The following is a 42,157-nucleotide window of genomic DNA, read 5'->3' as shown; positions in this document are numbered from 1 at the left end:
AGGCTTAGTTTAGGTTTTCTTCCACCTTTTGCGTGTTTAAGTTGATAAGCTGTTTTAATACAGCTAACATCTCTTTAAAAGTCGTGCGCTGAACACCAACAAGACGCTTGAATCGTGCATCAGTTAGTTGTTTACTTGCTTCATAATTCATAGAACTATTCTACCATATTTTGTTTCGCAGGAAAGTCTAATATATAAATAGCAACTTACGACTATTTACCCCACTGTACCTCCTATGAAGAATATACAGTCTAGTGATAATTATACCACCCCCCCCCCGAATTTTGCAAGGAAAAACATTTTATTTTTTCGGTTTTGTAATTCGAATGTGATAATGTCTTTAGTAAATCGAACGTGAAAATGTCCCATTTGATAAAATAGTCGTATGAAAAGGATCCAACTGAATATGAATGAAACGAAAAAATATCTTGTGATAAAAGCTATAGACCAAGGAAAGAAAACAAAGAATCGAGCCTGTGTCGAACTGAATCTTTCTGAAAGACAAATCAATCGTCTGCTACTAGCCTATCAACAGAAAGGAAAAGAAGCCTTCAGACACGGAAACAGAAATCGAAAACCAAAACATGCAATCCCTGATGAAATCAAAATAATTGCCCTCAATCTCACCATTTTTTTGGGACATCATCACTTTCGATTGACAGCCTCAATCCACTATAACTCTGCACATAAAAATGGAGAAGATGGCAATCCTCTTCTCCAAATATTAACTTCTTTACAAACCAACTATAGTTGACAAAGAACCTAAAATCAATTGATAACACAAGGTCAAGTCGGTCAACTCTTTCAACTGAAGCCCTGTCAATTCTTCCCATTTATCAATTTTGTATTGGAGAGAATTGCGGTGCAGATAGAGTTGCTGGGCTGTTTTTGTTAGGACAGCACTATTTTCCCAAAGGGAGAGAATGATTTCCTGAATCTGATCTTGATCCAAAATCATCTGGTGTAGACATTCCTTGATTACTCTCAAGTCCACGAGTCTTTCTCCCATACTCCAAAGATAGAGCTGAGAAAAAGTATGAACACCTTGATGACCCTGACGCCACCAAGTCTTAAATAAATCCCGCTCCGCTTTAATCAAGTCTGATAGGGCTTGATGCCCCGTCTGAGACCAAACCTGACCCAACATGATAGAGAGACGCAGTCCAAAGTCATACTCAACCGCTTCAATCGTATCACTTAAAATAGCTCGTACAGAGGTGTATTTGTCTTGTTGCAGCACGAAAACATAATCCTGAGCTCCGACCTGAAGCACTGTCTGACAATTCGAAAAGAGGGTCCGCATCATATCTAGCCAAGAGGATAGATTTTCCTGTTGGAAATAGGAAAGATGACAATAAACCAGCTGAATCTTTTTAAAAGCTTGTGGTGCCTGTCCCTTCCCCTCAATCAGATAGGAATACCAAGGATTGAGCGAACGAGCCTGCTCCTGCTGGGTCAAAAGAGCAACCAACTGCTTTTCACGCTCACTGAGCCCAGCTTCCTCCAGCAAAATCCACTGTTGAGAAGCTAAAGGAAGAGTGAGATAACCCTCTTTCTCTACTGGTTGGTCTGAAATCTGAGCCTCAGGAAACCAGTCTTGTAGTTCTTTTGCCATCATATCCTAGCCCTCCACTTTTTGGATGCACCACGAAATCAAGCTCTCAAGACGTTCTAGATTTTCAGTCATATGGAGATAGCCTATCACGGCTTCAAAACCTGTGGACATACGGTAAGTCACCACATCGGCATTTTTAGCCTTGGTGTGACTATTGGTATTGCGACCACGTTTGTAGATTTCTTCTTCTTTTTCTGTTAAGACCTGCTCCTCTAACATAAGGGAAATCAAGTGTGCCTGAGCCTTAGCTGACACATACTTGGTCGCTTCTTGATGGAGTTTATTGGGTTTGGTCATACCTTTGAGGATGAGGTGACGACGAATATACATGGAATAAACCGCATCTCCCTCAAAAGCTAACGCAATCCCGTTAATGAGATTGACATCAATCACGTGTCCACCTCACTCCATCCTTGGTGTCAAGGAGCTTAATTCCTTGAGCAGCCAATTGGTCACGGATCTGGTCCGCTGTCGCAAAGTCACGATTGGCACGCGCTTCTTGGCGTTTTTGAATCAAGGATTCGATCTCTGCATCCAAAACCTCCTCAACAAAGACAATTCCAAAAACTTCCAACATAGCCGCAAGAGCTTGCTTAACACTTGTATCATAGTTACCTGAGTTAATCCACTTGGCCATTTCAAAAACAACTGTGATACCGTTGGCAGCGTTAAAATCTTCATCCATAGCCGCCACAAACTTATCTTTAAATGCTTGTAATTCTTGGGCGTCCACATTTCCTGTAAATGGTTGCTCATAAGTATTCTTTAGATACTTGAGATTAGTCTCTGCATCACGCACTGCCTTTTCTGTAAAGTTGATAGGCTTGCGGTAGTGTTGAGTCGCAAAGAAGAAACGAAGGACTTGACCATCAAGAGTTTTAAGGGCATCATGAACAGTGATAAAGTTCCCCAAGGATTTGGACATCTTGACATTGTCGATATTGACAAAGCCATTGTGCATCCAGTAGTTGGCGAAGATCTTGCCTGTTTTGGCTTCTGACTGGGCAATTTCATTGGTATGGTGTGGAAACTCCAGATCAGCTCCACCACCGTGAATATCAATGGTGTCGCCCAAAATCTCTGTTGACATAACCGAACACTCGATATGCCAACCCGGACGGCCAGATCCCCAAGGACTATCCCAAGAAATCTCGCCTGGCTTGGCAGCTTTCCAGAGGGCAAAATCTACAGGATTTTCCTTACGAGCCGTTTCTTCATCGGTTCGACCTGACGCACCCAGCTCCAAATCTTCCAAGGTTTTATTAGCCAATTTGCCATAGTTGTAGGATTTTTCCACACGGAAGTAAACATCCCCTTGACTCTCGTAGGCAAAGCCTTTTTTAATCAAGTCTTCCACAAAGCGGATGATGTCAGCCATAAACTCCACCACACGCGGATGGCGGGTCGCAGGTTTGACGCCCAAGGCTGTCACATCCTCACGAAAGGCAGCGATGTACTTGTCCGCAACCTCCTGAGGCGTGATGCCCTCTTCCTTGGCACGGTTGATAATCTTATCATCCACGTCCGTAAAATTGGAAATATAGGCAACCTCATAACCACGATACTCAAAATATCGACGAACCGTATCAAAAGCCACTGTTGAGCGGGCATTCCCCACGTGGATATAGTTATACACGGTTGGCCCACAAACATACATCTTGACCTTGCCGTCCTCAATCGGGACAAATTCTCGCAAATCACGAGACATAGTGTCATAGATTTTAATCATAAATCATAATCAGGAAAGCTGAAATCCAAGAACAGTTAGTTTCATCATTAAGAGTTCAATTGAATTTCAGTCCGAATGTCTCTACACTTCGGAATCCCTTGCTCCTTTCTCATTCAGATAAACCACCTGAGTCTGTTTGACAAAGCCAATTTTTTCGTACAAGCGCTTGGCACCTACATTGCTATCTTCCACTGCAATCTGAAATTCCTTATCATTTTGCTCAATTAGTTGATTGACAAGGGATTTTGCTAAGTAGCTTCCATAGCCTTTCCCACGTTCAAGTTCTGATATTGCTAAACCGTAGAAGTAATTCGTATTAGTCGATAAATCTACCGTGCAAGTTCCAATAACCTGACCATCTTTTAACAAAATATATAAGCGACTTTCTGGATCCTTCAGAGCTTCAGCGACATATCTATCCACAACTTCTCTCGATTCAGGTTCCCCTGAAAATGCCTGAAATTTTAACTGACTGATTTGCTCCTGATACGAACTATCTGCTAACAAAACTTCAAGATTGGAAACATTTGCTAACGGATAAGGGCTTCTATCCTTACCTAACCAAGTTTCTGTCTCTTCATCCTCGACCAATCCCCAGTTGCTGACAAAATCAGGATGGCTGTCTAGAAAAACACGCTCTGTCTGAAAAGTAACTGAACAAATAGAGAAAGAAGCTGTTTCTCTCTCAAAACTAGTAAACAACGCACGCGCAATTCCCTGACGGCGATGATCTGGATGAACCAGTATCGTCACTTCTACATCTTGGTCATCTGTATAGACAGTTAAGAGACCAACAAGTTCGCCTTTTTCATAATAAAGGAAAAAGGCGGGCATGTTTGGGTCAAAATTAAGCATGTTAGAGAGATAGGGATCACGATAGGTACCGTCATAGTTTTGGCAACAGTTAATTAGTTTTTTCGCCTCAGATAGCTCCTCTCGGCTTAACTTGTTTCTTGCTTGAATCATATAGATATCCTCTACAAACCAGACGATCTGTGACTGGCATCTTTAGCCTGCTCGAGTTTATTAACGTAGTACTCTCGTTTTTTTTCGACTTCGTGGATCGTCGGTTCATCCTTCTGTCCATGAACTCGGACAATCCTGGCCGGAATACCGACAACCGTCACATCACTAGGTACATCTGCTACGACGACTGCTGCAGCACCGACCTTGGCATTTGCACCGATTTCAACGGGTCCAATGACTTGGGCATGAGCAGATATTAAAGCTCCTTTTCGCACGGTTGGATGGCGTTTACCACAGTCTTTCCCTGTTCCACCCAGAGTCACCCCATGATAGAGGAGAACTCCCGTCTCAACGATCGCTGTTTCCCCAATCACCAGACCAGAACCATGGTCGATAAAGACACCTGAATCAATCTGGGCACCTGGATGAATCTCAATCTGAGTCCAAAAGCGCCAGAACTGACTGTGCATACGAGCCAGTAGTTTGAAGCCATGCTTCCAGAGAAAATGCGAGAGACGGTGGGCCGCCAAGGCCTTGACACCTGGATAAGTCAGCAAAACCTCCAAAGTGGTGCGGGCCGCTGGATCATTTTCTTTTACGATATCAATGGTTTCGCGCCACCATCCCATACATTTCTCCTTTTCTTATTCTGAATCTTTTGGTGTTTCTGTAAATTCTTTCTTAGGTTTGTGATCCTTGTGATGACGTGGGCGGTGAGGTCTCTCAGACTTTTCGCCTTTTTCATCACGTTCAGGTTTTGGAGGACGAGGAAGAAGAGCTTTCATAGAAGCATCCACACGTCCTTTTTCATCAATCTTGATAACCTTAACATCAACTTCATCCCCGATTGCTACCAAGTCTTCGACATTATTGGTACGCGTCCAAGCCATCTCCGAGATATGAACAAGTGCATCTGTTTTATCAAAGAGGTTAACAAAGGCACCAAATTTCTCGATACGAACGACTTTAGCACGGTAAACTTCGTCCACCTTAGCTTCACGGACCAAACCAGCAATAATTTCTTTAGCACGGTTAATAGCATCTTGGTCGCTAGAGTAGATAGACACATTTCCTTCTTCGTCGATATCAATCTTAACGCCTGTTTCAGCGATAATCTTGTCGATGGTTTCTCCACCCTTACCGATGACAATCTTAATCTTGTCCACATCAATCTTGATGGTATCAATTTTCGGAGCAGTTGGAGCCAATTCTGGACGAACTTCTGGAATGGTTGCTTCAATCACATCAAGGATTTCAAAACGCGCTTTCTTGGCTTGGGCAAGAGCCTCAGTCAAGATTTCTGCAGTAATCCCTTGAATTTTGATATCCATTTGTAGGGCTGTAATCCCGTCACGAGTTCCTGCAACCTTGAAGTCCATATCTCCAAAGTGGTCTTCCAAACCTTGGATATCTGTCAAAACTGTATAGTTGTTTCCATCTGAGATAAGTCCCATGGCAATACCAGCTACTGGCGCCTTGATTGGCACACCACCAGCCATAAGGGCAAGAGTTCCTGCACAGATAGAAGCCTGAGATGAAGAACCGTTTGATTCCAAAACTTCTGCTACTAGACGGATAGCGTATGGGAATTCTTCCAAACTTGGCAAGACTTGAGCAAGGGCACGCTCACCGAGAGCACCGTGACCGATTTCACGACGACCTGGCGCACCGTAACGACCAGTTTCCCCTACAGAGTATTGTGGGAAGTTATAGTGGTGCATAAAGCGTTTCTTGTACTCTGGATCCAAACCATCAATGATTTGAGTTTCACCCATCGGAGCCAAGGTCAAGACTGAAAGGGCTTGAGTTTGTCCACGAGTGAAGAGACCTGAACCGTGCACACGAGGAAGGAAGTCAACAACCGCATCCAAAGGACGGATTTCATCGACCTTACGACCATCAGGACGTACCTTATCTTCTGTGATCAAACGGCGCACTTCAGCGTGTTCCATTTGTTCCAAGATTTCAGCCACATCTCGCATGATACGGTCAAATTCCTCATGGTCTGCATATTTTTCTTCGTAAACGGCAGTAACTTGGTCCTTAACTGCTTGAGTTGCAGCTTCACGAGCCAATTTTTCCTCTACTTGGACCGCTTTTTGGAGGTCACTGTTGTAGGCTGCGATGATTTCAGCTTGCAAGTCAGCGTCCACATGAAGCAATTCTACTTCTGCTTTTTCTTTACCAACTTCTGCAACGATTTCTTCTTGGAAGGCAATCAATTCTTTGACTGCTTCATGCCCTTTAAGAAGAGCTTCCAACATGATTTCTTCTGACAATTCTTTGGCACCAGACTCTACCATGTTGATGGCGTGTTTGGTACCAGCTACTGTCAATTCAAGGAGAGATTGCTCTGCCTGTTCTTGCGTAGGGTTGATGATGATTTGGCCATCTACATAGCCCACTTGTACCCCAGCGATCGGTCCATCAAATGGGATATCTGAGATAGAAAGCGCCAAGGATGAACCAAACATAGCAGCCATTGGTGCAGAAGCATTTTCATCATAAGAAAGCACGGTGTTGATGACTTGTACTTCATTACGGAAACCTTCCGCAAACATAGGACGGATTGGACGGTCAATCAAACGCGCTGTCAAAGTCGCATCCGTTGAAGGACGTCCTTCACGTTTCATAAAGCCACCAGGAAACTTCCCAGCTGCATACATTTTTTCTTCGTAGTTGACTTGAAGAGGGAAGAAATCCCCAGTTGCCATTTTCTTAGACATCACGGCAGCAGTCAAGACAGTTGACTCACCGTAACGTACAACAACAGAGCCATTTGCTTGCTTAGCAACCTGACCAGTCTCTACAATTAACTCACGACCCGCAAAAGTCGTTTGAAACACTTGTTTTGTCATTTTAATCCCCTTTGGATTGATAATATTATACGTCTTGCCTACAAAAATCAAGATACTAAGCCGTTAAGCAACTCAAAGGAAAATAGGAAATCGGACGACGGAGCGACTGCTCCTAGGTAGATTTATCTTTTTCCACAGAGTTGTAGGCGTGTTCAGTTACGCAAGATATTTTGGACGGTTCGGCTTGCCGAACATTTCTGTAGAAAAATAGGAAGGTGACGCCGCACTCGATGAGTGCTAGGAAGCTTATCTTTTTTCCTAAGGAATGAGGCCAAAATTCAATTAAGTATCTTTTTGATATTTCCCTGGAATAGTGCGGACGGGAGCTAAAATTATCCAGTGGATGATTTTAGAAATCCAACGGAATTTCAATGGTAATTTTTAATTACTTCGCCTTTTTATTTCTATGCTCAGGCTAAAATAGTTTCCCGAACTATTTTACTCTCAAAAATCCTGCCTTAGATAATAATATTGTTATCATCTAAGATACCACGATAGCGTGAAATATCTTTTAAATACTTACTCCGTTCGTGTTTTTTGAGACACACATTATCAGATTTTGCTTAAAAAATAATCAACTTTAAACAAACTTCTAAAACCTAAATACCCTCATCTTTGTATCAAGTACGTACAGAGTCTATTTTATCATATTTTTCTTAAAAAGTGCGGTCTTTACCATTAAAAAGGAACCATTCCCCTCACTTGAGAAGAATGGTTTGCTTTTTATTATCCTAGAGACTGATGATTAAACAAGGCATGGGTTGCTTGGTGGATATATTTTGCTGTTTCTGCATTGTTCATAGTGTAGAGATGCACACCAGCAACATCCTGAGTTACCAAGTCCACGATTTGGTCCACTGCATAGGCAAGTCCTGCTGCTCTGAGCGACTCAGGGTCATGCTCATACTTGTCTAAGATGGCTTTAAATTTGCGTGGAAGGTGGATATTCTCACAAGTCTTCAAGAGGCGGAGAGCCTGATTTCGATTCAGAATTGGCATAATCCCTGCATGAATAGGAACATCAATCCCAGCCAAGATGCACTTGTCTTGGAAATCATAGAAGCGCTCATTGTCAAAGAAAAGCTGAGTGACAAGACTCGAACAGCCTGCATCCACTTTCTTCTTAAGATTTTGAATATCTGAAATCTGATTTGGTGAATCTGGATGCCCTTCTGGATAACAAGCACCAACAATATCAAAGTGAGGAGCTTGCTCCTTGATGAACTCAATCAAGTCAGTTGCGTAGCGAAAATCCTTTTGTGGCTCCACACCTGGAATAATATCCCCACGCAAGGCCAAGATTTTCTGCACTCCAACCTTGTCCAAGTCAGCAATGGTTTCAGCAACCTTTTCCTTAGTTAGATAGATAGCTGGCAAGTGGGCAATAGTCGGAATCGCCAAGTCATTTTGGATAAAATCAGCCAAACGGACCGTCGTTTCCTTGATATTAAATTTATTATTGCTGGCAGTCACACTGATAAAGTGGGGAGCCAACTCCTGCATATTTTGAAGAGCAGAAATAATGTTATCATTACCCACTGCTGGGTTTGGAGGGAACACTTCAAATGAGAGTGACGGTGTTTGGCGTGACATAGTCATTATCCTTTTCTAGTTGATTTTTTTCGTTAGCTGGACTCTTAGAACCCAAGTGAAACAGGCAGATTGACTAAACAGCGCTTTTAGAGAAATCCTTATCTTACAATTTCTCACGCGCAGCTTTAGCTGCTTCAACAAGGCGGATCAAGCTTTCTTTTGTTTCTGGAATACCACGTGTTTTCAAACCACAGTCAGGGTTGATCCAAACTTTCTTGCTTGGCACTTTAGCAAGGATGGCTTCGATTGTATTGTCGATTTCGCCTTCATTTGGCACACGAGGAGAGTGGATGTCGTAAACCCCAGGACCCACTTCTGTTTGGAAGTTTTTCGCTTTGAGTTCGTCCAAGATTTCAAGGTTTGAACGGCTAGCTTCAAAGGAAATAACATCTGCATCCATGTTGTCGATAGCTGGGATGATATCTGTAAATTCTGAGTAACACATGTGAGTGTGGATTTGAGTATCTGGCGCTACTGTTGAGTGTACCAAGCGGAAGGCAGGAATTGCCCAGTCAAGGTAGTCTTCGTACCAGTCGCTACGACGGAGTGGCAATTTCTCACGAAGAGCAGCCTCGTCGATTTGAATGATCTTCACGCCAGCAGCTTCAAGATCAAGAACTTCATCCTTGATAGCAAGGGCGATTTGAAGAGTAGAATCCTTGATAGAGATGTCTTCACGTGGGAATGACCAGTTGAGGATGGTAACAGGTCCAGTCAACATACCTTTAACAGGTTTGTTTGTACGACTTTGTGCATAGCTAGACCATTTGACAGTGATAGGGTTAAGACGAGTTACATCACCCCAGATGATTGGTGGTTTAACTCCACGCATACCGTATGATTGTACCCAACCATTTTTAGAGAAGAGGTAACCTGACAAGTTTTGACCGAAGTACTCAACCATGTCATTACGCTCAAATTCACCGTGAACAAGGACATCAAAGTCAATATCTTCTTGCCATTTGATCCATTCATCGATCGTTTCAGCAAGGAAAGCATCGTACTCTTCTTGAGACAATTCACCTTTACGGTAAGCCAAACGTTTAGCACGAACTTCTTTAGTTTGAGGGAATGAACCGATAGTTGTTGTTGGAAGAGCTGGAAGTTTGAAAGCTTCTTCTTGGATAGCTTCACGTTCAGCAAATGCTGGCAAACGAGTGTAGTCTGCGTCTGTCAAGCCAGCTATACGCGCACGAAGTTCAGCATTTTCACCAACACGCTCAGTCGCAAAGAGTTCTTTGTTAGCTGCAAGTGCTTCTTCACCTTGACCGTTGCAGATAGCATCCAAATCACGGATTTCATCCAATTTTTCAACTGCAAAGGCAAAGTGGTTCAAGATTGCTGGTTCAAATTCTTCATTAGCAGTTGTAAATGGCACATGAAGAAGTGAGCATGAGCTTGTCAAGACAATGTTTTCAGCTGGGATTTGCTCAAGAACAGCCAAGCTCTTTTCGTAGTTGTTGCGCCAGATGTTTTTACCATTGACAATACCTGCATAAAGAGTCTTGTCAGCTGGGAAGCCACCTTTAACGAGTTCAAGAGTTTTCTTACCTTCAACGAAGTCAAGACCGATAGCATCTACTGGCAAGTTAACAAGGTCAGCGTAAACGTCACGAACGTCACCGAAGTAAGTTTGAAGCAAGACTTCAAGACCTTTTTTGTCAGCCAAAAGTTTATTGTAAAGGTTCAAGAAGAGAGCTTTTTCTTCAGCTGTCAAATCTTTTACAAGAGCAGCTTCGTCGAGTTGGATGCGAGTTGCACCAAGTTCTGCCAATTTTGCAAAAACTTCTTGGTAAGCAGCCACTAAGCTGTCTACGAAGTCTTCTGCTTTCACACCTTCTTCAAAGTCTGACAATTGAAGGAAAGTGAAGGGACCTACAAGAACAGGACGAGTGTTCAATCCAAGTTCTTTGGCTTCTTGAAACTCATCAAAAATCTTGTGACCTGCAAGTTTGACTTGAGTGTCTTTTTCAAATTTAGGAACGATGTAGTGGTAGTTAGTGTTAAACCATTTCTTCATTGGGAGGGCGCGAACGTCCCCTTTTTCTCCTTGGTAACCACGTCCCAAAGCGAAGTAGCGCTCAAGGTCAGACAAGTCCAAGTTTTGAACGGATGCAGGTACTACGTTGAAAAGGAAAGCTGCATCTAGGAAGTTGTCATAGTGAGAAAAGTCATTTGATGGGATTTCAGTGATGCCTTTTTCTTTGACAATGTTCCAGTGTTTAGCACGCAAGTCTTTTGCTGCTGCTAAAAGTTCTTCCTCTGAGATTTCTTTTCTAAAGTATTTTTCAGTTGTAAATTTTAATTCGCGGAATTCACCCAAACGAGGGAAACCGATGATTGTAGTTGACATGATGTGTCCTCCAAAATTTGTTGTTGAAACTATCTTAACAGAAAAGAAATCATCTGTATAATTGTAAAAAATTAGGCTTTGATATAGTTTGAAACTATATATCTGTTTTAAACAAAAGAAAAAGACCTGAGACAAATGCCTCAAATCCTTTGTATAGCGTGTTTTATAGCTTTATTTCAGTTATGCTCTTCAAACGCTTTATTAGTAATTCTTATAAGTGACTATGGCTTGTTATTAGAAAAGACTATAATACTCTTCGAAAATCTCTTCAAACCGCGTCAACGTCGCCTTGCCGTACTCAAGTACAGCCTACGGCTAGTTTCCTAGTTTGCTCTTTGATTTTCATTGAGTATGAGTCTACTCTAATCAACTCTTTTCCTGTTCGAGTGGGACGACTACTAGTGTCTTTCCTAAACTGGCTAGGACTTTTAAGACTGTGTCCAACTGAAGACTAGTCTTGCCTGTTTCCATCCTAGCTATGACAGGCTGGCTTATTCCACTGACTTCTTCTAGCTTTTTCTGACTGATTCCTTGCTCATGCCTGGCTTCAATCAGCTCACTCATGATAGCCACTCGCATATCACTTTCAAGGATTTCCTCCTTGGTAAAGAGTTGAGACCGGACATCCTTCCAATTACTCCCAATAGCACTCTTCTTCATCTCTTAACCCTCTTTCTTTTACGTCTATGTATTTTTTGAAAAAATGAGCGAATTATAATTCGATAGATTGACCAGCGGGTTTAAAATTGGTGCCAGCTTGTTTCTTAAGCGCTTTTCCTTTTCTAGGGTAAAGCAGTTCCTGTTTGCTTAACCCCAATTTTACATGATGAATCCAATAGTAAATGGTTGAAATTCCCACGTTAACCCCTTTAGCCATCACCATCATTTCAGGCGAAAATTTTTGGTTATGATAGTGGAGAATCTTTTCCTTTAGTTCCTTGGTCAATCTTGATTTCTTGACCGAGCGCTTGCGATTATTTTCATAAGACTGTTGAGCATAGTCGGCAGAATAAACCTCTTTAAAGCGCCCTTTTCCAAGACATTGTCGGACTGTCCCACGCTTGATTTCAGTATGGATAGTTTGAGGAGCTTTTCCAAGTAGAGAGGCAATTTCTCTATTTGATTTTCCTTCTTTTTTCCATCGGGTAAATTCCCAAACTAAGTTCCACTGCTAATCCAAATGGAAGTTAGTCTGATAAAAATCCTAAAAACCAGTGGAAATCCGTGTCAGGGTAAGTTCCACTGGTTTTACTAATGCTTGATTTCATTGCTTTTATAGCTGAAAGAAATAGAAAAAAAGAGCGCACAAAATCCCCTCATCTGAAAGCGTTTCAGATTAAGTTCCACTATGGTGGAAGTTAGTGTGAGACGTTTGAATGGGGTTGAAGATTAGTTTTTAGAACGTATGTTGGAGTAATTTAGAAGACTGACAGACGTCTTCTGCAGATATTTTAGAAATGCCTAGAAGCTTAGGAATCTCTTCTCCATAGGTAAATGCAAAGAGTTCATAGGCTGACTTTCCATTCAAAGCAGCGCGTTTGACACTGTTGACATGCGAACAAACGAGATTGATGTCCTCTTGAGTTAAATTGTCAAAAGAAGTTCCCTTAGGTAGAATGTCTCGAATCAGCGTGTGATTTTTCTCAATTCTCCCTTTCTGGTCAGAGCGATTAGGGTCACAAAAGAAGAGTTTACTCTCTCCTCGCACATCCATTTCGATGTCATCAACCCTTGCAAACTCTCCACCATTATCGGTAAGAATGACAGGGAAGAGTTGGAAGAAATCTTTGTCAGCTTGGTGAAGAGTGTTCTTGATATCATAGAGGTGTTTGGTAACCTCAAGGGCAGTTTTATTATCCAGAAGTCTAGCGAAGATAAAGTTACAGAAAGACAGGTTGAAGGTGAGTAAGACTTTCCCTCCCATCCTCCCCAGAACTGTATCCATTTCTAGCCAAGAGTCTAGTTGATTAAGGGCTAAATAGTTTTGGAAATCCTCATAGGAACGGCCTTTTTTAGCTTCTTTAGGGATGGAAGGTAGCTTATTTTTCCGTCTTTCTTTGAAATTAACGGCTCTGGCTAGGTCAATAGGAGCGATAGATAGGTATCCTTTTCGGATGTGTCGATAGACAGTTGAGGAGCTGACATCAAGGTTATGAGTTTTGAGGATATGATAGATGTGTTGTCCCTTTTTAACCCCATCAGAAATGACTTTGTCCATTTCCCAGAAGGTCTTGGAATTGAGAGGAGTTCCTTCACGAGCTTCAACAAGAGTTTGTTCGTACTGTTTTTGAGCTTGCTTAGCGAGGTAGAAGATTTTCTGATAGCCACAGTTTTGTCTTCTTTTAGGGCAGCCGTTACAGACAAAGGGAGCTTTGTCGAGTAGAGGGCAAGGAAGGTTGTTAGAGGTAGAGTCTCTAATTTGTTTATTTCGTTTGACTTCTTTAGAAACAGTAGTCGGGTCTTTTAGAATAAGTTGTCCAATAGCTTTGAAGGTTTCACCGCGCTCTAAGCCTAATTGGATATCATTACGGTCTGAAAGGGTAAGGTGTTTATGTTTTGTCATAGTAGACCTCATTTCTAACTCAAACGTCTCACACTTAATTCCACCATAAAAATCCGTTTTAGACTAATTTCCACTTCGGCTAGCCAAGTGGAAGTTACTTTGAGAAGTTACCCTTTTTCCATCGTTCGATTAAGCGACGACTATCGATTGTCAAATGTTTGCCTTTTGTAGTATAATTGTCTTGCATCTCCGTGACTTTTAATCATTTCAATCTTAAATTGGACTTTTTTTTACTTGGGTTATACTTAATCTATAAGGAAGACAAGAAAAAGAGTATCAATCAAGTAAAGTCACAAAGTCACATTAGCTCCGAGCAACCATTGCAAATCGAGGTACTCATACAATGATTAAAATATTTCTCTCTGCCTTTTCTGTCATTCTCTTTGCTATCCCTATCATAGCTTATTCTTTTTTTCCATCTTCTAATCTTAATATTTGGCTATCTACCAGACCTATCTTGGCACAGATTTATGCCTTCCCCTTAGCTACTGCAACTATGGTTTCTATTTTAAGTTTCGTATTTTTTTCCCTATCTTTTTACAAGAAAAATAAACAAATACGGTTTTATTCTAGCATCTTTCTCTTACTATCGTTCATATTACTATTATTCGGAACAGATAAAACCCTTTCTTCCGTATCAAATAAGACTAAAACCTTAAAATTAGTAACTTGGAACGTCGCTAATCAAATAGAAGCACAACATATTGAGCGAATTTTTAGCCATTTTGATGCCGATATGGCTATATTCCCTGAACTAGCTACCAATATCAGAGGTGAGCAAGAAAACCAGAGAATCAAACTATTGTTTCATCAAGTTGGACTTTCTATAGCCAACTATGATATTTTTACTTCTCCACCTACTGACAGTGGAATAGCTCCTGTGACTGTGATTGTCAAGAAAAGTTATGGTTTCTATACAGAAGCTAAAACTTTCCATACAACACGGTTCGGGACAATTGTATTACATTCGAGAAAACAAAATATACCAGATATCATTGCTTTGCATACTGCTCCTCCTCTGCCAGGTTTAATGGAAATCTGGAAGCAAGACTTAAACATCATTCATAATCAATTGGCTTCAAAATATCCAAAGGCTATTATTGCAGGTGATTTTAATGCAACTATGCGTCATGGAGCACTTGCAAAAATAAGCTCTCATAGGGACGCATTAAATGCACTACCACCTTTTGAAAGAGGAACTTGGAATAGCCAAAGTCCAAAACTTTTTAATGCAACAATAGATCATATTTTATTGCCTAAAAACCACTACTATGTTAAAGATTTAGACATTGTAAGTTTTCAAAACTCTGATCATAGATGTATTTTTACAGAAATCACATTTTAATTATTTTATACTCTTCGACAATCTCTTCAAACCACATCAGCATCGCCTTACCTTAGACATATGGTTACTGACTTCGTCAGTCTTNNGCTAGCTTCCTAGTTTGCTTTTTGATTTTCATTGAGTATTATATAAAATCACCCCTCTAGTGTTCATAAACTAGAGGGGGAATTTGTATCATACTATCGTTTAACGCACTTCTGCATTGATTTTTTCTTCGAGAGACGCTTGGATTTTTTCCATATATCGTGCGACTTCTTCGTCCGTTAAGCTGTCTTCTGGATTTTGGAAGGTCAAGCTATAAGCCATGGACTTCATACCAAGTCCCAATTTCTCACCTGAGAAGACGTCAAAGAGTTTGATATCTGTCAAACGTTTCACGCCGGCAGCTTGGATAGCATCTACAACTTCTTGATGAGTCACTTCTGCCTTGAGGAGAAGGGCAACGTCACGGCTGACTGCCGGGAATTTGGTGATTTCTACAAATGGAGTCGCTAGCTGAAGCGCAGCTTCGATAGCTGAAAGGTTAAGCTCAGCTACATACGTTTCTGGAATATCATAAGCCTTAGCAGTGACTGGATGCACTTGACCAAGGAAACCAAGAACTTGGTCACCGAGTGAAATCACGGCTGTTCGACCTGGATGAAGGCTAGCAATTTCAGCTGTTGCTGTATAAGTCACTGCAAGTCCCAAGCGAGTAAAGAGCGCCTCTAGGATTCCTTTAGCATAGAAGAAATCAACTGGAACTGCTGCTGTTTGGAAATCTTTTTCAGCAACCAAGCCTGTCAAGGCAAAGGCAAAACTGTTGATTTCATTTGGAAGTTCTTCTTTTGGATTACCTGTTTGTTCAAAGACTTTTCCAATCTCGTAAAGGGCCAAATTTTTGTTCTTACGAGCCACATTGTAGGCAACTGTATCTAGGATACCTGAGATCATATTTTGGCGGAGGACTGAACGGTCCACTGTCATTGGCCACATGAGTTCAGTAAGGTTACTTGGTTGAGCCGTAAACTCAACTGCTTTTTCAGGAGTAGTCAGAGCGTAGGTGATGATTTCTGTCAAACCTGCTCCTTCAGCAATGGTACGAACTTGACGGCGGAGTTTCTGTGTGGCTGTCAATTCACCTGCTGTACCATCGTCTTTTGGAAGGCTGGTTGGCAAGCGATCATAGCCATAGATACGAGCGATTTCTTCAAAGAGGTCTGCCTCGATAGTGATATCCCAGCGACGACGTGGGACGCTGACTGTAAAGCTGTCTGCATTTCCAGAAAGACCAAAGCCAAGACGACGGAAGACGTCTTCTACATCAGCATAAGAAAGATCAGTTCCGAGGACACGGTTAACATCAGCAAGAGTTGAAGAAACTTCTACGTCTGATGTGTCAAGTTCCCCAGCTGAAACAATACCTTTACGCACAGTCGCACCTGCAAGTTCCGCAATCAGGCTAGCTGCCGCATCAAGGGCTTCATTAACTGTTGCCACATTGATGCCTTTTTCAAATCGAGAAGACGATTCTGAACGAAGGTTCAGGCGACCACTTGTCTTGCGGATAGATTTGCCATTGAAAACAGCAACTTCAAGGACGACACGACTAGACTTTTCAGAGATTTCTGTTGCTTGACCACCCATAACACCTGCAAGGGCTACTGGTTTGTCTGCGACAGTGATAACTAAGTCATTCACCTCTAAGTCACGTTCTTCACCATCTAAAGTCACTAATTTTTCACCAGCACGCGCTTCACGCACACGGATGTCAGTCCCTTCAAAGGTATCCAAGTCAAAGGCGTGCATTGGTTGACCAAAGTAGAGCAGGATGTAGTTTGTCACGTCCACTACGTTGTTAATAGGACGGATTCCTTCGTTCATGAGAAGGTTTTGCAACCATTGTGGACTTGGTGCAATCGTCACATTATCCAAGATACGAGCTGCATAGTAAGGCGCCTTGTCTGTATCAATGCCCACAGAAAGAACATCTGCTGCAGCTTGGTCAGTTTCTGAAAGAGTAAATTCTTTAAAGTTGACTGCCTTGTCATAGATAGCTGCCACTTCGTGAGCCACTCCACGCATAGAAAGGGCATCTGCACGGTTTGGTGTGATAGACAGTTCGATGATTTCATCATCCAAGTCTAGGTATGAGAAGACTTCCTCACCTGGAACGGCATTTTCTGGCAAAATTTGGATGCCATCTGCGAATTCCTTAGGCACAACTGAGTCAGAAATTCCCAATTCGCCAAGCGAACAGATCATTCCAAGTGACTCTAAACCACGGATTTTTCCTTTTTTGATTTTGTAGTTGTCAGCGATGCGAGCTCCTGGAAGAGCCACCATAACCTTGATACCAGCACGCACATTTGGGGCACCACAGACGATTTGACGGGCTTCTTCTTCGCCAACGTTAACCTGACAAACATGAAGGTGAGTTTCTGGCACATCTTCGCAGGACAAGACCTCACCGACGACAATTTTTGAGAGACCAGCAGCCGGTGATTCGACACCTTCTACCTCGATCCCTGTGGTTGACATTTTTTCAGCCAACTCCTGTGATGGCACATCAATGTCCACCAATTCTTTTAACCATTTATAAGATACAAGCATAATTTAGTTCTCCAGAATGACCATTGCCACACTGGTTCTTTTCCTTTCCTATCATTTCAATAGAAGAATCCTCTTCTTACCTTAATTTCTTTCGCAGTAACCAATCCGTATCTACTTTTTGACCAACCATAAAATGATGTTGGCTAAATTTTTCAAAACCATATCGATTATAAAACGCTTGAGCTTTTGTATTATGCTCCCAAACACCTAACCAAGCCCAAGAAAAACTATTTTTTGTAGCAAGTTCAAGAGCAAATTCAAACAGTTGCTTACCGAATCCAAATCCTTGGAATTTTTGTAGCACATAGAGGCGTTGAATTTCAAAAGCGTCCTCTAATTCTCTCTCAGTTTGAGCACTTCCCCAGTTGACTTTGAGAAAACCAGCTATCTCCTCTTCATGCATAATGAAATAGGTTTCGGAGTCAGGATTTTCCAACTCAGTTGATAAAACTCTCAGACTATAAGCCTCTTCAAAGTATTCCTGTAACTGCTCTTCCGTATTATCATGAGCAAATGTTTCACGAAAGGTTTGTTTGGCAATTTTAGCCAACACCTCAACATCTACCATTTCTACTTTTCTAATCATTATTTAAACTGCTCTGAGAAGCGGACATCTCCTTGGTAGAATCCACGGATATCGTTGATTCCGTAACGGAGCATGGCTACACGCTCTTGTCCAAGACCAAAGGCAAATCCAGAGTAAACAGTCGCATCGATACCACTCATTTCAAGGACACGTGGGTGAACCATACCGGCCCCCATAATTTCGATCCAACCTGTTTTCTTACATACGTTACAGCCTTCTCCACCACACTTGAAGCAAGAAACATCCACCTCAACAGATGGCTCTGTGAATGGGAAGTAAGATGGACGCAGACGGATTTGACGCTCTTCACCGAACATTTTTTGCACAATCAACTGAAGGGTTCCTTGAAGGTCAGCCATAGAGATATTTTTCCCAACTACCAAGCCTTCGATTTGGTGGAATTGGTGACTGTGGGTCGCATCGTCCGTATCGCGACGGAACACACGCCCTGGTGAGATCATTTTCAAAGGACCTTTAGAGAAATCATGGGCATCCATAGCACGCGCTTGAACTGGAGACGTGTGAGTACGGAGTAAGATTTCTTCTGTGATATAGAATGTGTCCTGCATATCACGGGCTGGGTGGTCTTTGGGAAGGTTCATACGTTCAAAGTTATAGTAGTCTTGCTCCACTTCAAAACCATCCACGACTTGGTAACCCATCCCAATGAAGATATCTTCGATTTCTTCACTAGTTTGTGTCAAAACGTGACGGTGACCAGTCGCAACTGGATGACCTGGAAGGGTCACATCGATACTCTCGCTTGCTAATTGAGCTGCAACTTTCTTTTCTTCCAAGAGCTTAGCAGTTTCTTCAAAAGCTGCTGTCAAGACATCACGAGCTTCATTGACGTGTTTCCCAATGATTGGACGCATCTCAGCAGAAACATCTTTCATCCCTTTGAGGATTTCAGTGAGCGAACCCTTTTTACCAAGGACAGAGACACGCAAATCTTGCATCTCTTTTTCATTTTCAGCAGTAATCTGCTTCAAGCTAGCCAGCGTTTCTTCACGAAGCGCTTTTAATTGTTCTTCAATAGTTGACATAATTCCTCCATCAGTCGCTCGTAGATAAAAAGAAAACCACATGCCAAAAACTCCACTCGGAGCGTTGACACGCGGTACCATCCGTTTTCATCTGACAAGTCAGACCTTCATTTCTAAATCCATGCGCAAGTGAATTCACCCAGCTTTCATATAGAGAGCTTGCAGTCACGGCTCTCCTCCCTGATATACTTCCCTTGGGCTACTAGTCTTTCAGATTCCTATTCAATTACTACTTAGTTTATCAGATTTTTACCATTCTTGCAAGACCTATCTTACTTCTGCTTGTTAGCTTATTCTTATCTAACTTTATAGCGGATTGAAATAAGATGAAAACAAATCGATTGGGAAAGTAAAATTAATTTCTATAAACGTTTTAGCAATTGTTTCGTACTATTTTAGATTCAGTCTACTATATATAACCAATCTATCCTAAGTTAACTATTTATAATCGGCTCTCTGTAACAAAATTAAATTAATTAATCCCCCTATAAAATAAAGAGGTTTAGAATTTGATGTCTTCCAAACCTCTTTATTTCATATTTAATGAGATGCTGCCTTAACCGTGATAATATCTAATCATCAATAAACAAACTATTTGAATAAGGATTCTCCATTTGATTCAATCACTCCTTTATACCAAGTAAAGGACATTTTCTTATATCGATTGAATGTACCACTTCCATCATCGTTTCGATCAACATAAATGAGACCGTACCTCTTAGAAAGCTGTGCAGTGGACATAGAAACGCAGTCAATACATCCCCAAGACGTATAGCCCATAATTTCCACACCATCTTGTAGAGCTTCAGCTACTTGCAATAAATGTTCTTTCATATACTGAATTCTATAATCATCTTGGACTGTTAAGTTATTAAATTCATCTTTTATTAGTTGATCTTTAGCACCTAATCCGTTTTCTACTATAAATAATGGGATTTGATAACGGTCATAATATCTATTTAAAATTATACGTAGTCCAATTGGATCAATTTGCCATCCCCACTCAGAAGACTCTAAATAAGGATTTACTAAACCACCAATAATATTCCCTTGTCCTGAATTATACTGTGTTGGAAGAGCAGATTGAGTCACACTCATGTAATAGCTAAAGGATAAAAAATCTACGGTATAATTTTTTAATAACTCTGCATCTTCAGCTGCAAACTCTATGTTAATGTCATGTTCCTTAAAATATCTTTTTGCATAATTCGGATAATAACCTCTAACATGCACATCTGAAAATAGATAATTTAGATTCTCATACTCATGAGTCGCCCATACATCTTTTGGATTTGGAGTCATTGGATAAGCTGGCATAGCTAATACCATACATCCCACCTTAAACTCTGAATGAATCTCTCGAGCAATTTTTGTAACCAAACTCGAAGCGACTAACTCATGATGTATAGCTTGATATAATTCTTGTTTCGAAAGATTCTCCTTAGGTATATCTATTCCTCCACTAGTAAACGGTAATTCCAAAACAGAGTTTACTTCGTTAAATGTAAGCCAATATTTAACTTTATCTTTATACCTTTCTAAAACTGTTCGAGCAAATTTTTCATAAAAATGAATCATTCTCCTATCAATCCATCCATGATATTTTCTTGCTAAATATAATGGAGTCTCATAGTGTGAAAGAGTTACAAGTGGTTCTATCTCGTGAGCATGTAGTTCATCAAACAATTCATCATAATATTTCAAACCAGCTTCGTTAGGTTCTTCCTCATCTCCTTTTGGAAAAATTCTACTCCATGCAATAGAAGTGCGAAAAACATTAAAGCCCATTTCAGAAAACAAGGATATATCTTCCTTATATTTATGATAAAAATCAATACCTAATAATTTTAAGTTATCTTCTGTAGGATTTTCTGTTGCTTCTCCTAATCCACCTTTGGGTAACACATCCTGAACTGATAATCCCTTACCATCTTCATTATATGCTCCCTCTACTTGATTAGCTGCAACAGCTCCACCCCAAAGAAAATCATCTGGAAAAATGGTCATAACTTTCCTCCATTATAATATTACCAGTAATTCCTTAGAATGCTCGATTGTCTGATTATTAGGTAATACTAATACATCTAGAAAATCGTTGGTATTCGTTACAATTACTGGTGTAACTGTTTCGTAGCCTTTACTCTTGATTAAATTTAAGTCCATTTCAAAAATCAACTGATTTTTGAAAACTCTGTCTCCTTCTTCTACATGACTAATAAAACCTTGACCTTTTAGCTCAACAGTATCTAATCCAATATGAATTAGTAACTCAACACCCTCATCACTCTTCAATCCAATTGCGTGCTTAGTCAGAAAAATATTTGTAATTTTCCCATCAAATGGTGCATAAACCTTACCCTCACTTGGGATAATCGCTACTCCGTCTCCAATTAGTTTATCTGAAAATGTTTTATCCTGGACATCGCTTAACGGAATGATTTCTCCTGATATAGGAGAAAATATCATTTTTTTATTTGAAACTCCAACTTCAACTTCTAAATTGCTAGAACTCCCTTCTTCATCGATTCCAAATATATAAGCTAATACAAAGGTAATAACAACCGAAATGACTGCCACAATTAAAGCATTTACAATATTTGATGGCACATCAGAATAAATAAATTGAGGCAACGCTATCAAAGCTGGGACAGCAAATAGATATGCTTTAACACTAGTAAGACCTGCAAATAATCCCGCTAATCCACCACCAATCATAGCTGCATAAAGCGGTTTTTTATATTTTAAAGTCACACCATATAATGCAGGTTCGGTAATCCCTGCAAGTAAGGCTGAGAAACCTGCTGCAAAAGCAATTTGTTTTGTATTATTATTTTTACTCTTTAATGCAACAGCCATCGAAGCAGCCCCTTGAGCTAAGTTTGACCCTAACATTGCTGGAAGAATTAATACGTCTGGAGTAGCAATAGATGCCGCCAAAAAAATAGGTGCAAAAGCCCAATGCATTCCAGTCATAACAATAAATGGCATAATAGCGCCAAGAATAGCTAATGTAAGCCATCCAGCTACACCATACATTTGCCCAACTAGATTTGATAATCCTTCACCAACAATTACTCCAATAGGTCCGACTACAACTAAGGCAATACAGCTTGATACTAATAATACTAGCGTAGGTTGCAAAAAACTCTTAGTAACAGCTGGTGTTAATTTAGCAATCATTTTTTCAATATATTTCATCAACCAAACCATAATAAGAATTGGAACGACTGACGAACCATAACTAGCTGGTGTCACAGGTACACCAAATAAACTAAGAGGATTCCCTGATTGCACCATTTGAACAAAATTTGGATGGAGAAGTACACCTGCTACAGACATAGCTAATGTAGATGTTACTTTTAATTTTTGTGATGCAGAATAAGCTAATAACAGCGGTAAGAAATAATATGGAGCATCCCCAAAAAATGTCAAAAAAGCAATAGTCTGAGAATCTGATTGCAATATACCAAGCATTGGTAAAATAATTACCAAGACTTTCAGCATACCTCCCCCTAACATTGCTGGAATGATTGGAGTCATGGAACCAGCGATATATTCAATGATTCTTTCTAAAATATTCCCTTTGTGCCCTTGATCAACTGAATCTGTTTCAAAATTGCCAAGTTTAATGAATTCTTTATAATAATTGGCTACATCATTACCAAGTATAATTTGATATTGCCCATTCTTTTTCATAATACCTATTACACCTGGTATCTTCTTCACATCATCATCATTGACTAAATTTTCATCTTTTAATTCTAATCTTAAACGTGTTACACAATGGGTAACTCTATTGACATTTTTTTCGCCTCCAATTACATCGAGGATTTTTTGTACTGTATCTTTATAACTCATGGTATTCTCCTATTCTATTAATCTAAATTTTTTGTTAAACGACGAATATGAGCCATCAAATAAACTAATTCACTAGAAGTCAGCAAATAATTGTACTCAGTTTGTATAAACATTGCCACCTGTTCACCACATTCATATTCTCTAGGATATTTATTTTTCATTAATGCTAACAAGTCTTCATCATCATCGTCACAATAAGTTGTATTTTCAACCAAGCGATGGGCAAATAATTTTATATGAGTTATGAATCTATAATAATCAATAGAATCTTGGTTAAACTCAGTACAATAGAAATCTTGAATGATTTTCTCAATTCCCATAATTATTTCAGTGATTTTATACGACTCTTGAAAATTATTTTCTAAATTAGCATTAACAAAATGTAGCGCTATGAATGCAGCTTCGTCAATTGGAAGTTCAATACCTAACTCTTTTTTTATTATTTGTAAAGCCCTTTTCCCAAGCTCAAATTCTTCTTTATAATATTTCGAGATTTCCCAGCGTAGGGGATTCGAAATAATAATCCCTTCTTTATAACGTTCTATGCTCGAAGAAATATGATCCGTTAAATTAATATAGATAATTTCATCAAAATTATTACCCAATGTTATTTTACCTAGGTTAATTATTTTTTCGGTAATGTACACCAACTCCAAAGGAACGTTAATAAACATCTCTGTAAAACGGGTCATATTATCTCTATTTTTGAGAAAAAAACTTTTCTCAATATCAATTGGATTTACTTTATCTCCAATTTTTCTTCCAAAAGCTATTCCCCTTCCAAAAAGAAGAATATCGATATCTTTTTTACTTTGCGCAATTACGGCATTGTGGTTTAGTATTCGTTTTATGATCATAAAATTTCCCTTTTAAAATAAAAGGAACCTACTTAAAAACATCAAGAAACTTCTTCTGATGTGATTAAATAGGTTCCTGCTCACTTGTATTAGTGATAACATCCTTTTATTTCAATTTTTAATGGTGACATGAAGCTTAAATAATTAATAACTCTGTAACCGTTTTTATTTTATGATATTTCAATCTATTTGTCAAGTACTTGTAGAAATTTTTTTATTTTGTGTGATTCGAATGTGAAAATGTCAACAGCCTCACTAAAGAAATGAAAATCATACATAGAAATTTTTAAAAGTTTTCTCTATCGTAAACCTGCCACTAGTTCAGAAGCTATACTAGCTGATTCCAAACGTAATATGGTCATTTCATCTACCTTCCCTAATAATGGCATTGCGCCATACCAAACAATGGTCTTGTTTACCAAAAGAATAGGCGTGACTATTTTTGATTGAGTAAAAGATACTTTAATTTTCTGGCTCTTCAACTGGTCTAGCCATGCTTTATTTGCAACCGTCTCTGGTATACATATCTCAATTTGACTAATCCTAAATTCTTTTAGAAAATTCATCAGTTTTGTCTGGTGCACATAAGGTAAAATAAGCAGACATTCCTGTCTTTCCCCTGCCAAGTCCTCTCTCAACACCTTCTCATATCTACTATCAACATAAACGAATTGTTTCTCCTCACCCTCGATGACACGATAATCCATCTTTCGATAAGCTACTTGTCGTTTCTGAAACATCTTTTCTAAATAAGGAACATGAATATCCACATAATCGAAAATCCGCACCAAAGACTTATCCTTGTAGTTTCTATGAATCCGACCTGCATACTGAATTAAATTATTTTTCCAAGAAAAGGGTGCTGCCAATATAAGCGTGTCTAGCTGAGGCAAGTCAAAACCTTCGCCAATGTATTTTCCAGTAGACAATAAAACAAACCCTTTATCTAACTGTTCTAACGTCTCCATTAAACTTGTTCTATCTCGGACTTTGGTTTTTCCGCTAATAATATAACAGTCATCAACCTCTTTCTCTTTCAATAACTTTTCAAAGACATCTATCTGTTGAATTCGATTGACTAGAACCAAGATATTCCGCCCTTCTGCCACTTGGTCTAGAATATCCTTGATAATCAACTGATTCCTCACTGAGTCAGTAGCAATCCAATCACTAAGCTGTATAAAATTACTTGCTTTGGTCTTTTCAATCTCCAAATGACCAAAAGAAGTGAATCTTAATTGCAATTGCCGTTTAAAATCCGTTTCCCTCTTATCAGCAGTATGGAGTATCTCACCAATTCTCTGAAAAACAATAGGCTCATGACCATTCTTACGCTCAGGCGTAGCCGTCAAACCGTAAAGATACTTCCCTCTAAACTGAGCAACAACTTTTTCAAACATCAAGGCAGAGACATGATGACACTCATCCACAATCATCATCTCATACTCATCCAAAAGACTTTGACTATTTTCCAACTTAAATAGAGATTGGATCATAACGACATCAACCAGTCCACTCAACCATTTCTTAGTCCCACCGTACTGCCCGACATAGCCTATTACCCTTTCACGACCTGATGGCGTATAACGGGTAGCTTCTTCCTCTTCGAAAGTCAAAAAACACTTTAGGCGATCCAGCCACTGGTCTAAGAGTTGCCTATTATGAACTAGGATAATTGTTTTTGTTTTCCGTTCAGAGATAAGAGCAGCACCTAAAACGGTCTTTCCAAAACCGGTCTCCGCATGAAGTAAACCATTTTCTTTAGAAGTCATATCTGACAGGGCTAACTCTTGCTCAAAAGTGAGTTCTCCCTTAAATTCCACTCTAATAGACCTTTGTACCTTTCTCCTATCTTCCACAGATCCCTGCTCATACTCAATGAAAATCAAAGAGCAAACTAGGAAGCTAGCCGTAGGCAGTACTTGAGTACGGCAAGGCGAAGCTGACGTGGTTTGAAGAGATTTTCGAAGAGTATTAAATTTATCTTGCAATGGATACAGCAAACCTCTTGGCAGCCATAAATAATGATCGGATTCTCCAAATAAATACATTCGCTCAGGAATTTGATAGGTTGGCTGTCGCATAGCCTGCTTTAAATAAAATTCGGGATTAGAAAATGAAGCCATATTTTTCAAGAAAAACAGCGTCTTGGGTGTCACAGACGATTTTTCAAGTTGGATCATATTGGATAAGACGACCTTCAACTCCTTATCCAATTCTTCCTTACCTAACTCCTCTTGGATTAACAGTGCCACTTTAGCAGTTGAAACCCTCTGAATTTCTTGTAGATACCTCCATTGGTCTTCATAAGGCTGAAAATGTTCATCCACAAAGACCGTTCGCCCTTGATGATAAGCTTCTCCTTGAAAAGGAAGGGCAATCAAATTACCAAATCCACCTTTAGGAAGAACATCCTGATTTGGAAACATGCGATCAAAAGAATCAAAGGACAGTTGCATACTTTCCTGCATTGCCAGTTCTAACAGTTTCTTTCCAAACAAGCGAGCCTCTCGACTCGGAATCGCTTCCTCAAAGAAGAACCAAATATGGAGTCCGTGACCCGAACGAGAAATCTCTAAATGGGCTTCCATCTGGCGTTCCCTGGCTATTCTTCGAATGGTTAAACCAGCTTCTTTCCAATCTCCTTCATCCAAATCAAGTACCAAAAAATAACAGCTATCATCTAAGTGCATAGGAAAGATACCGATAGCTGTCTCCCCACGAAAATGAGATTTCAAAACGGAATCCGTCAATGTCTGGAAACTCCGTTTTTCAGGTGACAACTGCTTCCAACCATAATCATAGGATGGAAAATACTGAATTTTCCCTTGATCATTGATAAAACTCTTAGCATAAACATCAAAACGGCCAGCAAACACGGAGGTAAACAATTGTAATTTTTCTTGCGTCGTCAAGTGACTACTTTGAAGTTGGAACATCTCCTCGAACCGAGAGCGTTCCATAACAAACTGACTCTTGTCTTTAAGACGTTTACACAAGAAAAACTCACTATCCCCATTAAAAGAAGAAAAGACATCAAGTACTTCTACCACAATTCCATCCAAAGACACAAAAACAGCCATAACAATCACCTCCTTGATTCCTATAGGCTGATTATAACAAGAATAGCTGAAATTGTACACGAAAATAAAATCCGAATAGTACTCATTTTGTATGTGGCTAATATTCCGTCTCGCTCCGGAATGTACGAGGTAAATAGAGTTTAAACGAGCAGTCTATAAAATTCAAAAAACGCATATTATCAAGTGGCCTAAAACTTTGATGATATACGTTTTCTTGTGAGAATATTTACTTCATTTTTTCCTAAAATTCAATGTTTACTCAGTATTAGGATTATGAAAAATCGAGGTCTAAATCTAGATACATTTTTTCTGAAGACAAATCATTTTGACCACCGAGCAAGAGATTTTCAAAAAAAGCTGTTAAAAACTCAGGACGTCGCTGTAAAATCTTTGCATTATCTAATACCAAGGCATCACGAAAATACTTGGCATGTTGCTGAAATGGTGTATTATCAATATCAAAACCAAACTCACGAAGATACTGAATCAAAAAGACCGTTACTGTCCGAGTGTTTCCTTCGCGAAATGGATGAATCTGCCAGATTCCTGAAATAAAATGCTGGATTTGTTTAACCACATCCGCCTGAGTTAGTGTCGCATATGCAACTTGTTTTTCCTGATTAAAATCATAATCCAAGGTCATTTGAATCATGGAGTAATCAGAGTACACAACACTTTCACCATTCAAAACAGGTTCATTCTTTGTGATATTGGTCTGACGAAATTGCCCCACCGGAATAGAGGGTTCAAATATATCTTGAAACAACTCCTTATGAATAGCAAGTAAGGTCGCAGGACTAAAGCTAAAGCCTCTTCGAGACAATAGTTCTACAATACGTAGAGAAACCAAGTCTGCCTCTTCCGTACTTGCATCAATAGTATGGTGATAAGCCGTTGCATCCTCATAAACCTGCTCGTAAGTCAGTTCACCCCGGGACTGTTTCTCAGCCAAAGATTCCATATACGCTGATGGCACTAGATTGTCAACTTTCTGCAGACCAAAACCTATCCGCCATAAGTCACGCTTAGCTTCATAAGACAAGTTTGGGTTGTCAATGTTGTAAGTTGGTTGCATAGAAATATCCTTTCAATTGTTTTTCTGTGTCATCGGTAAATGGTGAAATTGGGGTGAACTATAAAAAACATTCATAATAAGTTCTATGAAGAAGTAATAAAAGAGTTATACTCAACATCCCATGCACTCATTTGTAATGCCTTTTGGATGAATGGTTTGATTAAATGAATAATTCTAGCTTGCATACTTATCAAACTCATAGGATACACCACTCTGAACTCGTTGGTTTGTTCAAATCCCCCAACACCTGAGAAGAAACTGCAATGTTGTACTTCTCAGAGCGGTTCGAACTTAGAGGGGTTGTTGTGTAGTGAGCTGGTTTTTAATCAAAGCTATAAAATTTTAGTATTTTAATTTTAACTGACTAAATTATTATTCTCTATAAATTCTATAAATTTTTCAGGGGGATATTTAAAAGATTCAATTCCATAAAAATCTTCTAAAGCCCTAAAATTTTCAACTTTATAAGGTGACTTACCACTTATTTTTGCCTGATGTTGTCTAATTTCATTTAAATGTCTTTTACCTTTTTGTGATTTAACTACAGTAACTGTCACTATTTTTTTATAATCAGTTTTTTGCAATCCATAAAAATTTTCTAGTAGGAACAAACTCGATAATATTTTAGCTCTAACGTTAGCATATGGAATATTTTTTGAATTCTTAAACTCTATTAAATATAATTTACTATCAGCATCTACAGGAAGAAGAGGCAGAATTGTATCTACAGATTGCCATTTATCAAAGCTATGTTTTTTAAAAATAATTTCTGAAATCTTATCAAAATTATAACAAGTATATTTAGAGTTTACCAAATTATAGTTAGAATCAGAATCATATGAGCAGGTTTTAATATCGCTACGACATTCAGAAAATCTAATATTAAAATCATGTAATATAGAGAAAATTATTTTACTCACCATCAAAATCCTCCGCTAGCTCCTCAAGGCGATTTAAAGGAACATACATTTGCTCATAAATCTTATCAATCGAGTCAGTAACATCTTCAATAGAACTATTAGCAAGATAATACTTAACAGAATCATTTGTATCATTTTTTTTGCTAAATATATCAATCGCTTCAACTAAATAAGGACTATGGGAATTGATTAAGATATGTAATCCAAATTCTTTCTGAAGTAATACTATAATTTCAGCAAATTTCAATTGCCATTCTGGATGTAAATGGACTTCTGGTTCATCTAAAATGAGTGTCCCATTTTCTCTAATCACACCATTTTCTAAAAGAGATTTAATTAAATAGAACGTTTTCATACCTGAAGAATAATTGATTATATTAAGTTTTTTTTCATCTTCCTCATCTTCTGAACTATTAACAATATCAGTCTTCAATATATGATTTATTTCATTAAACACCAAATTTAATCTGTCAGTTATCTTAGCTCGTAATGTGTAAGTGTTGTTTCTTTCATCTCTAAGCTGCTCCATTAAATGAGCATTATGATCCAATTTTAAATCAATTTTATTTAAAAATTCATTTAAAAATTTAGTTGAAAATTTATTTAAAAATTTAGTTGAAAATAAATTTTCAACTATTGCAGCAGCATCATCTATGTATACTACATCTGTTTTAAAATTTATCAATTTATCTGCAGTAGCTCTATTTTTGTTAACTTCAACATTTATTTGTTCATCTTTTATTCTTAAAGAAATTAGTCCTGTCAATGGGTCGTATATATTATTTATTTGATTATGAAATTCATCAGTTAAATGAGCAGTTAAAATTTGGTTAAAGATAGATTGGTCTGACTGAGATAAAATTTCTTTTATATTTTCAGATAAAACATTTAGGTCCAAATCCTTAATATTTAATACAAAGTATTTTGAATTTCGTTTATTGAATTCATTAATTGATTCAATGATACTCTTCTTAAGGGATTCATTATTATGTTCACTATAATTTTTATCAAGAAATATCAATAAATTTTTTGAAATGATTTTTGTCAATTCTGTATAAAGGAAACTCGGAACGATTCTTCTAGCAATCCCTATTTCAGAATTATTTTTACGATTCATTTCGATATCAGAGAGATAGTCTTCTAAAAAATCATTAATTGCTTTAGTTCGATCGTTAGAAATTTTTTTTATAACATCATAATTGGCACTAAATATTGAAAATAAAGAACGACTTATTGTACTTTTTCCAGTGCCATTTTGACCTGCAATAACTGAAATTCCATTTATTTCAATTTCTGCATTCTTTACATTACCTATATTTTCTATTGTTAGTTTCATATATATTCTCCTTTCACCATGGAGGCAGTACTATCAGTTTAACACAAACTACATAAAAAAGCAGGTGTGAGGTGTAAATCATCTTCCAAGTATATCTCACTTCACACTACTTCACCAACTTCTTCATATCATCAATACGTGCAACTGTCGCGTCGTATTTGGCTTGGTAGTCGGCTTGTTTGTCGCGTTCTTTTTGGACGACTTCTGGTTTAGCATTGGCGACGAAGCGTTCGTTAGAGAGTTTCTTGCCCACCATATCTAGTTCTTTTTGCCATTTAGCCAGTTCCTTGTCGAGACGAGTCAGTTCTTCTTCGACATTGAGGAGGTCTGCCAGTGGCAAGTAGATTTCTGCTCCTGTGATGACGCTTGACATTGCGAGTTCAGGTGCAGGGATGTTTGATGCAATTTCCAAGTGTTCTGGATTTGTGAAACGTTTGATGTAGTTGACATTGCTGTTAAAGAAGGCTTCCAAGTCACTATCGCTAGTCTTAACAAGGATTGTGATTGGCTTACTTGGTGCTACGTTTACTTCCGCACGCGCATTACGAACGGCACGGATCAAGTCTTTGAGACTTTCCACACCAGTGTGAGCCGCAAGGTCTTCAAAGGCTAGATTAACAGTTGGGTATGCAGCTGTCACGATAGAGCCTTCTGAGATTTGTCCAAAGATTTCCTCTGTCACGAATGGCATGATCGGGTGAAGGAGACGAAGAATCTTATCCAAAGTATAAAGGAGAACAGAACGCGTGATGACTTTCTCTTCTTCGTTGTCACTATAAAGGACTTCCTTGGTCAACTCAACATACCAGTCCGCAAACTCATCCCAGATGAAGTTGTAGAGGATGTGTCCAGCCACACCAAACTCAAACTTGTCAAAGTTGGCAGTTGCTTTTCCGATGGTTTCATTGAGGTTGTGGAGAATCCAGCGATCTGTGACATTTCCAGCTTCCTTGTTGGCAACTTTTTCCACATTGGCAGTTGCTTGCTCAAGGGTCAAGCCTTCATTGTTCATGAGGATGTAGCGAGAGATGTTCCAAATCTTGTTAATGAAGTTCCATGAAGCATCCATTTTCTCGTATGAGAAGCGCACGTCTTGACCTGGTGCAGAACCGTTTGAAAGGAACCAACGAAGGGCATCCGCACCGTATTTCTCAATGACATCCATTGGGTCAATCCCGTTACCGAGAGATTTAGACATCTTGCGTCCTTGCTCGTCACGAATAAGACCGTGGATCAACACGTTTTGGAATGGCTGACGGCCAGTGAATTCCAAAGATTGGAAGATCATACGAGACACCCAGAAGAAGATGATGTCGTAACCTGTAACCAAGGTTGAAGTTGGGAAGTATCGTTTGAAGTCTGCTGAGTCGACATCAGGCCAGCCCATGGTTGAGAATGGCCAAAGGGCAGAACTGAACCAAGTATCCAAAACGTCTTCGTCCTGAGTCCATCCGTCTCCTTCTGGAGCTTCTTCACCGACGTACATTTCACCCTCAGCATTGTACCAAGCAGGGATTTGGTGACCCCACCAGAGCTGACGTGAGATGACCCAGTCGTGGACATTTTCCATCCATTGGAGGAAGGTATCGTTGAAACGAGGTGGGTAGAATTCTACCTTATCATCTGTGTCTTGGTTGGCAATGGCATTTTTGGCCAATTGGTCCATCTTAACGAACCATTGCGTAGATAAGCGTGGCTCCACCACTACACCTGTACGCTCTGAGTGACCAACACTGTGGACACGTTTTTCGATTTTAACGAGGGCACCGATTTCTTCCAACTTAGCCACGACTGCCTTACGAGCTTCAAAACGGTCCATGCCTGCAAATTCGAAGGCAAGCTCATTCATAGTTCCGTCGTCGTTCATAACATTGACTTGTGGCAAGTTGTGTCGTTGACCAACCAAGAAGTCGTTTGGATCGTGGGCAGGCGTGATTTTAACAACACCAGTACCAAACTCGGGATCGGCATGTTCGTCTGCAACGATTGGGATTAGTTTATTAGCGATTGGAAGGATGACGTTTTTACCAATCAAGTCCTTGTAGCGTGGGTCTTCTGGATTGACCGCAACCGCAACGTCCCCAAACATGGTCTCAGGACGAGTGGTCGCAACTTCAAGGGCGCGAGATCCGTCTTCCAGCATGTAGTTCATGTGGTAGAAGGCACCTTCGACATCCTTGTGGATAACTTCAATATCAGAAAGGGCTGTGCGTGCAGCTGGGTCCCAGTTGATGATGAATTCACCACGATAGATCCACCCTTTCTTGTAAAGGTCCACAAAGACCTTACGAACAGCTTTTGACAAACCTTCGTCAAGAGTGAAACGCTCACGAGAGTAGTCTACAGAGAGCCCCATCTTACCCCATTGTTCCTTGATAGTAGTGGCATATTCGTCTTTCCATTCCCAGACTTTCGTCAAGAAAGACTCACGACCCAAGTCATAGCGGGAAATACCCTCGCCACGCAAGCGCTCCTCAACCTTAGCCTGAGTGGCAATCCCCGCGTGGTCCATCCCTGGAAGCCAAAGGGTATCAAAACCTTGCATGCGTTTTTGACGGATGATGATATCTTGCAAAGTCGTATCCCAAGCGTGACCAAGGTGAAGCTTCCCAGTTACATTTGGTGGTGGAATCACGATTGAATAAGGCTTAGCCTTTTGGTCTCCTGAAGGCTTGAAAACATCGGCATCAAGCCATTTTTGGTAACGACCAGCCTCAACCTCGGCTGGATTGTATTTAGGTGAAAGTTCTTTAGACATGTGTTTGTCCTTTCTAGTTAATATCTTTAAATAAAATTAGTATGTAGAAGATATGCCTTGATTCAGCACATCTGATTTTTTCAGTATCTTCTATTAGTAAAAAAGAAACTGTATAAAAATTTTACATTAACTTTCTCTCATTATCTTCAGAATATGTTTATCAAAGTCCGATATAATTTTTTGAGTTCGGTTAAATTTTTCATACTCTTGGATGGCTTTTGAGTCTGCTTGTTTCTTGGAAATGCTTCCTTTTCCTTCTAAGATTTCATATTCATTAAAGGATAGAAAGCGATCAATACTATCTGCCAATCCTCGCATTGTAAACGTATTACGGCGCTCAACTAAACCCTCGATATAATCAAAATAGGCTGTAACAGTTCGCTCTAGTTGTCGAATTTCTTTTTCTTGCAAATAATTTTTGGCTACCGTTACATCTGATTTGAGCACTCGTCCATCAGGTGCATGTTTCCAAGTAGTTAATCCCATTTTTTCTTTACTAGCATCAGCTTGCTGATAGATAATTTCTGCAGCCGTACTTCCAGTAATTGCATAATGAAATTTATTTTGCACCATAGCATAGAAGTTTTTAGTAATATCCGAGTTTCGATCATAATCTATGGCACATTCGGCAAAGATATCCGTAATTTGTTGATAGATTCGGCGCTCGCTAGAACGAATAGAGCGAATTCGTTCTAAAAGTTCACGGAAATAATCTTGTCCGAAAACTGTCTGTCCTTGTTTCAAGCGTTCATCATTCAAAACAAAACCTTTGATGATAAATTCTTTCAAGGTCTTGGTTGCCCAAATTCTAAATTGAGTAGCCTTGCTGGAATTTACGCGATAGCCAACTGAAATGATAGCATCCAGATTGTAATATTCAAGTTCACGTCGGACAGTTCTATTTCCCTCTTGTTGAACCTGTGCAAATTTTGCACAAGTTGACACCTTATCCAACTCACCACTATCATAAATGTTTTTTAAGTGCTTTGTAATGACACTTCGTTCAACTCCAAAGAGCTCTGCAAGACCTTTTTGAGTCAACCAAAGATTTTCATCTTGTAAAAGGATATCTAGCTGAACGTCGCCATTTGGTGTAGTATACAGGATGAAATTAGAAATTTCATTCAAGACAATTTCACCTCCCCCCTTCCATAAACAATTACTTCTCTTTCTTAAACTTTATGCCGTTTTCTTTCAGCTTTTTAACGGTTACGGGACCAATTCCCTTCAAAGCGAGAACTTCTTTTTCAGTCCATTTTTTGAAATCTGAAGACGTACGAATCCCATTTTCAACAAAGATGTGAACAAAATCCATCCGAATTCCCTTCATTTTTTCCTCGCTCATAAAGGAGTACCAGTCGTTTACCTTGGATAAACTTCTTATCATACTGGAATGATTCGAAAATACTGGTTTACGACGGAACTTCTTGGATTCGTTTGTTAAAAATTTCGTTAAAATAATATTTTCTAGTAAATAATCAAACAGAGGATACAAACTAGCTTGTAGCGATTCAACTGAATTTGAACAATAGCATTCTTGGTCTTCTATATCTATAACTTTGAATTGCCAATCTTCCTCTATAAAGAATTCAACAGCTTCATCATTTATTTCCACTAATTTTGCAAATAGCTGACTTGCTTCTTCAATTTTTCCTTGAGAAAAAGCAGAGATGATGGCATGAATAAGAATGGTATCATCCCGTTTCCCTTTATTCAATTCTTCACGATAGAAACGCTCAACCTTTAGCTCCTGACCGGTGATATGATACAAGGAAAGCATACAGAAGACAAAATTAGGAGGAAACCGTTCTGGTCGCTTACTCAAATATAGGTCAATCAATTCTATAGCCTTAGAATTGAAGTTCTCCATCATATAATACTCAATCAGAAACATCAGAGCAGACAGGATAGAGCGTGCTTCAAAATAATTCCAACTATTGTATCCATTCACTTTCCATTTTTCTAAAACTAGAATTTCAAAATCCAATACTTTTTTAAAAGTTGACAAATCAAAATCTTCAACTTCTGATAAGAATAAATGAAAATCAGCAGCAAAATAATCTGGATTTATTTTTAAAACTTGCTTTAACAATTTATTTCGCTTCTGTGTATTCGGAGTATGCATAGCTTCTCTAAATAAAGCATGATCCTGATTCCAATCAAAAGTCCTATTTTTCAGTTGGTAATTGATTAGCTGAACATCTGGATACTCTCCGTGTTCATCAGCATATTGCATCACTGCTGTATGTAGTTCATCGAAATTTTGAATGGTACGACGTTCTACAAAAGTTGGATTTTTGACCATGATTTCTGTCCAAGCAGCCTCTTCTTCAGAAATAACTTTGATATCCAACTTTTGCTGGCGTTTTAATTCTTTTTTTCTATTTTTCTTTTTAGGCATCTATTTTCCCCTTTAATTCATCCTGCAATAGATTCGACTCAACTGACTTAGATATCCTTCGGGACTCAGCTACAGGCTTGAACGGGAAATCTAAGCTTCTTTGTGATTCGTTTACTTTGAAGGTTGTACCCCAGGTGTGATTAAGGTAGAGTTTTCTAGTTACGTTTGGTGGTGGTAATCACAATTGAATAAGGCTTAGCCTTTTGATCTCCTGACGGCTTGAAACCATCCGTATCAAGGCATTTTTGGTAACGACCAGCCTCAACCTCGGCTGGATTGTATTTAGGTGAAAGTTCTTTAGACATTATTTTTTCTCCTTTTATGAATATTTATTTTATATCTACGATTTATTAATATACTATGCATATTGTCACGATACACGTAATATCCATTATAGGTGTTTAAATAGAAATATTGTAATAACCAAATTATAATCTTCCCAATAACTAATGATAATATGAAACAAACGAAAATAATTATAGTTGAGGCAAATAATTCAGACATCCAATCAGCTTCGGGAGTTATAAATTCGACCAATTTCTTCTTAATCTTTAAACCCCAAATAATTTCGGTTAACTTTGGAATAATACTCAACATTAATAGAGTAAGAAAACCATATAGTTGAGTTCGATAGAGGTGTCTATCCATTTTCTCAGTTCTTATTGGTTTTTTCTTATGTTTTTTTGTATCGAATTGAGAATTTATTTCTCCAATTAGACTAGGAATTAAAATTGGCAAAAACCATGTTAAAGCATTTATTAATTCATTTTCAACTTGATTAAATACTGCTAACAGTAATATACAGATTGAACCAATTAACCATGATGCTATTACTTCTTTGGTATCTTTTGCACCATGTCTAATTAGATTATAAATCATCCACCAGCATATTAAATAAAGTGCAATAAGTGAACTGAACATAAGAATGTCAGTTATTAAATCAGAATGAAAATCAATAACATTAGAAATAAAGTAATAAATATAGATATAATACCATAAAAACGAAATAATAAGCATCGTGGCATATACATTCCACAGTGTCTTTCCCTTTACGATATCTATTTTATTAACTTTTTGAAATATCTTGATTGATCCTACAGTTTTTATAACAGATAATACAAATGGTAATATTAAAAGTATTACAATGATAATCCAGTTATTTATGTGATTTTTACTTATGCCATAATTAATAAAAAAATATTGAGATAAGTTGATTAAAGTTGATTCAACTAGATTTAGGTTATAAAGAATGTAAGTCAAGATTCCGCAAAATATTCCATCCCATGCGTTCATAAAAGCTAAAGATTTAGTACTTTTAGTAAGAAAAACTCTAAACTTATTAAATCGATTTTTATAGTTAAACACATATATTAGTATCAAGGCAAATTGTAAAATTATAACTAATTTAAAATCGGTAAGACAGAATACAATTAGAGATATTATTGGAAAATACGTTAGCGCATACATAAGTATTTTCCAAGTTTGAGCAAAAAGATTCTTCAATCTATTGTCAGTATTAAAATAATACATTAATTTCAATCTTTGCCTCCTAAATCTAATCTAAAGGTTGGTAAATCAAAATCTTCAACCTCTGATAAGAATGGGTGAAAATCAGCAGCAAAATAATCTGGATTGATCTTTAAAACTTGTTTTAACAGTTCATTTCGCTTCTGTGTATTTGGAGTATGCATAGCTTCTCTAAATAAAGCATGATCCTGATTCTAATCAAAAATCCTATTTTTCAGTTGGTAATTGATTAGCTGAACATCTGGATACTCTCCATGTTCATCAGCATATTGCATCACTGTTGTATGTAGTTCATCGAAATTTTGAATGGTCCGACGTTCTACAAAAGTTGGTTTTTTAGCCAGTAGTTCTGTCCAGACAACCTCTTCTTCAGAAACGACTTTGATATCCAACTTTTGCTGGCGGTTTAATTCTTTTTTCTATTTTTCTTTTTAGCCATCTATTTTCTCCTCTAACTCATTCTTCAATAAATCAAACTCTACCTCTGCTGTATTGGATATTCTTACGACCTCGGATACAGGCTTAAATGGGAAATCCCAGTTTCTTTGTGATTCGTTTACTTTGAAGGGTGTACTCCAAGCGCGATTAAGGTAGAGTTTTCCAGTTACATTTGGTGGTAGGAATCACGAACGAAAAAGATTGAGACTTTTGAACTTCTTGAGTCTTGAGAACGTCTTCATGAAGTTGTTTAGATATGTGTGTGTCCTTTCTCTATTGTATTCATTTTATTTTGAATTTGCTTAGCAGCTTCTTCTGCAGACAAATTCGTATTATTTATTTTAAAGTAGTGGTGCAACTCATTCGGTTGATATTGGGAATTTAATTGAAGTGTTTCAGCGGTCTCTAAAATTTCTCTTTCAGATACCTCAATATGCCGTTTTAAGGGTTTGTGCTTTAATCGATTCTCCGTTCGATTTCGACGTATGCACTCTTCAAGACTTGTTTCCAACTCAACAAAAAGAATCTCTTGATGATAATCATCCAACAAATTCTGAATTTGCTTTAAATACATCAGCTGATACTGATTTGAAAAATCAATTACATCTGTTAAAATTACTGATCGCTGATTTCTTGCACTTGCTCCAAGGAATGAAAAAGTGATTCCACGAACAAATTCCCACATTTCCTCTGTATAGTCCTGATAGATTTCTAGTGCAAAATCAATGGCTTGATGGTTATAAAATAGGGTAGCATCCGTCAGTCGAGATAATTCTTGACCAATGGTCATTTTTCCTGATGCTGGAGCACCAATGATGAAAAGATGCATCAAATCACCTCCCACTCGCTCTTCAGCAAGCCATATATCAGACTGTCACAGCGGTTTCCTTGAACATCCTTTCGGTCTCTTATGCGAGCTTCGAGGGTAAAGCCAAGCTTTTCCGCGACTCGTTTACTTTGAAGGTTATATCCAAAGCAAGTTAGTTCAATCTTGTGAAGACCCAAATCTTTAAAGGCTAAGTCAATCAAGGCAAGCGCTGCTTCTGGCACATAACCTCGCCCCCAATAGTCTGGGTGTAAGGTATAACCGATTTCCAGCACATCATCTTCATGGCGATGGTTGAAATCGACAGAGCCAACGATCTTATCCGTTCCTTTGACGACAATCCCGTAGCCTGCTGGGAGATTTTCCTTTTGATTACGCTCCGGAAGAATGTGCTCCAGATAATAAATCTCATCTTCCAAGGTCTTGACTGGAGGAAAACCTGCTGGATAGGCGACCTCTGGCAAACTAGCGTAGGTATGGATATCCTCAGCATCTGCCACTGTACGAACTCGTAGGACGAGTCGTTCGGTTTCTAATCGTTCTGGTAATTCAGCTCTTGACATCCTTCATCCTCGCTTTCTTAATGAAGCTCCCCATAGGGTCTACTCGGTCATCTAAATAGCGATAAACGCGCTGGTGGCCATCCCCATAAAGTAAGTAGGTGCAAAACGGTCATTTCTAAAATGTCCCTTTTCATCCAAAAGTTCTGGGTCAACAAATCGCTCAACAATCTTAGCGAAAATATGACAAATTCCCTCTTCCTCATCAATCCTATCTACCTGACATTCTAACACGACTGGACAAACCTCTAAAATCGGTGCCTGAGTCCGTTCAGAAATCTCGTAGTCTAGCCCCAGGTGTTTCAATTTCTCTCTATGACTGATAAAACCAGCCTGCTCCATCTCGAGCATGAGATTTTCATCAGGAATATTCACAGTAAACTTCTGGTAATGCTTGATTTGCTCAGCCGCATTTTCCTCAGCTCCGACACCAATGGCTAGCCAATCTCCCAAGCTATAAGAGGAGCTACAGGTCGTAATATTGTGTCCAAAATTCTGATCCTGATACCCCAAAATGAAGATAGGAAAACCATAATAGAGTTTACTTGTTTTAAAAGATTGCTTCATAACAAGCTCCTTTGACTAAGACGCAAAAGAAAATCCCTGCCATCTACATGACAGGGACGAATGTGTTTATCCGCGGTACCACCCAATTTCGGGCCAAGCCCGCATCTTTAGTCTTTAAAATAAAAAGACAGAAATATTTCATTTTTTCAGTCATTAGCAACCAGTTTTGACACATTTGTGGACTTCTCAGCGCCGCCACTTTCTGTAAAATGTGGGATTCAAAACACCTCTAATGGCTCTATTGTAGCAAGTTTTTCTCGGAAATGCAAGACTAAAGAAAAATTACTTGAACTTGATGCTATTTTCTTTCAATTTCTTGATGGTAGCTGGGCCGATTCCTTTCAAGGCAAGGAGTTCTTTTTCAGTCCAGTTTTTGAAATCTGAAGCAGACTTGATTCCTTCATCATAGAAAGTCTTGGCACGATCAAGTGGAAGTCCACCCAAATTTGCTGCAAAATCTTCTACAGAATTAACTACTTTTTGAGCTTGCTCTTTGGTAGCTTCTACTGCTTGTTCAACTTTTTTAGAAACAGCCTTACCAGCTGCGCTTGCTGACTGTTCTGCACGCTTCACGACTTTTTTTGTCTCATCTACAACCTTAGTCACAGTACTTGAAAAGGCACCTGCGCGACGGAGGCCATTTCGCAATTGTTTTTTACGATTGAGTTTCTTTGACATGATAAAATCCTTTCAATAAAAAATCCCTGCTCTGACAAGGATTTAACATAAACATTCTATCAAGATTTTAGTGAAAAATCAAGAATCTTTCTCGTTTAATAATTTCGCTCACCAAACAAGCCTTCTGGCAAATCATGGAATCCCTTGCCTACTTTGAAGTTTTCAAACTTACCAAGCAAGAACAGATAAGCATCCAAGCGACTCTCGTAGCGAATCATGGCATCTTTGGCACGCTCGTCCTGGTCTTCTTCGTAAACTTTTTGGCTTTCCTTGTGCGCCATGTCGTTAATCATGATTTGGGTATTGACCCAAGCTTCAAATTCCTTCATAAATTCTTGTTCGTAACTCATTTTTTCTCCTTATTCTAATCCACGGAAATAGTCCGTATCAATCTCACGGTAGGGATGGATATCCTGAACGTATTCCAGTACACCTTGGAATTCTCCGTTTTCATCGTGTACTGCAGCATAGGTGATGTGGACAAACTTACCTCGCGACTCAGACTTGAACCACATTTCATACTTGTCCTTGGTCCCCTCACGAAGTCCCTTCATGATAGCCTTGACCTTGTCCAAATACTTAGGCGGATGACAGAGTTCGACATTGCGCCCGACTTGGGACGGCGTTCGTTTGAAAATCATCTCATCAGCTGGCGTATTGTCATTGTAATACTGGAAAATATCGTCTTTATTGACAAAGGTAATTTCCATGGGGAGGTGATTGAGGATGAGATTAGCCTGCTCGACTGAAAGATAGCCATTACCAAAAGACTGCTGACTATGGCGGTCCAGCACTGCTTCCTTTTCCTTAGGGGTAAAGGTAATGGTAAACTGTCCTTCTGGCGTATCAATAACCTGCTGAACTTGACCCTCTGCCGTATCTAGCTGTACAGGCTCCTCTTCACTCTTTTCCTCAACAAAACTCTGGCGTTCTGGCACCCATTTCTCAGACGGACGGATAATAGCATAGCCATAGGCATCGCTCTCCTCCGCAATCTGAAGCCAGTCATCCTGAGTAAAGGACTCAAGGAGAATCATGAGAAGGATAGATTCTTCCTTGAAAATCATACTTTCAAACTCTGTCGCAAAAGCTTCAAAAGCTTCTTTTACGCTGCTAATTGACACTTCTGGTAGTGACTTGGCTGTCGCTAAAGCTGTTTGAAAGAGTTCCCTGATCTGATCATCCACTCCCCACATAACTTTTGGAGGTGAATCGTGTCCATAGCGCTCCATGATGGGGAAGAAGAGCTCTTCCTTACGTTGGTAATGGATGTCAAATTGCCCCAAAAGACCCATCTGACGCACCAAGCCCTTGCGCATCTCCGCCAGCATTTCTTCATCTTCCATAGACTCATAGGTATCCAACAATCTCCGAATACGAATCAAGGCCGCACGGAGGGCTAGATTTTCTTCTTTGAAAATCCGAACTGGGTGACCTGGGTGCTCGGTATCTGCAACTTCGACATCCTTAACAGCATTTTTAAAAAGATTGGCATGAACATCACAGAGTTCCATGACATCTTCAAAGGTGACACCTGAGTCTGAGTTCATCAGCTCGTGCTCCATAAGGGAAATCTCGATGGCTGAAACACCTGTAAAGGTCGCATCAAAGCGCTCCTGAACCGACTCAGGAGAGGAGCCATTATGCAATTCTAACAAAATATCCCGCAGGACATGAATTCGTTCATCTGCCATTAGTCTAACCCAATCACTTCGTAACCGTTTGCTTCCAGCGTGCGGACAATCTTGTCCATAGGAGTTCCTTCAAGCTTAGAACCTTGTTTGAGCGATACTTTACGACCAACTGTGTTGCGCATTAAAGGATTGGCAAGGGGTTTAAAACCCAACTCCACTAGAATTTCCAAGACTTCTGGATGCTTGTCCACCACTTCTGCAACGGGAATTGACACATCGATGATATTGTCCATGACGACCTCCTTTGTATGTTCTAATACTCAATGAAAATCAAAGAGCAAACTAGGAAGCTAGCCGCAGGTTGCTCAAAACAGTGTTTTGAGGTTGTGGATA

34 protein-coding genes and 4 pseudogenes are annotated in these 42,157 nt (G+C 39.1%); 2 read left to right on the top strand and 36 right to left on the bottom strand.

The window, feature by feature from the left end; genetic code table 11:
• Positions 1-151, bottom strand: a pseudogene (locus HT669_RS09035) (IS5/IS1182 family transposase); the annotation flags it as partial.
• Positions 152-406: 255 nt separating this feature from the next.
• On the opposite strand from HT669_RS09035, the pseudogene HT669_RS09030 reads away from it, so the two are divergent.
• Positions 407-592 (top strand): annotated as a pseudogene (locus HT669_RS09030) (helix-turn-helix domain-containing protein); the annotation flags it as partial.
• Between the two features lie 141 nt (positions 593-733).
• Here the strand turns inward: HT669_RS09030 and HT669_RS09025 are convergent.
• From HT669_RS09025 to HT669_RS08975, 11 genes and pseudogenes are all read right to left on the bottom strand, one after another.
• Complete coding sequence (locus tag HT669_RS09025; protein WP_172922124.1) at positions 734-1,618, bottom strand: PucR family transcriptional regulator; 885 nt, start codon at positions 1,616-1,618, stop codon at positions 734-736.
• Between the two features lie 3 nt (positions 1,619-1,621).
• Entirely contained in the window at positions 1,622-2,008 is a 387-nt protein-coding gene (locus HT669_RS09020) for a Mini-ribonuclease 3 (RefSeq protein ID WP_172922123.1), read from the bottom strand.
• Positions 2,001-3,344, bottom strand: coding sequence for a cysteine--tRNA ligase (cysS, locus tag HT669_RS09015; protein WP_172922122.1), 1,344 nt, complete (start codon positions 3,342-3,344; stop codon positions 2,001-2,003). The genes HT669_RS09020 and cysS overlap by 8 nt, the downstream gene beginning before the upstream one ends.
• Positions 3,345-3,425: 81 nt before the next feature.
• Positions 3,426-4,310 (bottom strand): GNAT family N-acetyltransferase, encoded by an 885-nt coding sequence (locus tag HT669_RS09010; protein WP_172922121.1) that lies wholly within the window; start codon positions 4,308-4,310, stop codon positions 3,426-3,428.
• An 11-nt stretch (positions 4,311-4,321) separates the two neighbouring features.
• Positions 4,322-4,939 (bottom strand): serine O-acetyltransferase, encoded by a 618-nt coding sequence (gene cysE / locus HT669_RS09005; RefSeq protein WP_172922120.1) that lies wholly within the window; start codon positions 4,937-4,939, stop codon positions 4,322-4,324.
• Positions 4,940-4,954: 15 nt separating this feature from the next.
• On the bottom strand, positions 4,955-7,168 hold the full coding sequence (gene pnp, locus HT669_RS09000) for a polyribonucleotide nucleotidyltransferase (RefSeq protein WP_172922119.1): 2,214 nt from the start codon (positions 7,166-7,168) through the stop codon (positions 4,955-4,957).
• A gap of 726 nt (positions 7,169-7,894) precedes the next feature.
• Positions 7,895-8,761: a methylenetetrahydrofolate reductase [NAD(P)H] gene (gene metF / locus HT669_RS08995; RefSeq protein WP_172922118.1), complete on the bottom strand. Its 867-nt coding sequence runs from the start codon at positions 8,759-8,761 to the stop codon at positions 7,895-7,897.
• Between the two features lie 103 nt (positions 8,762-8,864).
• The gene (gene metE, locus HT669_RS08990) at positions 8,865-11,114 is read right to left on the bottom strand and encodes a 5-methyltetrahydropteroyltriglutamate--homocysteine S-methyltransferase (protein ID WP_172922117.1); all 2,250 of its coding nucleotides are present in this window, start codon (positions 11,112-11,114) and stop codon (positions 8,865-8,867) included.
• Between the two features lie 366 nt (positions 11,115-11,480).
• A complete protein-coding gene (locus HT669_RS08985; RefSeq protein WP_172933685.1) occupies positions 11,481-11,774 on the bottom strand; it encodes a helix-turn-helix transcriptional regulator in 294 nt (97 codons plus the stop codon).
• A 58-nt stretch (positions 11,775-11,832) separates the two neighbouring features.
• Positions 11,833-12,258 (bottom strand): annotated as a pseudogene (locus tag HT669_RS08980) (helix-turn-helix domain-containing protein); the annotation flags it as partial.
• Positions 12,259-12,510: 252 nt separating this feature from the next.
• On the bottom strand, positions 12,511-13,677 hold the full coding sequence (locus HT669_RS08975) for an IS30 family transposase (protein ID WP_166727949.1): 1,167 nt from the start codon (positions 13,675-13,677) through the stop codon (positions 12,511-12,513).
• Positions 13,678-14,020: 343 nt separating this feature from the next.
• Between HT669_RS08975 and HT669_RS08965 the strand changes: the two genes are divergently transcribed.
• Complete coding sequence (locus tag HT669_RS08965) at positions 14,021-15,022, top strand: endonuclease/exonuclease/phosphatase family protein (RefSeq protein ID WP_050207961.1); 1,002 nt, start codon at positions 14,021-14,023, stop codon at positions 15,020-15,022.
• A gap of 186 nt (positions 15,023-15,208) precedes the next feature.
• Here HT669_RS08965 and pheT read toward each other — a convergent pair whose 3' ends face one another.
• The 24 genes and pseudogenes from pheT to HT669_RS08840 form a co-directional block, all read right to left on the bottom strand.
• Positions 15,209-17,614 (bottom strand): phenylalanine--tRNA ligase subunit beta, encoded by a 2,406-nt coding sequence (gene pheT, locus HT669_RS08960; RefSeq protein WP_050265977.1) that lies wholly within the window; start codon positions 17,612-17,614, stop codon positions 15,209-15,211.
• A 76-nt stretch (positions 17,615-17,690) separates the two neighbouring features.
• A complete protein-coding gene (locus HT669_RS08955) occupies positions 17,691-18,200 on the bottom strand; it encodes an N-acetyltransferase (protein WP_000619957.1) in 510 nt (169 codons plus the stop codon).
• Complete coding sequence (gene pheS / locus HT669_RS08950) at positions 18,200-19,246, bottom strand: phenylalanine--tRNA ligase subunit alpha (protein WP_050265989.1); 1,047 nt, start codon at positions 19,244-19,246, stop codon at positions 18,200-18,202. Before pheS ends, HT669_RS08955 begins: the two co-directional genes overlap by 1 nt.
• A 591-nt stretch (positions 19,247-19,837) precedes the next feature.
• Positions 19,838-21,253 carry a glycoside hydrolase family 1 protein gene (locus HT669_RS08945; protein ID WP_000151847.1) on the bottom strand — a complete coding sequence of 472 codons (1,416 nt, stop codon included), beginning with the start codon at positions 21,251-21,253 and terminating at the stop codon, positions 19,838-19,840.
• 12 nt (positions 21,254-21,265) lie between these two features.
• Positions 21,266-23,104: a beta-glucoside-specific PTS transporter subunit IIABC gene (locus HT669_RS08940; RefSeq protein ID WP_054392952.1), complete on the bottom strand. Its 1,839-nt coding sequence runs from the start codon at positions 23,102-23,104 to the stop codon at positions 21,266-21,268.
• A gap of 17 nt (positions 23,105-23,121) precedes the next feature.
• Positions 23,122-23,961: a PRD domain-containing protein gene (locus HT669_RS08935; RefSeq protein ID WP_000584530.1), complete on the bottom strand. Its 840-nt coding sequence runs from the start codon at positions 23,959-23,961 to the stop codon at positions 23,122-23,124.
• 299 nt (positions 23,962-24,260) lie between these two features.
• Positions 24,261-27,044, bottom strand: coding sequence for a DEAD/DEAH box helicase family protein (locus HT669_RS11255; protein WP_054392953.1), 2,784 nt, complete (start codon positions 27,042-27,044; stop codon positions 24,261-24,263).
• Positions 27,045-27,315: 271 nt separating this feature from the next.
• The gene (locus HT669_RS08920) at positions 27,316-28,119 is read right to left on the bottom strand and encodes a Fic/DOC family protein (protein WP_023936623.1); all 804 of its coding nucleotides are present in this window, start codon (positions 28,117-28,119) and stop codon (positions 27,316-27,318) included.
• 356 nt (positions 28,120-28,475) lie between these two features.
• Positions 28,476-29,042 (bottom strand): hypothetical protein, encoded by a 567-nt coding sequence (locus tag HT669_RS08915; RefSeq protein ID WP_000253751.1) that lies wholly within the window; start codon positions 29,040-29,042, stop codon positions 28,476-28,478.
• Complete coding sequence (locus tag HT669_RS08910; RefSeq protein WP_000778677.1) at positions 29,032-30,375, bottom strand: AAA family ATPase; 1,344 nt, start codon at positions 30,373-30,375, stop codon at positions 29,032-29,034. Before HT669_RS08910 ends, HT669_RS08915 begins: the two co-directional genes overlap by 11 nt.
• Positions 30,376-30,481: 106 nt before the next feature.
• Positions 30,482-33,133: a valine--tRNA ligase gene (locus tag HT669_RS08905; protein WP_166731068.1), complete on the bottom strand. Its 2,652-nt coding sequence runs from the start codon at positions 33,131-33,133 to the stop codon at positions 30,482-30,484.
• A gap of 126 nt (positions 33,134-33,259) precedes the next feature.
• Complete coding sequence (locus tag HT669_RS08900; protein WP_001002884.1) at positions 33,260-34,261, bottom strand: virulence RhuM family protein; 1,002 nt, start codon at positions 34,259-34,261, stop codon at positions 33,260-33,262.
• A gap of 31 nt (positions 34,262-34,292) precedes the next feature.
• Positions 34,293-35,534: a hypothetical protein gene (locus tag HT669_RS08895; RefSeq protein ID WP_172922321.1), complete on the bottom strand. Its 1,242-nt coding sequence runs from the start codon at positions 35,532-35,534 to the stop codon at positions 34,293-34,295.
• 155 nt (positions 35,535-35,689) lie between these two features.
• Positions 35,690-35,839, bottom strand: a complete 150-nt coding sequence (locus HT669_RS08890) for a hypothetical protein (protein ID WP_172929682.1) — start codon at positions 35,837-35,839, stop codon at positions 35,690-35,692.
• Positions 35,832-37,064, bottom strand: a complete 1,233-nt coding sequence (locus HT669_RS08885; RefSeq protein ID WP_119947207.1) for a beta-carotene 15,15'-monooxygenase — start codon at positions 37,062-37,064, stop codon at positions 35,832-35,834. The genes HT669_RS08890 and HT669_RS08885 overlap by 8 nt, the downstream gene beginning before the upstream one ends.
• 5 nt (positions 37,065-37,069) lie before the next feature.
• Positions 37,070-37,225 (bottom strand): hypothetical protein, encoded by a 156-nt coding sequence (locus tag HT669_RS08880; RefSeq protein ID WP_004237269.1) that lies wholly within the window; start codon positions 37,223-37,225, stop codon positions 37,070-37,072.
• Between the two features lie 30 nt (positions 37,226-37,255).
• The gene (locus HT669_RS08875) at positions 37,256-37,453 is read right to left on the bottom strand and encodes a hypothetical protein (protein WP_007284866.1); all 198 of its coding nucleotides are present in this window, start codon (positions 37,451-37,453) and stop codon (positions 37,256-37,258) included.
• Positions 37,454-37,749: 296 nt separating this feature from the next.
• Positions 37,750-38,328: an AAA family ATPase gene (locus HT669_RS08870; protein ID WP_031222973.1), complete on the bottom strand. Its 579-nt coding sequence runs from the start codon at positions 38,326-38,328 to the stop codon at positions 37,750-37,752.
• Complete coding sequence (locus tag HT669_RS08865; RefSeq protein WP_023933266.1) at positions 38,328-38,888, bottom strand: GNAT family protein; 561 nt, start codon at positions 38,886-38,888, stop codon at positions 38,328-38,330. The genes HT669_RS08870 and HT669_RS08865 overlap by 1 nt, the downstream gene beginning before the upstream one ends.
• Positions 38,875-39,452 (bottom strand): annotated as a pseudogene (locus HT669_RS08860) (flavin reductase family protein). The gene HT669_RS08865 and the pseudogene HT669_RS08860 overlap by 14 nt, the downstream one beginning before the upstream one ends.
• Positions 39,453-39,734: 282 nt before the next feature.
• Positions 39,735-40,130: a helix-hairpin-helix domain-containing protein gene (locus HT669_RS08855; protein ID WP_138703250.1), complete on the bottom strand. Its 396-nt coding sequence runs from the start codon at positions 40,128-40,130 to the stop codon at positions 39,735-39,737.
• A 95-nt stretch (positions 40,131-40,225) separates the two neighbouring features.
• Positions 40,226-40,480, bottom strand: a complete 255-nt coding sequence (locus HT669_RS08850; protein WP_023933271.1) for a DUF1912 family protein — start codon at positions 40,478-40,480, stop codon at positions 40,226-40,228.
• A 9-nt stretch (positions 40,481-40,489) separates the two neighbouring features.
• The gene (locus HT669_RS08845; RefSeq protein ID WP_050971556.1) at positions 40,490-41,824 is read right to left on the bottom strand and encodes a DUF438 domain-containing protein; all 1,335 of its coding nucleotides are present in this window, start codon (positions 41,822-41,824) and stop codon (positions 40,490-40,492) included.
• Positions 41,824-42,057, bottom strand: a complete 234-nt coding sequence (locus HT669_RS08840; RefSeq protein WP_000368739.1) for a DUF1858 domain-containing protein — start codon at positions 42,055-42,057, stop codon at positions 41,824-41,826. The genes HT669_RS08845 and HT669_RS08840 overlap by 1 nt, the downstream gene beginning before the upstream one ends.
• Positions 42,058-42,157: the final 100 nt, after the last annotated feature.

The organism is Streptococcus sp. 2100, assembly GCF_013276335.1.
Taxonomy (GTDB): domain Bacteria; phylum Bacillota; class Bacilli; order Lactobacillales; family Streptococcaceae; genus Streptococcus; species Streptococcus pseudopneumoniae.
The sequence above is the reverse complement of the archived record's forward strand: the minus strand, read 5'-3'. Positions and strand labels throughout refer to the sequence as shown.

What these genes read in the sequence shown, in the direction of transcription:
- HT669_RS09025 (WP_172922124.1), bottom strand. Translation starts at nt 1,618, where the DNA reads ATGATGGCAAAAGAACTACAAGACTGGTTTCCTGAGGCTCAGATTTCA.
- cysS (WP_172922122.1), bottom strand. Translation starts at nt 3,344, where the DNA reads ATGATTAAAATCTATGACACTATGTCTCGTGATTTGCGAGAATTTGTC.
- HT669_RS09010 (WP_172922121.1), bottom strand. Translation starts at nt 4,310, where the DNA reads ATGATTCAAGCAAGAAACAAGTTAAGCCGAGAGGAGCTATCTGAGGCG.
- cysE (WP_172922120.1), bottom strand. Translation starts at nt 4,939, where the DNA reads ATGGGATGGTGGCGCGAAACCATTGATATCGTAAAAGAAAATGATCCA.
- pnp (WP_172922119.1), bottom strand. Translation starts at nt 7,168, where the DNA reads ATGACAAAACAAGTGTTTCAAACGACTTTTGCGGGTCGTGAGTTAATT.
- metF (WP_172922118.1), bottom strand. Translation starts at nt 8,761, where the DNA reads ATGTCACGCCAAACACCGTCACTCTCATTTGAAGTGTTCCCTCCAAAC.
- metE (WP_172922117.1), bottom strand. Translation starts at nt 11,114, where the DNA reads ATGTCAACTACAATCATCGGTTTCCCTCGTTTGGGTGAATTCCGCGAA.
- HT669_RS08985 (WP_172933685.1), bottom strand. Translation starts at nt 11,774, where the DNA reads ATGAAGAAGAGTGCTATTGGGAGTAATTGGAAGGATGTCCGGTCTCAA.
- HT669_RS08975 (WP_166727949.1), bottom strand. Translation starts at nt 13,677, where the DNA reads ATGACAAAACATAAACACCTTACCCTTTCAGACCGTAATGATATCCAA.
- HT669_RS08965 (WP_050207961.1), top strand. Translation starts at nt 14,021, where the DNA reads ATGATTAAAATATTTCTCTCTGCCTTTTCTGTCATTCTCTTTGCTATC.
- pheT (WP_050265977.1), bottom strand. Translation starts at nt 17,614, where the DNA reads ATGCTTGTATCTTATAAATGGTTAAAAGAATTGGTGGACATTGATGTG.
- HT669_RS08955 (WP_000619957.1), bottom strand. Translation starts at nt 18,200, where the DNA reads ATGATTAGAAAAGTAGAAATGGTAGATGTTGAGGTGTTGGCTAAAATT.
- pheS (WP_050265989.1), bottom strand. Translation starts at nt 19,246, where the DNA reads ATGTCAACTATTGAAGAACAATTAAAAGCGCTTCGTGAAGAAACGCTG.
- HT669_RS08945 (WP_000151847.1), bottom strand. Translation starts at nt 21,253, where the DNA reads ATGACCATTTTTCCAGATGATTTTCTTTGGGGTGGAGCTGTTGCAGCT.
- HT669_RS08940 (WP_054392952.1), bottom strand. Translation starts at nt 23,104, where the DNA reads ATGAGTTATAAAGATACAGTACAAAAAATCCTCGATGTAATTGGAGGC.
- HT669_RS08935 (WP_000584530.1), bottom strand. Translation starts at nt 23,961, where the DNA reads ATGATCATAAAACGAATACTAAACCACAATGCCGTAATTGCGCAAAGT.
- HT669_RS11255 (WP_054392953.1), bottom strand. Translation starts at nt 27,044, where the DNA reads ATGGCTGTTTTTGTGTCTTTGGATGGAATTGTGGTAGAAGTACTTGAT.
- HT669_RS08920 (WP_023936623.1), bottom strand. Translation starts at nt 28,119, where the DNA reads ATGCAACCAACTTACAACATTGACAACCCAAACTTGTCTTATGAAGCT.
- HT669_RS08915 (WP_000253751.1), bottom strand. Translation starts at nt 29,042, where the DNA reads ATGGTGAGTAAAATAATTTTCTCTATATTACATGATTTTAATATTAGA.
- HT669_RS08910 (WP_000778677.1), bottom strand. Translation starts at nt 30,375, where the DNA reads ATGAAACTAACAATAGAAAATATAGGTAATGTAAAGAATGCAGAAATT.
- HT669_RS08905 (WP_166731068.1), bottom strand. Translation starts at nt 33,133, where the DNA reads ATGTCTAAAGAACTTTCACCTAAATACAATCCAGCCGAGGTTGAGGCT.
- HT669_RS08895 (WP_172922321.1), bottom strand. Translation starts at nt 35,534, where the DNA reads ATGCCTAAAAAGAAAAATAGAAAAAAAGAATTAAAACGCCAGCAAAAG.
- HT669_RS08890 (WP_172929682.1), bottom strand. Translation starts at nt 35,839, where the DNA reads ATGTCTAAAGAACTTTCACCTAAATACAATCCAGCCGAGGTTGAGGCT.
- HT669_RS08885 (WP_119947207.1), bottom strand. Translation starts at nt 37,064, where the DNA reads ATGTATTATTTTAATACTGACAATAGATTGAAGAATCTTTTTGCTCAA.
- HT669_RS08880 (WP_004237269.1), bottom strand. Translation starts at nt 37,225, where the DNA reads ATGCATACTCCAAATACACAGAAGCGAAATGAACTGTTAAAACAAGTT.
- HT669_RS08870 (WP_031222973.1), bottom strand. Translation starts at nt 38,328, where the DNA reads ATGCATCTTTTCATCATTGGTGCTCCAGCATCAGGAAAAATGACCATT.
- HT669_RS08865 (WP_023933266.1), bottom strand. Translation starts at nt 38,888, where the DNA reads ATGTCAAGAGCTGAATTACCAGAACGATTAGAAACCGAACGACTCGTC.
- HT669_RS08855 (WP_138703250.1), bottom strand. Translation starts at nt 40,130, where the DNA reads ATGTCAAAGAAACTCAATCGTAAAAAACAATTGCGAAATGGCCTCCGT.
- HT669_RS08850 (WP_023933271.1), bottom strand. Translation starts at nt 40,480, where the DNA reads ATGAGTTACGAACAAGAATTTATGAAGGAATTTGAAGCTTGGGTCAAT.
- HT669_RS08845 (WP_050971556.1), bottom strand. Translation starts at nt 41,824, where the DNA reads ATGGCAGATGAACGAATTCATGTCCTGCGGGATATTTTGTTAGAATTG.
- HT669_RS08840 (WP_000368739.1), bottom strand. Translation starts at nt 42,057, where the DNA reads ATGGACAATATCATCGATGTGTCAATTCCCGTTGCAGAAGTGGTGGAC.